Below are 57,671 nucleotides of genomic sequence, written 5' to 3'. Positions count from 1 at the left end.
CAATAAGTTATATGTGAGGCTGGGACAAATTTTAATTGTTTCAGCCTTAATTTTTATATTGGCAGTAACTTAAAGAGGACTTCTTAATTTATTAAGTTAGTGGCTCTTACACATGAGTCATTACTCAGGTGTTCCACTTTTGAAAATTATCAGTGATTATACAAGAGCGTATGCACAGATAAATCTTTTCCTTCATCCCTTTTAACCCTAGTCATTTATATAGGGAAAATAAATGCTAAGTTTATTTAAATAAATTGGATTTCTCGGCTACTCCCTTCATTTTTAATATGCTTGAAGTATAATAGATGATAATATAATAAAATAACGAACTAACGTTCTGAAAGGAAGTGTTGACGTGAAAATTGTACATACGGCCGATTGGCATTTAGGTAGAATTTTAAATGGTAAATCATTGTTAGAAGATCAATCATACATATTAGAACAATTTATTGAGGCGATGCGTAAAGAACAACCTGATGTAATTGTAGTCGCTGGCGATTTATACGACACGAGTTATCCTAATAAAAATGCAATTCAGTTGTTGGAGCATACGATTGATGTCTTGAATCTTGAAATGAATATCCCATTAATTTTAATTAGTGGCAACCATGATAGTAAAGAAAGATTGAATTATGGTGCTAAATGGTTTGAAAAATCAAATATATATATTCGTACGAGTTTGAATGATATGCAAAATCCTATTTCAATAGGTGATGTAGACTTTTATACATTACCATTTGCAACAATTAATGAAATGCAATACTACTTCGATGATGAAGAAATTGAAACGCATCAACAGGCACTTGCACATGCTTTGAAGAAAATGAATGAAGTAATTGATGAACATAGAATAAATATGTTCATAGGCCATTTAACGGTGCAAGGCGGTATACGTTCGGATTCTGAGAGACCATTAACAATTGGAACAGTAGAATCAGTTGAGGAAAAGGTATTTCAGCAATTCGATAGAGTACTATTAGGTCATTTACACCATCCATTCAGTATTGACTCAAATTTTATAAATTATAGTGGATCTATATTACAATACTCATTTTCAGAAGTAGATCAGCCTAAAGGTTATAGAATTATTGAAATAAATGAAAATGATATAAAAGATAAATTTATACCTTTGAAGCCTTTGAGACAATTGGAAGTAATAGAAGGAGATTATGAGGATGCAATACAAAAAAAATTAAAAGTTAAAAATAAAGAAAATTATATGCATTTTAAATTAAAGCATATGTCACATGTGAATGATCCGATGATGCATTTAAAACAAATTTATCCGAATACACTAGCACTGACTAATCAAACCTTTGAATTTAATACATCGATGTATCATGAAAATATTGAAATACAAAAGCTTGATGATGGAACTATTATAGATAATTTTTATCAAAGTATAACGGATGAACAATTAACCACCAATCAAAAGCAAAAAATTGAGTATGTCATGCGTGCAATGTTAGAAGGAGGTTCTAATTAAATGAGACCGATGACACTTAAATTAAATAATTTTGGACCTTTTTTAAATGAAACAATTGATTTTAATCATGTGAATAATAATCAATTGTTTTTAATTAGCGGTAAAACTGGTTCAGGAAAAACTATGATTTTTGACGCTATCGTTTACGCTTTATTTGGAGAAGCTTCTACAAAAGATAGAAAAGAGAGTGATTTGAGAAGTCATTTTGCTGAAAGTAAAAAGCCTATGATAGTAGAATTTGAATTCAAATTAAGGGATCAATATTTCAAAATAAAAAGACAAGGTGCATTTGTTAAAGAGGGTAATAAAAACAAAACGCTTGGTCAGCTTGCCGTGTATGAAATGGAAGCTGAAACATATGAACTTAGGGAAAGTAAAATAACAAATGGTAATCAATTTATTAAAGAATTGTTGGGCGTGAATGCTGAACAATTTAGACAGCTATTTATTTTACCTCAAGGCGAATTTAAAAGATTTTTATTATCAAAAAGCTCTGAAAAACAAGAAATATTAAGGACACTTTTTAATAGCCAGCGTTTTGAAGAAATACAAAAAAACTTATCTGAAGATGTTAAAGAAGTTAGAGGACAAATAGAACAGAGATATCATTTATTAGAAACAAATTGGTTGGATTTAGAAACGTTCAATGATGAAACATTAATTGAATATAAATCCATTAACCCAAGACAAACAAATCAGGTGCTTGAAGTATTAGATGTATTTGATGAAAAAGCAAAGCAAAAGCAAAATAAATTAAAACAACAAAAGGATGAACATAAAACTAAACTAAATGATGCTGAAGCTTGTTTGAAAAATAATCAAAAATTAGAAGAAACATTAAATAAATTAGCAGAAAATCAACAAAATTATGAGCAATTATTAACTCAAGAAAATGATATAAATGAAAAAATTAAGCGATTGAATGCAATTAATGAGGTAAGGCCAATTGCTAATTTATTAGAATCTAAAGATAAATTATATACAAAACAACAAAAAATAAAAGAAGATATCAATGAGAAAAAAGAAATTATTTCAGAGCTTGAAATTCAAATAAAAAAAGCAGATGAACAGTTAGATGCACATAAAAATGAGTCAGAAAAAATAACAGATAGTAAAAACTTTATTGAAAAAACGAAACTTTTCTTTGAGAGATCTCAAAAGTACAAAGTGGCTTATGAAGAGCAACAATCACTTCAAGAAGGTTTTGCATCACTTCAAACAAAACTCGAAGCACTAATACAGCAATTAGAAGAAATTAAAGGAAAAATAAACGGTAGAGTACCGAATCATAAAAAAATAGAACTAGTAAATGAAACAATATACAGTTTAAATAATGAAGTTAAAGTGTTAAAACAAAATAATCATGATAAAAAAGAATACTTACAATTACAAGAAAGAAAACATCAAAAAGCAAATTACAGTGAAAAGTTAAATGATGAGCTTCAACAGCTAACGGATGCGTATAAAAAAATAGATAAAACAAGTATAGATTTAAATAATAAGCAAGATTTGATTAGCACTTTGCAATCAGCAATAAATGTTGGAGACACATGCCCAATTTGTGGTAATCAAGTACATACTATAACGCAACATATTGATTTTGATGATTTAACTGCACGTCACCAAAGTCTTGCTCAATTAGAACAAAAGAAAAATGCTACAACTGAAGATAAAATTAAAGTTGAAAGTGAACTAAATTATATTGAAGAACAGTTGGCGAAATTTGATAAAGAGAAACTAGAAAATACAAATTATCATGAACTTGAAACAGAAGTTAAGAAAAAAATAGCGCAAAAACAAAAGATTGAAAAAGAAAATGAAGAGATTGTTGAATTAAAAGAATTACAACAACAATATGAACAACAATTCCATCAGTTAGAATTAGATAAGAAAACTAAACAACATAACTTGAAAGAAAATGAAATAGCTATAAATGATTTTGAAAATACTACAGGTTTTACTAATGTAGATGCTTTTATAAAAATATTTGAAAACTATCAAAGTGAAATAGAAAAATATGAAAAAAACTTGGAAGAATTGGAAAATAGCATACAACAATACAAGAGTGAACTTGCTTTAGAACAAAATAACAAAAATCATTTAAATAATAGCTCGTCTGAAATTGAACAAGAAATCAATAATATAAATGTGAAAATTGACGATGAAATGAAGCGGATTGGTTTCACAGACATAGAACAAGTATATAATACAGTTTCTAAAGTTAAAGAAAAAGAATCACTAGAAAATGAAATAACTGAATTTAATAAATCAAAACAATCTTTTGAATTAGTTATTTCGCAACTAAAAGATGAAATTTCTGATAAAAAATTAGAAGATACACAACAACTAACTGAAGCTTTCGAACAACAGCAGCAAGCGTTTGAATTAATCTCTTCTGAATTGAGTCAACATGAATATAAAATCACATTTAATAATAAAAAAATCAGTGAAATAAAAGAAATAATTGGTAAATTAGAAAGTGAATTAAAAACACAACAAGAAATTTTTCAATTAGCAGAAATTTTAGCGGGGAAAAATGAACAAAAATTAACATTAGAAAATTACGTTTTGATTTATTATTTAGAAAGAATCCTTGCGCAAGCCAATCAACGTTTATCTTTAATGACGGGTCAACGCTATCAACTAGTACGTAAGTCACAGGTTTCACAAGGATACAGTGGACTTGAGATTGATGTTTTTGATGCACACTCTAATCAATCTAGGCATATTAGCTCATTATCTGGAGGGGAAACCTTCCAAGCTTCTTTAGCTTTAGCATTAGGCTTAAGTGAAATTGTTCAACAAGAGTCAGGTGGTATTGCACTAGATTCTATGTTTGTCGATGAAGGATTTGGAACATTAGATCAAGAAACTTTAGAAACAGCTTTAGATACACTGTTAAGTTTAAAATCTACAGGCAGAATGGTGGGCATTATTTCACATGTAAGTGAATTGAAACAAAGAATTCCACTCATTTTAGAAGTGGTTACGGAACAATATCAAAGTGTGACAACTTTTAAGAAACAATAAGTAATATTATGTGGCAACACGTTTTCAAAATAAAAAAGTATAAAGATTTTAATGAAATAAGATAAATAAAAAGAGTTCTAGTAGTTTTTATTCTGCTAGGACTCTCGTTTTTTTAGTATATTAAATTAATTTTTTTCACGTAATAAATCACGAATTTCAGTAAGTAAAACTGTATTCTCTTCGATTTCTTCTTCTTCTTCTTTTTTCATTAGCGTATTCGCAATCTTCACAAAAATAAATAATGCGAATGCAATAATGATAAAATCTATGATTGACTGAACGAACATACCGTATTTAATTCCCATGAATGACCAGCTCTCAGCGAAATCAACTGTACCAAAAATCAATCCGATTAATGGCATAATGATAAATGAAACTAAAGCTGTAACAATTTTGTTGAATGCTGCTCCCATAACTACAGCTACCGCTAAATCTAAGACATTGCCTTTTAATGCAAATTCTTTAAACTCTTGAAACATATGGTAAACTCCCTTTTATTTAATTTTAAAGATTATTATACAATATATTTAAAAGTAAGAGAATAGTTTTTTTAATGAAATTTGATATTAATGCATTGTTTTGTTATTCTAATACGTGGTTAATACTTAAATAGAATCTTTTTGAAAAAATGAAAGTTCTATTTGGCTTGAAAATTTAATAGGATAAGAAAGGGAGTAATTAATTATGAATTCTTCTAGTAACCAACCTGATGGTAAGAAGATATCTCCTGTTTTTATCTATAGTGCGATTATCGTAGCAATTGTTGTTATTATTGGTGCAGTTTTACCGGGACAATTTGATTATGTTACGAATACGATTAAACTATGGATTACAGATAAACTTGGATGGTATTACTTAATTCTTACAACGTTTATAGTTTTCTTCTGTGTATTTCTAATTTTCAGCCCTATTGGGAAATTAAAATTAGGTAAACCAAATGACAAACCTGAATTTAACACAATTTCATGGTTTGCGATGTTATTCAGTGCTGGTATGGGGATTGGACTTGTATTCTACGGTGCAGCAGAACCAATGGCTGATTTTGCAGCTCCGCCAAATGCAGATCCAAAAACAACAGCAGCATATACAGAAGCATTACGTTCAACATTTTTCCATTGGGGATTCCATGCATGGGCAATATATGGTGTTGTTGCATTAGCACTAGCTTACGCTCAATTTAGAAAAGGCGAACCAGGACTTATTTCAAGAACATTACGTCCTATCTTAGGTAACAAAGTTGAAGGACCAATTGGGACAATCATTGATGTACTTGCTGTATTTGCTACAGTAGTAGGTGTGGCCGTATCACTAGGTATGGGCGCGTTACAAATTAATGGAGGTCTTAATTACTTATTCGGTATACCAAACAATGTTTGGGTACAAGCTATAATCATAGTTGTAGTAACAATCTTATTTATGATGAGTGCTTGGTCTGGATTGAGTAAAGGTATTCAGTATTTAAGTAACTTAAACATTAGTTTAGGTGCAATCTTGATGATTGCTGTGCTCATTATTGGTCCGACAGTATTGATTTTGAATATGATGACAAGTTCAACAGGGAGTTTGTTAAACTCATTCTTATTAAATACATTTGATACAGCGGCACAAAACCCTCAAAAACGTGAATGGATGTCTAGTTGGACACTTTACTATTGGGGTTGGTGGTTAAGTTGGAGTCCATTCGTAGGTATTTTTATTGCGCGTGTATCTAAAGGACGTTCTATACGTGAATTTATTGGTGGCGTACTGTTAGTACCGACACTTATAAGTTTCGTTTGGTTCAGTGTGTTTGGCGTATTAGGCATTGAAACTGGTAAGAAAAATCCAGAATTATTTGATATGACTGCTGAAACACAACTTTTCGGAGTATTTCATGAAATGCCAATTGGAATGATATTATCTATTGTAACTTTAGTATTAATTGCATCATTCTTTATTACATCGGCAGACTCTGCAACATTTGTACTAGGGATGCAAACAACTTATGGTTCATTAGAGCCATCAAATGTTGTCAAATTGACGTGGGGCGCTGCACAATCACTAATCGCCTTTGTATTACTATTTGCAGGTGGAGGAAATGGCGCAGAAGCACTGAATGCAATTCAAAGTGCCGCCATTATAAGTGCTTTACCGTTCTCATTTGTAGTAATTATGATGATGATTTCATTCTATAAAGATGCTAACCAAGAACGTAAATTCTTAGGTTTAACATTGACGCCTAATAAACATAGATTACAAGATTACTTACAGCATCAACAAGAAGATTATGAAGACGATATTATTGAACAACGTAAACCACTTAGAAATGCAGAAAAAGCAGATCAATAAAATCACTTTAGAATAAAAAGTTGAGTATCCATTTGGATACTCAGCTTTTTTTATTTATAAAATATAATGAGGAACATGTGACAAGAGGTTGATAATGATTCTCAATTGATAATAATAACTTATTACACACCAAAGTTAAGATAAGTTTTCCTTATACATACCGATTGAAAATTCAAATCTAAATTATAGATGTTTCTTGCCCTAGCTAGTTGTTTTAAAGGACATATAATTATACAATTTAAATAACGGCATATATATTACAAAAATTTCAAGGGGGATTTATATGGCTTCTAATATCAAACAGCAATCGAAAAAATCGTTCGAGTTAAATGGCAAATCATATACTTTTTATGATTTGAATACTTTAGAAGAACAAGGTTTAACGAAAGTTTCAAAATTGCCATATTCAATTAGAGTATTACTAGAATCTGTATTAAGACAAGAGGATGGCTTTGTAATTACTGATGAACATATTAAAGCGTTATCAGAATTTACTAATGGAACTGAAGGCGAAGTACCTTTCAAACCTTCTCGTGTTATCTTACAAGACTTTACAGGTGTACCTGCAGTTGTTGACTTGGCGTCATTACGTAAAGCAATGAATGATGTAGGTGGAGATTTAAATAAAATTAATCCTGAAGTACCTGTAGATTTAGTTATTGACCACTCAGTTCAAGTTGATAGCTATGCAAATCCAGACGCATTAGAGCGCAATATGAAATTAGAGTTTGAAAGAAACTATGAACGTTATCAATTTTTAAATTGGGCTACAAAAGCATTTAACAATTATAGCGCTGTACCACCAGCAACTGGTATTGTTCACCAAGTGAACTTAGAATATCTAGCTAATGTTGTTCATGCACGTGATGTAGATGGAGAAACAGTAGCTTTCCCTGATACATTAGTAGGTACTGACTCACATACAACAATGATTAATGGCCTTGGTGTATTAGGTTGGGGTGTAGGTGGTATTGAAGCTGAAGCTGGTATGCTTGGTCAACCATCATATTTCCCAATTCCTGAAGTAATCGGTGTTAGATTATCCAACGCATTACCTCAAGGTGCGACTGCAACAGATTTAGCTTTACGTGTAACTCAAGAATTACGTAAAAAAGGTGTAGTTGGAAAATTTGTTGAGTTCTTTGGTCCAGGTGTACAACACTTACCATTAGCAGACCGTGCAACAATTGCTAACATGGCACCAGAATATGGTGCTACTTGTGGTTTCTTCCCAGTAGACGAAGAAGCATTAAAATACATGCGCCTAACAGGACGTACTGATGAACAAATTGATCTAGTGAAAAAATATTTAGAAGAAAATAGCATGTTCTTTACTGTTGAAAAAGAGGACCCTGAATATACTGATGTAGTTGAATTAGATTTATCTACTGTTGAACCATCATTATCAGGACCAAAACGTCCGCAAGATTTAATTTTCTTAAGCGACATGAAGAAAGAATTTGAAAAATCAGTTACTGCACCAGCAGGTAACCAGGGTCACGGTTTTGATGAAAGTGAATTCGATAAAACTGCAACAATCGAATTCAAGGATGGTACATCAACTACAATGAAAACTGGTGATTTAGCGATTGCAGCGATTACATCATGTACAAATACATCTAACCCATATGTTATGTTAGGTGCAGGGCTAGTTGCTAAGAAAGCGGTAGAAAAAGGGTTGAAAGTCCCTGAATATGTTAAAACATCATTAGCGCCAGGTTCTAAAGTTGTTACTGGATATTTAAGAGATTCAGGCTTAACTGAATATCTTGATGATTTAGGCTTTAACCTTGTTGGTTATGGTTGTACAACTTGTATCGGTAACTCTGGTCCATTACTAGAAGAAATTGAAAAAGCAATTGCTGACGAAGATTTACTTGTTTCTTCTGTATTATCAGGTAACCGTAACTTTGAAGGTCGTATCCACCCATTAGTTAAAGCTAACTATTTAGCTTCACCACAATTAGTTGTTGCATATGCACTAGCAGGAACTGTGGATATCGATTTACAAAATGAACCACTTGGTAAAGGTAAAGATGGAGAAGATGTTTACTTAAAAGATATTTGGCCATCAATTAAAGAAGTTTCAGACACTGTTGATACAGTTGTTACTCCAAAACTATTTAAAGAAGAATATGAAACTGTATATAATAATAATGAAATGTGGAATGAAATTGATGTTACGGATCAACCGTTATATGACTTTGATCCTGAATCAACTTATATCCAAAATCCTTCATTCTTCCAAGGTCTTTCTAAAGAACCAGGCACAATTGATTCATTAAAAGACTTAAGAGTTATGGGTAAATTTGGAGATTCAGTAACAACTGACCATATTTCTCCAGCGGGTGCAATTGGTAAAGATACGCCTGCAGGTAAATATTTACTTGACCATGGCGTTCCTATTCGTCAATTTAACTCGTATGGTTCTCGTCGTGGTAACCATGAAGTAATGGTACGTGGTACATTTGCGAATATCCGTATTAAAAACCAATTAGCACCAGGCACTGAAGGTGGTTTCACAACTTATTGGCCAACAGGCGAACAAATGCCAATATTTGACGCTGCTATGAAATACAAAGAAGACGGCACTGGTTTAGTTGTTTTAGCTGGTAATGATTACGGTATGGGTTCATCTCGTGACTGGGCGGCTAAAGGTACAAACTTACTAGGTGTTAAAACAGTTATCGCACAAAGTTATGAACGTATTCACCGTTCAAACTTAGTAATGATGGGTGTTTTACCATTACAATTCAAAGAAGGCGAATCTGCGGATAGCCTTGGTATCGATGGTACTGAAGTTATTTCAGTAGATATTGATGAAAATGTAAAACCGCATGATTTCGTAAAAGTACAAGCTAAGAAAGAAAACGGCGATGTAATAGAGTTTGAAGCAATGGCTCGTTTCGATTCTAATGTTGAAATGGATTATTACCGTCATGGTGGTATTCTTCAATTAGTATTAAGAAATAAATTAGCTGAATAATTTTTAAGGTTAGAAGTATTAATTAAATAATAAAGATTTAGACGAGGCTGAGGCATATATAGATATGTCTCAGCCTCAAAATTATAATTAAAGACGTATAAATATGTGTATGATGCATTGCTTTAAAGTTATAACTATATTATAAATTTACGGATAGATTAGCCATATTTTGAAATAGCATTATCTTTAAGTGACGTAGGGTAAATGAATATAGAATAGGTAATAGGTTATAAGTAATTTTTCTCAGCATTCTAAGCGATAAACTGGTAAAATGCTATACTGAAATTTTTATGTTAATATTTAATAGTAAATAATATATAACATGAACAATTGAAAAGAGGACGTTTATAATGATTTACAGTATGACACAAATTGAATCACGCTATTCAGAGACTGATCAAATGGGTGTGATTTATCATGGTAACTATCCAACTTGGTTTGAGGTAGCGCGTACAGATTATATCTCTAAATTAGGTTTTAGTTATAAAGCCATGGAAGATTCAGGTATCATTTCTCCAGTTGTTGATTTGGATATTAAATATATCAAATCAATTTTTTATCCAGAAACGGTAAAAATTAAAACATGGGTTGAAAAGTATTCTAGATTACGATCTGTATATTGCTACGAAATATATAATGAAGCGGGAGAATTAGCTACCACAGGATCAACTACATTGACTTGTATTAAAAAAGAAGATTTCAAGCCAATACGATTAGATAGATATTTCCCTGAATGGCACGCTGTTTATAGCGACGTCGCTGAAAGAAATAAGTTAGGCGAGAATTTAGAAGTTATTAAAGGCATATAATGTAGGTGTTGCATTAAATCACTAGTATAGTGAAATGCTTAAGAGAATTAACAATACTAAAATTAAATTAAATAAAAAAGCGTTTGGGGGTACCCGAACGCTTTTTTATTACTATATATCATGATTTATTTAAAAATGTATAAATATTTCATACGCTTATTAATAAAATTAAAGCCAAATGAATTAGAAAACTCCATAGGACAATTTAAGATTTATTTAGTGGCATATGAAATTTCATCAATACTGTTACTAACATCAATGTATAAATTGTGGTCTTCAAAATACCATAAATCTTTTTCAGCGATTACGACATCTAGTCCATCGTAATGGTTTTCGTAACCAATTTCTACGTCATTTTTCTTGTCTACGCTGAAAGCGGGACTAAACCCTTGTTTTAATTGGAATTCTCCGCCATAACGTACAAAGAATTGTAAGACTTTGTCATCTTCTGGTAAATCTAGTTCTTCCTTAAACCAAGATACAGCATTATCTGAAAGTTCTATTTCCATAATAAAAGTCTCCTTTCGATCCATAAGCTTTCACTTATGAACGTTGGTTACTAATTTTTACATTAGTAATTTATATATTACCCACTTTGAGTAACGTTAAAAGTAGTATAACATAATTTTTCAATTAATTTCGATAAATGATTTACGAAAATATGAACTATAGAAATACTATGATAAAACATTGTTTACGTAGTATAATAGATACAATGTTAAAAAGCTGGAAACATCTTAATGTCCCAGCTTAGCGTTTGTTTGAAAAGTTTATTTGTTTTTATACTGCGACTTTTGTAATAGTTACATCCATTTTATTTTAGGCTCTTCACCTTTAAATATTCTTACAATATTAGTACGGTGCCTAATTATCAGTAGCACGCCTACACCAATACTAACAACAAAGAGGATATAATCTCGAATTAATAATGCACCAATAACACAACAAATTGATGCAATGATACTTGAGAGTGATACATACTTTGTTAAATATAATATTCCAAAGAAAATTACTGCTAATATTAATAATAAGACAGGATTAACTCCTAGTATGACACCAGCACTTGTAGCAACGGCTTTACCGCCTTTAAAACCAAGATAAACTGGATATACATGACCTAGAATCGCGAAAGCACCTACGATAAGTCCATTTGTGAAAAATGTACTAATTGTACCTTCCGCATGAACAGGCAACCATAGTGGGAAAAAGACAACAATAAATCCTTTAAAAATATCTAGAAAAGTAACTAAAAACCCTGTAGGTTTCCCTAGTACTCTAAAGCTATTTGTTGCGCCAGTATTGCCACTACCAAATTGTCGAATATCTTTTTTGAAAAATAATTTACCTATTACATAGCCACTTGGAAAAGCACCAATGAGGTAACTTAGTATTAACATGATTATAATCATCATATATAATCCACATCCTTTAATGACATTAAAATTATTTTACCACATAAGACCATCATAATACGAATAAAAATTTTAAATGAAAAGCATTTATCTATTGAAAATTGATTTGATACTTGCAATTTATCAAGATTTATATAAGAATAACTAATGTATAGTTTTAAAAACGAACGTACGTTTGTAGGAGGGCGAAACGATTGGCAATGAATAAAAAAAATAATTATTCGGATGATTCCATTCAGGTACTTGAGGGACTAGAGGCCGTTAGAAAAAGACCTGGGATGTATATTGGTTCTACCGATAAACGTGGATTACATCATCTAGTATATGAAGTTGTCGATAATTCCGTCGATGAAGTATTAAATGGTTTCGGTAGCGAAATCACTGTTACGATAAATAAAGATGAGAGCATTACTATAGAAGACAATGGACGTGGAATGCCTACTGGTATTCATACTTCTGGAAAACCTACTGTTCAAGTCATTTTTACGATACTTCATGCAGGTGGAAAATTTGGACAAGGCGGATATAAGACTTCTGGTGGTTTACACGGTGTTGGTGCTTCAGTTGTCAACGCTTTGAGTGAATGGTTAGAAGTTGAAATTTATAGAGATGGTAACATATATACTCAAAGTTTTGCAGATGGCGGGAAACCAACAACTGGTTTAAAAAAACATGGTAAGACTAAAAAGACTGGTACTAAAGTAACATTTAAGCCAGACCCAGAAATATTTAAAGCATCTACGTCATTCAATTATGAAGTTTTAAGTGAAAGGCTACAAGAATCAGCATTTTTACTTAAACGTTTGAGAATCACTCTAAAAGACTTAAGAGCAGGCAAAGAACGTGAAGATATCTTCCATTATGAAGATGGTATTAAAGAATTCGTTGCTTATGTCAATGAAGGGAAAGAAGTATTACATGATGTAGCAGATTTCTCTGGGGAAGCTAATAATATTGAAGTGGAAGTTGCATTCCAGTATAACGATCAATATTCAGAAGGTATATTAAGTTTCGTTAATAATGTGCGTACAAAAGATGGTGGGACACATGAAGTTGGATTTAAAACAGCTATGACCCGTGTGTTTAACGATTATGCACGTCGTATTAATGAATTAAAAGATAAAGATAAAAATTTAGATGGTAATGATATAAGAGAAGGTTTAACTGCGATTATTTCAATTCGAATTCCTGAAGAATTGTTACAATTTGAAGGACAAACTAAATCTAAGCTGGGCACACCTGAAGCCAGAAGTGCAGTAGATTCAGTCGTAGCTGACAAACTACCGTATTATTTGGAAGAAAAGGGTCAATTATCTAAATCATTAGTTAAAAAAGCTTTAAAGGCGCAACAAGCTAGAGAAGCAGCGCGTAAAGCTAGAGAAGATGCGCGTTCAGGTAAGAAAAATAAACGTAAAGATACTTTGCTATCTGGTAAGCTTACACCTGCACAAAGTAAAAATACGGAGAAAAAAGAATTATACCTTGTCGAAGGTGATTCAGCGGGTGGCTCTGCAAAGTTAGGTCGTGACCGTAAATATCAAGCGATTTTACCGCTTAGAGGTAAAGTAATAAATACTGAGAAAGCACGCCTTGATGATATCTTTAAAAATGAAGAAATTAATACAATTATTCATACTATTGGCGCTGGTGTCGGTAATGAGTTCAAAATTGAAGATAGTAACTATAATAGAATCATTATTATGACAGATGCCGATACAGATGGTGCGCATATTCAAGTGTTATTATTAACATTTTTCTTTAAATATATGAAACCATTAGTTGAAGCTGGCCGTGTATTTATTGCGTTACCACCACTTTATAAACTTGAAAAAGGTAAAGGTGCATCTAAAAAAGTAGAATATGCTTGGACAGATGAAGAATTAGAAAAATTGCAACGAAAATTAGGAAAAGGTTTCTCATTGCAACGCTACAAAGGTCTTGGTGAAATGAATGCTGACCAATTGTGGGAAACGACTATGAACCCTGATACAAGAACATTGATTAGAGTGCAAGTTGAAGATGAGTTACGTTCATCTAAACGTGTTACAACACTAATGGGTGACAAAGTTGCACCAAGACGTGAATGGATTGAAAATCATGTCGAATTTGGTTTACAAGAACAACAAAGTATTTTAGATAATAATGAAATTCAAATATTGGAACAGGAAGCGCCTAATGAGGAGGAAGTAAATTGAGTGAAGTAATTCAAGATTTATCGCTAGAAGATGTTATTGGCGATCGTTTTGGTAGATATAGTAAATACATCATTCAAGAGCGTGCATTGCCAGACGTTCGTGACGGTCTCAAGCCTGTTCAAAGACGTATTTTATATGCAATGTATTCAAGCGGTAACACTTACGACAAAAATTTTCGTAAAAGTGCTAAAACTGTCGGTGATGTTATAGGCCAGTATCATCCACACGGTGATACGTCTGTATATGATGCGATGGTGCGTTTAAGTCAAGGATGGAAACTACGTCATGTACTTATAGAAATGCAAGGTAATAACGGTAGTATCGATAATGACCCAGCTGCTGCAATGCGTTATACTGAAGCAAAATTAAGTCGTCTCTCAGAAGAACTTTTAAGAGATATTAACAAAGAAACTGTGCCATTTATGCCAAACTATGACGATACGACAATGGAACCGATGGTCTTGCCTGCAAGACTTCCTAATTTATTGATAAATGGTAGTACTGGGATTTCTGCTGGTTATGCTACAGATATTCCACCACATAACCTAGGAGAAGTGATTCAAGCAACACTTAAATTTATTGATAACCCGGACATAACAGTGAATCAATTGATGAAATATGTCAAAGGCCCTGACTTTCCAACAGGCGGTATTATCCAAGGTGTGGATGGTATTAAGAAAGCTTATGAATCAGGTAAAGGGAAGATCGTAGTTCGTTCGAAGGTTGAGGTTGAAGAATTAAGAAATGGTAGAAAACAACTAATTGTTACAGAAGTACCTTATGAAGTTAATAAGAGTGCATTGGTTAAAAAAATGGATGAATTACGTGCTGATAAAAAGGTTGATGGCATCGTCGAAGTTAGAGACGAAACTGACCGTACAGGATTACGTATTGCAATCGAATTGAAAAAAGATATTAATAGTGAAGCCGTAGCTAATTTCCTTTATAAAAATACAGATTTACAAGTTTCATATAACTTTAACATGGTTGCTATTAGTGAAGGACGACCAGTATTAATGGGTATTCGTCAATTTATAGATAGTTATTTAAATCATCAAATTGATGTTGTAACGAAACGTACACGTTATGAACTAGACCATGCTGAGAGTAGAATGCACATCGTTGAAGGTTTAATGAAAGCTTTATCTATATTAGACGAAGTGATTAAACTTATTAGAGCTTCAAAAAATAAAAAAGATGCTAAAGATAATTTGGTAGCTGAATATGACTTTACTGAAGCTCAAGCGGAAGCGATAGTGACATTACAATTGTATCGTTTGACGAATACAGATATTGTTCAGTTACAACAAGAACATGATGAATTGAAAGCATTAATTGAGCGTTTGAGAAATATTTTAGATAATCATGATGCATTATTAAATGTAATTAAAGAGGAATTAACCGAAATTCGTAACAGATTTAAACAAAATCGTCTATCCTCTATAGAAGCTGAGATTTCAGAGATTAAAATTGATAAAGAAGTGATGGTTCCTAGTGAAACTGTGATTATGAGTATTACTAAACATGGTTATATTAAACGAACTTCATTACGTAGTTTTAATGCAAGTGGCGTAGGCGAAGTAGGTACTAAAGATGGCGACTCGATTATGAAATATGAAGAAGCCAACACTTTAGATACAGCGCTAGTGTTTACAAATAAAGGTCGCTATCTATTTATACCAGTTCATAAGTTAGCTGATATAAAATGGAAAGATTTAGGGCAGCATGTCTCTCAAATTGTGCCACTTGATGAAGGCGAGCACGTTATAAACGCTTATTGTGAAAGTGATTTTAAACCAGAAGCGTTTTATATATTAGCGACACGTAATGGGATGATTAAAAAGAGTAACGTATCCATGTTCAAAACAACACGCTATAATAAACCACTCGTTTCCATGAAATTGAAAGACAATGATGAAATTATAAGTGTTATGCGTATATCAGAACCGCAATTGATTACTGTGGTAACAAATAAAGGCATGTCGCTTACTTACGATAGTGATGAACTTTCTGATACAGGCTTGAGAGCTGCAGGTGTTAAATCTATTAACTTAAAAGATGAAGATCATACGGTATTAACAGATATTGTAACTTCAAATAATACGATATTAATGGCGACACAACGTGGATCTTTAAAACGCATCAGCTTTAAAGTGTTACAAATAGCTAAACGTGCCCAACGTGGTATTACATTATTAAAAGAATTGAAGAAAGCGCCACACCGCATTATAGACGCTGCAGTCATTCAACCAGACCAAACAACTTATACAATATACTCTGACAAACAGCAAGAAACTGGCTCAATAAAAGATATCCACTTATCAGAACAATATACAAATGGTAGCTTTATCGTAGATACTAGCGATTTCGGTGAAATAAAAGATTTAGAAGTAAAATAAAATATCTTATAAAAAATTGTTAGTAAATACAACTGTATAGTGATAAAATACCAGTTAGGTGCAATAAATAATTAAAAAAGAGGTTTATAGCGTAAGGAAAAGATGTGTTTAGTTATTGTTATTCATATTTTTCCACTTAAACTCATAGTAATAATTTAAGGTGTATTACTATGAATATAGCTATAAATCTCTTGCTCTAATTTTGAAATTAAATATACATAGATGAGAGGGATTAAATTGAGAGATTTTGATAGTTTAATTCCAGATTGGTTCAAAACATTTGTTCAAGTCGGGAATGATTTAATCTGGTCGCAGTATTTAATTGGATTGTTAATAACAGCCGGTATATTTTTTACAATTGGCTCAAAATTTGTTCAATTAAGATGGATTCCAGAAATGTTTCGTGCAATTGGTGAGAAACCTGAAACTTTAGATAATGGTAAGAAAGGGATTTCACCATTCCAAGCATTTGCAATTAGTGCTGGATCTCGTGTTGGAACTGGTAATATTGCGGGGGTTGCAACTGCAATTGTACTTGGTGGCCCAGGAGCGGTATTTTGGATGTGGATTATTGCTTTTATCGGTGCTGCTAGTGCTTTTATAGAAGCAACTTTAGCTCAAGTGTATAAAGTTCCTGATGAGGACGGTGGCTACCGTGGAGGCCCAGCGTATTACATAACTAAAGGTTTAAATCAAAAATGGCTAGGTGTTGTCTTTGCTGTGCTAATCACAGTTACATTTGCATTTGTGTTTAATACAGTTCAGTCAAACACAATTGCAGAATCTTTAAAGACGCAATATAATATAAGTCCAATTGTAACTGGTATTATTTTAGCAATTGTTACAGCTGCTATTATTTTTGGTGGTGTGCGTAGTATAGCTAAATTATCTTCAATAATCGTACCATTTATGGCAATTATTTATATTGGTTTAGTTGCTGTGATATTGTTATTTAATTATGATCAAATTATACCAATGATAACAACTATCGTTAAAAGCGCGTTTGGATTTGAGCAAGCAACTGGTGGTGCAGTTGGAGCAGCAATCCTTCAAGGTGTAAAACGTGGCTTGTTCTCGAACGAAGCTGGTATGGGGTCAGCACCTAATGCTGCTGCGACAGCTGCTGCGCCACACCCAGTGAAGCAAGGTTTAATTCAATCGTTAGGCGTATTCTTTGATACAATGTTAGTTTGTACTTCTACAGCAATCATGATTTTACTATACACAGGTTTAGAATTTGGAAACAATGCAGCACAAGGTGTTGCTGTTACACAATCTGCTCTAAATGAACATTTGGGTAGTGGAGGCGGTATATTCTTAACAATCGCTATCACATTGTTTGCCTTTTCATCTGTAGTAGGTAATTATTACTACGGTCAATCTAATATTGAATTTTTATCTAAAAATAAAACTATATTATTTATATTTAGATGTTTAGTTGTTGTGCTAGTATTTGTTGGTTCAGTAATTAAAACTGAAACTGTTTGGAGTACTGCCGATGTATTTATGGGCTTAATGGCAATTGTTAACTTAGTGGCGATTATAGGATTATCAAATATTGCTTTTGCCGTTATGAACGATTACCAACGTCAGCGTAGAGCTGGTAAAAAGCCTGTTTTCAAACCTGAAGAATTAGAAATTAATTTATTTGGTATTGAAAGTTGGGGCATGAAAAAATAATTAAATATTATTTATATTAACATACAGAGCCTTTCAAATAGATCACTTATTAGTGGGAATTTGAAAGGCTCTTTTATGTCTTTCAATTTTTGAAAATCCACTATATAATATTGAATGACAGAAAAAGAAGGATGATTCATGTGAGTGATTACCTGATAACTAAGGTTTTAAATAATAATGTTATTATCTGTAAAAAGGCACAAGAAGAATATGTGCTCATTGCTAAGGGCATTGGTTTTAATAAAAAAAGTGGCATGACTTTGCAAGAAAATCAAACAGTTGAGAAAACGTATATTTTAGACCAAAAGTCTCAACAAGATCATTATAAATCACTGGTTGAGCAAGCTGATGACACATTAATTCAAGCAGTCATTGAAGCTGTTAATATTATAACGAATTCAGTAATGAAGGTAGATAATCAAAAATTGGTCATATCTTTAACAGATCATATTATATTTGCATATAATCGATTGAAACAAAATCAATTAATAAATAATCCTTTTGTTGTAGAGACAAAGCAATTATATACTGAGGCATATGGTATCGCTGAGAAAGTAATCGATCGTTTAAACCATGTATTAGATGTGAATTTTCCAGAAGATGAAATAGGTTTTATAGCGTTACATATAGCTTCTAATACAGAAACTTTATCTATACGTGAAATGGAACTGATTAATCGTTTGATTAATAAAAGTATATTTATTTTAGAACATGATTTAAAACAAGAGATAGAAAAAGACACAGTCCAGTACCAACGCTTTATTAGACATATTCAATTTTTAATTAAAAGATTGAGAACTGGTGAAAATTTGCAGAAAACAAATGCTTTTGAAGAGTTATTGAAAACTCAGTATCCTTTATGTTTCAATATCGCTTTGAAAATAATGAAAATGTTGCAACAGGAATTGGGCATTAAAATATATGAGGCTGAAGTTATTTATTTAACTTTGCATGTCTACCATTTTATGATTGATGCCGACCATACTAACGAAACTAATGTTTAAAGTTTATAGCTAGTGTTTGCTATTCAGAAAATATAAAAAATGAAGTCAGGTCGTCAAATGTACTTTAAATATAGGCCTATATAAAAATGCTAGCTTGGGATAATTTCAGAATGAAAGATACGACAACACTATATTATGGTGCTGTCGTATTTTTTTCTAATAATAATTAATTTAGAATTTTCCTTAAGGCAAAATTGCGTTTTTGTAAAAAAATAAATGTGTAATTAGTCTTATTTTATAAATTTAATGTTAAGTTTTTTAATAGTACGTAATGAAAGTATTATATTTTTATTTATAAATACAAATTCGCTTTACTATAATAATTAAAAATCATAAAATTAGTTTTCAAGTTGTTATGTTTAAAGGGGATGTTTTCGTATTAAATACTATGATGAAATTCCTATAATTAGGTCTGTTGCGGCTATGCTTGTTGTTGCCATTCATACAGTTAATAGTATCTCACTTTCAGGAGGCTCGTTTACATCAGACGGGTTAGGTTATATAAACCAAATTGCAAGGTTAGGCACGCCTATTTTCGCGGTAGTTAGTGCTTTTTTATTAACTATTTCTGTTATTCATAGAGGCTTTAGCTTGAATTATTTTATAAAATCAAGATTTAGCAAAATCTTAATCCCATATATTATATGGACAGTTTTTTATTTGTTATATAGGGCTTATTTTTTACATAATTTAGAAGATGATGGTAAACTAATCAATTATTTTATATTCGGTAAAGCAAATTTCCATCTATATTTCATATTAACTGTAATCCAATTTTACTTTTTATTTCCATTCGTACACAAATTTAAAAAAGGGTGGCCAATTCTTACTTTATTCGTAGTTGCAACTATAGCTAATATAGTTTGGATAATGATGGGTCCTGTTGCAATTGATGGCGGAGGACTAGAACGATTTGTTAATGATAAGCTTTTTATTATGAATTGGATATCTTTTTTCATTTTAGGTATTGTTTATGCGAAATTTTACAATGAAATAAAAGAACTGATATTTAGATATAAAGTGTTACTTTCTATTATTATTGGCATATTATTTATTGATTTATTAATCAGTATTGATTTAGACAATTTACACAGTTCTATACATGTTTCAAATATAATATATATCCCATTCTTTATTATATTTCTTAATTATATGTTTGAATATGTGAAAGAAAATAAAATTGTTTTACGTACGCTAACGTTAATAGGCAATTACTCTATGGGAGTTTATTTAGTACATTATGTAGCAATCCAATTTGTGAAACGTTTACCTATTGTTGAAAATATTGATGCTCAAAGTAAGTTTGTTGGGGTATTTATAGCAGCGGTGGCTGTATCTGTATTCATCGTTTACTTAATTAGTAAGTTACCATTTGGTAATTATATTGTGCCAATTCCGAAAAAGAAAGCTAATAAAACTCCTGCTAATTTGCGAGGTAATAGTGATACTAGTAATGAAGTAGCGACGTAAAATTAATGATAAAACATTATTTAACGGGGGCCATAAAGGTTCCCTCTTTTTTTGAATTAAATAATATATTTAGGGCATTTTTGACAATAGCCCTTCCTATATTCAATGTTACTGTTGGTTTAATAATTATTGAGAAATATTTGGAAAATGCGTTTAATTATATAGGAATAGTGAATAATCCATGCAGAAGCGCTATGACAATTATAATTTAGTATAATAGATGATTGTTATTTATAGAATGTGTTATTATTAAGCATAGTACAACAAACTATTAAAGCTGTTCGTGATAGAGTTTTGTACGTCTTTTTATAATATTAATAAGTAATTATTATTTTTAAGAATTAATTTAAGGTATGGTGAGTTATATGTCGAATGAAGACAATGTACAACAAGAAAAGAAGAAAAGTAAAGATAAATTAAAGCTTAGTTTTCCTGAAACTCGCTTCATGAAGTTTGCAGGTGGGAAAGACTTACTTTTTGGTTTGTTAATTTTAATATTAGTAGGCATAGCTATATTTATATTTGATCAAGTATCTTATATTTTCAAACCATTCATTATCGTTTTTAATACTATTGTAGCACCTATCATTGTTTCAGTTATTCTATATTATCTATTGAACCCATTAGTTAATTTAATGGAACGGTATAATATTTCTAGAGTATGGGGCGTAATCATATTATTCCTATTGATTGTAGGTGTAATAGCACTTGTTATTAACCTTTTAATACCTGTCATAGGGTCGCAATTTAGAAGTTTTGGTAATAATTTTCCGTCATATGTGGATAAGGTCAATCAATTTATAGATAGCGTTACTAAGTATTCATTGATATCGAATTTCTACAGTCAAATTCAAGAGCAATTAGATGCGCTGGCTAACAAATTGCCATCTATGGTTTCAGATTACTTTAATGGATTTGGTTCAAAGATTAAGAATTTTGCTGAGGCGATTGTAAATGTTGGTGTAGTAATTGCAACGACACCATTTGTGTTATTCTTTATGTTAAAAGATGGTCATCGTTTCAAAGAGTTTTCTACAAAATTAATGCCACCTAAATTTAGAAAAGATTATCATGATTTACTAGACAAAATGAGTGTTCAAGTTGGTTCTTATATTCAAGGTCAAATCATCGTTTCATTTTGTATTGGTATTTTATTATTTATAGGTTATAGCATTATCGGGTTAGATTATAGTTTGATTTTAGCATCAATTGCTGCTGTTACAAGTGTAGTGCCATACATAGGACCTACAATTGCGATATCACCAGCAATAATCATTGCGTTAATCACTTCCCCAATTATGCTATTGAAATTGATTGTAGTTTGGACCGCTGTTCAGTTTATAGAAGGACATCTAATTTCACCTAATGTCATGGGTAAAACACTTAAAATACACCCATTAACAATTATTTTCATCTTATTAAGTGCAGGTAACTTATTAGGTATTGTAGGTGTGATTTTAGGTATCCCAGCTTATGCTATATTAAAAGTGTTAGTTTCACATTTATACGCTATGTTTAAACGTAGATACAATAAGTATTATGGTGAAGACGCTGGAGAATATGAAATTACTACAGACGAAGAAATTCGTTAAACCACTGTAAGTTTTGTTCATTGTTTTTTGAAAATAAATGCTATTTTTATTTTGCATTTATATCATTAAATTTTCAAACTGAAGCGGTGCGACTAAATTACAAAGTGATAAACATTTATAGATTACAATTATAAAAACTATCAAGGGCGAGACGATGAAATCAATTTTTAAATATGGTTTCTGTCTCGCCCTTTAATCGTTTATTTATATATTACTAATATACTGAGTTAGCTTATTGCAATATATACAAGTTATGTACTGCAATACTATATTATTAAAAATTTCATTTTATTTATTAGAGTTTAATTTATTACGGTAAAAATCAAGTAGTACACCTAATAGTACGTCTAACAGTTTTGTTAGTTATTATTATTAAAAAAATTATTTATTATGTTTTGTTCTTGTGCTATATTTTTATGGAATGATTAGATTATTAAAAGCGAAGTGAAAAGATGTCAAAAGAACTGAGAAGTAAATTATTTTCTTTATTAAAAATTGCATTTGCGTTAACGTTATTTACCATTGTAGTGATTACTTTGTACAAAGAGCTCTCACATATTAATCTTAAAGAAACAATAAAATCCTTTAGTAAAATAAACCGATTTTGGCTTGTAGCGCTGTTCCTTAGTGGTGGGGCGTCTATTATAGTGCTTTCAATGTATGATGTAATATTAGCTAAAACATTAAAGCTAAAAATTGGTTTGCCTAAAACGATTAGAATTGGTTATATAGTCAATGCTTTGAATGCTGTTGTCGGCTTTGGTGGATTTATAGGAGCGAGTGTACGTTTCTTATTTTATAAAAATACAACCGATGATAAAAAAGCTTTGCTACATACCATTTCTATTGTTTTGGTTTCAATGTTAACTGGTTTGAGTTTACTTTCTATATTAGTAGTTATTCATGTCTTTGATATTTCACATATTTTTACACCGTATCCATGGGTTAAATGGTTAATGTATGTGGTAGCATTGTTTTTACCTATGTTTGTTGTGTTTACTATATTAAAACCTGTACAAAAAACACATAGATTGCTCGGTGTACATTGCACAATTGTTTCAGGTGTTGAATGGTTTGTTGCAGCATTAGTGTTATACATGGCAATGGCTATTGTGGGTGTTCAAATACCTTTTGCTACTTTTATGGGGATTTTTATTCTAGCGGCATTATCGGGATTAATCAGTTTTATTCCTGGTGGATTTGGTACATTTGATTTAGTTGTACTGTTAGGTTTGAAGGCATTAAATATTGATGAGGAAGCAATCGTATTAGGTTTATTACTTTATCGTTTTGCTTATTATTTATTTCCTGTGCTTATTGCACTGATTTTATCTACATTTGAATTCCGTAGTACCGCCAAACGTTACTGGGAAGGTTCACGTATATTATTGCCAGTAAAAGATATGACGTCCTTGTTAGGCTCATATCAAAAGGACATCATTGCACGTATACCATCTTTTGCTATGGCACTTTTATTGCTATTTACGAGTCTAGTATTCTTTTTGAATAATTTAACAATTATTTATGATGGATTATATGATCCAAACCACTATATCTATTATATTATTGTTTCAATTCATACTTGTGCTTGTTTGCTATTATTATTAAATGTCATAGGTGTATATAAATTATCTAAACGTGCAATACTATTCGCAATTATTTCTGTATTGTTTATATTTATTGCAACAGCTTATACTTATGCATCATTTATACTATTAAGTTGGCTTACAGTGATCTTTGTGTTATTGCTTGTGTTTTATAAACGGGCTCGGGTTATCAAACGACCGTTTAGATATTCCAAGTTATTATTAAGTATTATTACAGGTGCAATAATACTCTATATTAATCATCTTGTAATTAAGAGTACGTTCTATTCTTTAGATATTTATCATATTGAAATGTTGACTTCTATTTTGAGATATTATTTCTGGATTACTATTTTATTAGTAGCAATTATAGTAGGCGTTATTGTATGGTGGTTTGAATATAGATATAGATCATCAAATAGTAGAGATAATATCACTACATGCGAGTCGATTATTAATAAATATAATGGAAATTATTTAAGTCACTTAATGTACAGTGGAGATAAGAAATTTTTTATAAATGACAACGAGGATGCTTTTGTAATGTATCGTTATCAAAATAATACGTATATTATTTTAGGTGATCCAATTGGTAATAAAGAATCATTTTATAGTTTATTAGAAGCATTTTATCAAGAAGCGGAATATTTAGGTTATGATATTATTTTTTATCAAGTAACGGATAAACATATGTCACTCTATCATAGTTTTGGTAACCAATTCTTTAAATTAGGTGAAGAAGCTGTTATAAATTTAACGACATTTACAACATCAGGGAAGAAAAAGCGTGGGTTGCGAGCTACGCTAAATAAACTTGATGATTTGGGGTATTCATTTGAAGTGGTGGAACCGCCATTTTCACAACAAATGATTGTTGATTTAAAAGTTATTAGTGATGAATGGTTAGCTGACAAAAATGAAATGCATTTTTCTGTTGGAAGTTTTGATGAACATTATCTATCTCAAGCCCCGATAGGCGTGTTAAAAGATAATAATCAATCCCTTATTGCTTTCTGCACATTGATGCCAACTTATTATAATGGTGTTATTTCTGTTGATTTAATACGTTGGAAACCAAATATTGAGTTACCGTTAATGGATAGTTTATATTTGAATATGTTACTTTGGTCAAAAGTTAATAATTATGAGCATTTTAATATGGGAATGGCGACATTATCTAATGTTGGACAAATCCCTTATTCTTTTTATGGTGAAAGAATCGCTGGCCGTGTATTTGAGCATTTCAATGGGCTATACAGGTTTCAAGGTCTCAGAAGATATAAAGAGAAATTTAATCCAAAATGGGAACCAAGATTCCTCGTTTATCGTAAACGCCACTCATTATGGGTCAGTATGTTAAAAGTTATGCGGGTCATTAGGAAAAATAGTTAGACTACAACATGAAGCACCCCACATGTCATATGCATGTGGGGTGCTTTTTAAGGAGTTTAATAGTGCTTAATGGTTTGTGTAGTTAATCTTTGGAGAAGTCATTAACTACTTTAATAAACTAACAATTGTTACCTTTTTAAATATCATTTTGATTCTAACTATATTTGAATTTCTCGTTACCCCTTTGTTAAAGGTACAATATAAATATATCATCATTAGAAAACGCTTTCAATAGTGTATTGAAATCTTATTCACTTTATTATGAACATATTATACGTGCATTTCCTTATTAAAATTTATATGTATTATTACTTTTCTGAGGTGATGAATTCATATAAATGATTTTCTTTTTTAGTGACAAATAACTTAGATTGAAACTAGGTTTTTATTTTAAATAAAAATAATTTAATAAATTAATCATGCAATTATGCTATTAAATAGTGGAAATATGTGGTAGTATGAAAACGGTTACACAAAAGGGGTGATTTGACTGACAACGATAAAAGATGTAGCGCAATTAGCGGGCTGCTCAGTTGCAACCGTTTCTAGAGCGATTAATAATACGGGGTATGTTAAGGCGCAAACACGATTGCAAATTGATCGTGCAATTGCAGAGCTTAATTACCAACCAAATGAAGCAGCAAGGACATTATATAAAAGGAAATCTAAAATGATTGGATTGCTATTACCAGATATAAGTAACCCGTTTTTTACATTGATTGCAAGAGGCGTTGAAGATGTTGCTGTTGAATATGGGTATCAAGTATTAATTGGTAACAGTGATAATGATACTGAAAAAGCAAAGGCTTATTTAACAACATTTATATCTCATAATTGCGCAGGTATGATTACTACTGCGCTTAACGAAAATTTAATTGAAAAAATATTAGAACCTATTCATATGCCTTTTGTATTTGTCGACCGTACTAATAATGAAATTACAGGGGTTTCAACTGATCATTATGAAGGAGGACAATGCCAAGCAGAACTAGTGATTGAAGGTGGCTGTAACCATGCCTTAGTTGTACATGAAGATTTAACTATTGATGCATTTCAACACCGTGTAGAAGGAATAATGTCAATTTTTAAAGAACAGCGTATTAACCATAGAACTTATTCAGCTCAGGATTTAAACGATGAAGGTTCATTTATTAATTTAATTAGGAAACAAAACATAGACAGCGTTATCTGTAGTAATGATTTGTTAGCAATTAGAGTGATGGGTGTACTTCAACAACATAATTTACAAATTCCAAAGGATGTTCAAATTGTAGGGTATGATAATATACCATTTTCAACAATGACATTTCCTCAAATTAGTACAATCGATCAGTCGGCTTATCGTTTAGGAGAGCTAGCAATGTCAAAGTTACTTAAATTGTATAATCGCCAAGATTATGTCGAACTAGAAAAAGTAGCCATTTCCGTAATAAAGAGATCGAGTACACGTCATTAATGCGTAACATGTAACGGGTTACATAAATAAAGGAGTGGTTTGATGTATAAAACAGGTATTTTAAATAGTGAAATTTCAAAGGTGCTAAGTGATTTAGGTCATACAGATCAAATTATTATTGCTGATTGTGGTCTGCCAGTACCACAGGAAGTTAAGAAAATAGACCTTGCCTTAGAATTTGGGAAACCATCATTCTTAGAAGTATTTCGCTTAATAAAAAATCATATGGTAATAGAGCAAGTAACGATTGCTAATGAGATGATTAAGCAAAACGATGAGCTCTACATACAATTGATGGCAGAAAATGTCGATATTAACACTAAATCTCATGAACAGTTGAAAGTGGATAGTACGCAAGTTAAAGCTGTTATAAGAACTGGTGAAGCTAAACCTTATGCTAATGCAATATTAAAAAGTGGCGTTCTATTTTAAAGGAGTGATTAATAATGATTAATATGGATCAAATATATAAATCCTTTGGACAAAACGACGTGTTGTTGGGTGTGGATTTTGAAATTGCTGATGCAGAGGTCCATGCGTTAATGGGCGAAAATGGTGCTGGTAAAAGTACATTAATGAAAATTCTTACAGGTGTCTATGAAGCGGATGGTGGCACAGTAGTAGAAAATGAACAACCAATCCATTTTAAGAATACTAAAGATGCCGAAAATCATGGCATCGCATTTATACAACAAGAATTGAATATTTGGCCCAATTTGACGGTACTAGAAAATTTATTTTTAGGAAAAGAAGCAACTAAATTTTTCGGCATTGTTGATAATAAAGCTATGAAGCGACAGGCACAAGAGATATTTAAGAAATTGAATATTACGATTGATTTAAATCAATTAGCAGGAGATTTGTCTGTTGGAATGCAACAAATGTTAGAAATTAGTAAAGCACTTATGCAAGAGGCTAAAGTTATCATAATGGATGAGCCAACTGCTGCATTAACAAATAATGAAATCGAAGTATTATTTGAACAAATCAAAAAGTTAAAAAGTGAAGGCGTATCTTTTGTTTATATTTCACATAGAATGGAAGAAATTTTCAGCATTTCTGACCGTATTACTGTAATGAGAGATGGTCGTTCTATTTTAACTGCTGCTACTGAATCTACCACACATTCACAAATCGTTAAGGCGATGATAGGTAGAGATTTAGATAACCAATATCCTGAAAGAAATTATAAGCAAGGTGAATTAGTGCTATCTGTGAATAACTTGAATTCAAATGAACATGATTTAAAATCGGTTCACTTTGAATTGCATAAAGGAGAAATTTTAGGTTTTAGTGGGTTAATGGGTGCAGGCAGGTCAGAGATTATGCGCGTGTTATTTGGTTTAGATAAAGGAACTATGCAAGTAGAGTTAAATGGTAAAAAAATTTATATGAATAACCCTAACCAATCTATACAACATGGTTTAGCTTTTATTACTGAAAATAGAAAAGAAGAAGGGTTAGTATTACAAGACTCTATTTTAGAGAATATATCGTTACCTGCGTTAAAAAGCTTTTCAAAATCAGGCTTTCTCGCTCAGCGTTCAATGGAACAATATACGCAGCAAATGATTAAGCGATTAAATATTAAAGGTAAACAAGATGATGCTTGTGTAGATTTGTCTGGTGGGAACCAACAAAAAGTAGTGTTAGCGAAATGGATAGCTACAGCACCACGTGTGCTAATTTTAGACGAGCCTACTAGAGGAATTGATGTAGGTGCTAAAAGAGAAATATATCAATTAATGAATGAACTTACTGAACGAGGAATGTCGATTATTATGATTTCATCAGAGTTACCTGAGGTTATTGGCATGAGTGACAATGTTGCTGTTGTACATGAAGGAAATATTGCAGGGTTATTAGATAAGTCATCTTTATCTGAAGAACGTATTATGACTTTAGCTACTGGAGGGAAAATAAATGAATCAATCTAAATTATCTTTTTCATATTTAGAAAAAATCATACCGTTTATCGGATTAATATTATTAGTCATTATCATAAGCGTATTAAACAGTGCTTTTTTAGAACCATCCAATTTATTTAATTTATTAAGACAAGTATCCATTAACGGTTTGATAGCATTTGGCATGACATTTGTTATTTTAACAGGGGGGATAGATTTATCAGTTGGGTCCACACTTGCGTTATCCAGTGCGATGATTGCCATATTAATGGTGTCTGGTGTTGATTCAATTGTTGCATTGTTAATAGGTTGTATCTTCGGAGCTATTTTAGGGGCGATTAATGGGATTTTAATCACTTTAGGTAAGATGGCACCATTTATTGCAACGTTAGCAACAATGACTGTTTTTAGGGGGCTCACACTTGTTATCACTGACGGCAATCCGATTACAAATTTAAATGGTAGTTATGCATTTCAATTATTCGGACGTGGCTATTTTTTAGGTATACCTGTACCAGCAGTGACCATGTTTATCACATTCATTATTTTATATATTATTTTACATAAAACGGTGTTTGGTAGACAGACTTATGCTATGGGTGGTAATGAAAAAGCGGCATTTATCTCAGGCATTAAAGTCAATAAGTTGAAGGTTATGATATATAGTTTAGCTGGTTTAATGTCTGCGATGGCAGGAGCTATATTAACATCTCGTTTAAATTCTGCACAACCAACAGCCGGCATGTCATATGAATTAGATGCTATTGCAGCTGTCGTACTTGGCGGTACTTCGCTTACAGGTGGTAAAGGGCGCATACTCGGTACATTAATTGGTGTGCTAATTATAGGTGTGTTAAATAATGGTTTAAATCTATTAGGTGTATCTTCGTTTTATCAACAAGTCGTTAAAGGTGTTGTAATTATTATTGCGGTGCTAATAGATAGAAAGAATAAATCATAAGGGAGGTAATTTAATGAAAAAGTTATTTATTAGCGCTATCACAATGTTGATATTTTTAGCAGGATGTTCACTAGAATCTCCATTAGAAAGTAATAACAAGGATAAGTCAAATAAGAAAAAATCTGAAGTTGTTATCGGTGTCAGTATATCTACGTTAAATAATCCTTTCTTTGTGAAAATAAAAGATGGTATTGAGGATGAAGCTAAAAAGCAAGGAGTTAAAGTGAAATTTGCTGATGCACAAGATGATGCAGCAAAACAATCAAATGATATTGATGATTTGATTCAACAAAATGTAGACTACCTTATTGTTAACCCAACGGATTCAGATGCGATTTCAGGTAGTATACAAATTGCAAATGATCAAAATATCCCAGTAATTACTTTGGATAGAGAAGTTGCCAAAGGAGAAGTTGCATCATTTATTGCCTCAGACAATGTTAAAGGTGGAGAAATGGGTGGTCAACTGATTGTAGAGCAATTCGGTGAAAATGCGAAAGTTGCTGAATTGGAAGGTATTCCTGGTGCAAGCGCAACGAGAGAACGTGGTAAAGGATTTCATAATGTAGCAGATAAATCACTCGATGTTGTATCGAAACAAAGTGCTAAGTTCAATAGAACAGAGGGGTTGAATGTAACGCAAAATATTATACAAGCACATCCAGATATCAAAGCTATTTTTGCACAAAATGATGAAATGGCATTAGGTGCTGTAGAAGCGGTTGGCAATAAGGATATCAAAGTTATTGGATTTGATGGGAACGAGGACGCAATCAAATCGGTAGAAAATAATAAATTATATGCTACTGTGGCACAACAACCAAGTTTAATGGGGGAAGAAAGTATTAAAACAGTAATGCACTTATTTGATGGTAAGAAAGTAGAGAAGAAGAACAAAATACCATTAGAAATGAAAAAACAAAATTAGCGACAACCTATAATAAAGCCGGATGTAGCAAATACTACTCCGGCTTTAAATAATTTATGGTGTTGGAACGCATTGACTAGGAAAACACATTTACATTGAATCATAGTCACTTTGAACCGCTATTGCCAAAGAGAATGATAAAAAATCTGAGACAAATTAAATGTCTAATCCTTTTTCGTAATTTTGACGATCTTGTTGTTCTTTTGCATAACGTTCAGGGTTCTTTTTGTAAAAATCTTGATGTTCAGCCTCTGCTTCATAAAATGTAGAAGCGGGTAGAATTTGTGTTGCAATCGCTTTGTCTTTATCCATAGTATCTTTTAATTTCTCAATATAAATTTCTGCCAGTTCTTTTTGATCTTCATTTGTATAGAAAATAGCAGTTTTGTATTGTGAACCTCTATCTTGGAATTGTCCGCCTTCATCAGATGGATCTATTACAGAAAAGAAAATCTCTAATAATTTGTTGTAGGAAAACAGTGCGACATCATATTCGATTTCAACAGTTTCCAAATGGCCGGTATTACCACTTTTGACTTGCTCATATGAAGGATTATCTACATGTCCTCCCATATAACCAGAAGTTACTTTTTCTATGCCTTCAAATGTATCAAAAGGTTTAACCATACACCAAAAGCAACCTCCAGCGAAGTATGCTTTATTAATATTCATGCTTAACATCCTTTCCGTATTAGACCTTAGTACCATATATAAAGATATCACTTGATTTTTATACTCTTTTTATATAACTTTAATATATGTTAATTATAGTACATAGCAGTGCAATTTTGAAGATATAAGGTTGATACTAATGAATGAAGACAAACAAAGAAGTAATACAAACTCAAGCAATAACACTAAAGAAGCGCCTATGCGTAGGGTTAAAAAGAAGCGGATTAGGAAATTACCAATAATCATTTTGATTTTTATTGTAATTTTAGCAATCATCGTAGGTTATGCTGTGCATGGTTATAATTCCGGAATCAATTATGCTAAAGACCACGGTAAAACATTAAAACAAGAGAAATTTAATGGTGCCGCTAAAAATGACGGTAAGATTACGGTAATGGTTTTAGGAGCAGATGCCGAAGATGGAGGAATTTCTAGAACAGATTCTATCATGATTGCTCAATACGATTATATTAATAAAAAAATGAAGATGGTATCTGTAATGCGTGATATCTATGCTGACATACCAGGAAGTGGTCAACATAAGATTAACTCTGCATACTCTATCGGTGGACCAGAATTATTGAGACAAACGTTGAAGAAAAATTTAGGGATTGATCCTGAATATTACGCTGTTTTAGATTTTACTGGTTTTGAAAAAATGATAGATGAACTAGAACCGAATGGTGTGCCAATTGATGTTGAAAAAGATATGTCGAAAAATATCGGTGTATCGTTGAAAAAAGGTCATCATCGTTTAAATGGTAAAGAGCTCTTAGGATATGCGAGATTTAGACATGACGCTGAAGGAGATTTTGGACGCGTTCGTAGACAACAACAAGTAATGCAGTCTTTAAAAGAAGAACTTGTGAGCGTAGACTCACTGCTCAAGTTACCAAGAGTTGCAGGTATTTTAAGAGGTTACTTAAATACTAATATGCCAGATTCTGCATTGGTGCAGTCAGGATTAAACTTCGGTATTCGTGGTGATAAAAATGTAGATTCTATAACCTTACCAATTAAGGGGACGTATCAAGATATTCAATCACCAACAGATGGTAGTGCTTTAGAAATTGATAAAGCGAAAAACAAAGAAGAAGTTAAGAAATTCTTAGATGAATAGTTTTGTTGTTATATAAGTTTGAAACAAAGAAGTAATGCAGCACTTTTATCATATTTCATTAGTCTCTGTCCGATTAAAAGATGCCTAGTAAGAAGTATAGAACTGGTGAAGTTTTTTGCATTATTACTCAGTATGATGTTATAATATATTTAACGAAAAAGATTAACATTAATACACCAATCCCCCTCGCTACTGTCATAGTGAGGGGGATTTTTTTGGTGTTGGCTATTGTCGCCTTTTAATTATCTATCGCGTTTACTTAGCCAGTAAGTAAAATATGCGATGGCGCAGCCACTGATGACTGGCGCGATGATGTGAACGAAAAAGATTAACAAATAATACACCTCCTCTCTACGTCGAATTGACGCCTGAGAGATAGGCGACTTAATTATTATATCATCTGTATATATACAATAAAGTCCCACTTCTCAATTTATTAAGTTAGTGGTTCTTACACCTGAGTACTTACTCAGGTGTTCCGCTTTTTAAGAGCTAGTGGGACTTATGCATGAGTTCAGGGAAAGCTTTTATCTCTAGAGATGAGAAGGCGAAATAATTTTAAATAAATTAGATTTCTGTCTCGCGCTTTTTATTGTAAAATTTTTACTTTTAGACAAGGTAAAGCCATATTCTAGTAATAGAACGGTTTATACTACTGGTCAGATTTTCTAACTCCAGCAACCCCATAATGTGATGACTTCATTTCTTCTATAACTACTTGGATTGCCTCTTTATTAGCACCAGTTGTTTTTTCAACTGCATTTGTTACTTCACTTACTAAGTTTTTGAGTTGTTCATCTGAACGACCTTCTAATAATTTCACATTTACGATTGGCATATGTAATTCCTCCTAAACTAATTTAAAGATATTATATCACGAAAATTCTAAAAATTATAAAATAAGATATATAGAACACTTGTTCTTATTATTGTTGATTAAGAACAAACGTTCGTATATAATAGAGTTAATTGAGGGAGGTTGTTTGATATGTATGATTATAATCTAGTAGAAGAAAGAGATGTATTGTGTATAGATCAAAAGAGTTTTTTTGCGAGTGTATCTTGTATTCAAAAGGGATTAGACCCTATGACTGAAAAATTAGCAGTGGTTGCTGATACTAAAAGACAAGGCTCAGTCGTGTTAGCGGCCACAGGACCACTAAAAGCATTAGGTATCAAAACTGGATCTAGATTATTTGAAATACCACATAGAAACGATATTTATATAATTAATCCAAGTATGCGAAAATATTTGGAAGTTTCTATAGCGATATCAAAAATTGCATTGCAATATATTGCACCAGAAGACTTGCATCAATATAGTATAGATGAATTTTTTATGGATGTTACGAATAGCTATCATAGATTTAGTAGTACGGTGCCTTCATTCTGTCAAAAATTACAAATGGAAATTAAAGAAGCAACAGGTATTAATTGTTCAATCGGTATAGGTTCAAATATGTTGTTGAGTAAAATTGCAATGGATATAGAAGCCAAACATAACGATAGTTTAATTGCAGAATGGCGTTATCAAGATGTACCTAAAAAGCTTTGGCCAATTCAACCGCTCAGCAAATTTTGGGGGATTAGTAGAAGAACAGAAGCTAAATTGAATAAAAGAGGAATTTTTACTGTTGGTGATCTAGCACATTATCCACACGCGTATTTAAAACGAGACTTAGGTGTCATTGGTATCGATTTACATTTACATGCAAATGGTATTGACCAAAGTAGAGTAAGAGATAAATATAAAGTGATGAACCCATCTATTTGTAAGAGTCAAATACTCATGAGAGATTATCGCTACAGCGAAGCCAAAGTAGTTATGCGCGAATTGATTGAGGATGTCGCTAGCCGCGTTCGAGGGAGAAATCAATTGGCTAAGACGATTCATTTTTCATTTGGATATAGTGATGAAGGAAGTATAAGTAAACAATATACGTTAGAAGATCCAACAAATCTTGAAGATAATATGTATAAAGTAGTTGAGCGTTTTGCCGATAAATTATGTGACCATCATGCATTATTCCGTACAGTAAGTATTTCATTAACCCAGTTTATCGATGAGAAAGACAGACAATTGAATTTATTCATTGATGAGTATGAAAGAAAAAGAAATGAAAAGCTAGCTAAAACCATAGATGCGTTGCATCGAAAATTTGGACGAGGAATTGTATCTAAAGCAGTATCATATACAGAGGCAGGTACAAAACATGGTCGTCTTGGTCTTATGGCAGGGCATAAAATGTAAAGTCCTACTTCTCTATAGAACTACTTTTTCATGTCATGAAAATTAGTAATTCTTATATAAGCGTAGAAACGCTTGTATTCCAAGAAAAATTCTACTGGGGGCTTATGCATGAGCAATAACCCAGATAAACATAAAAACCGCTGTTTAAACCATTAAATTAGTGGGAGTATGAAATCCAATTTATCAAAAATGATTTCATACTCCCACTTATAAAATTTCATATATTAATCAATATAAGTATCAAAATCATTGAGTGCCTCAGCACCAGCTTTACGATCCTCAGGGTTTTTAAAACTAATGCGCAATGCACCGTATATATCTTCGCGAACTTCTAAAATTCTAAGGTTGCTTATAGAAATATTATGTAAACTCAGAATGTTTGTCACTTTGCTAATCATACCTGGTTTATCCGGAATATCGACATATAGATCATACTCCACGGAAAGCGCTCCTTGTTGTTTAAGGGGAAGTTCATCACGATAAATTTTAGCATCATTAAAGAAAGCGTGGAGGTCTTCAGCATTATTACGCTCAATTAACGATATAACATCACCCATTTGATCTTTCCATTCCTTTAAGATGCTTAATATAGTGTCTTTATTCTCAACTGTAATATCACGCCACATAATTGGGTTACTGCTTGCAATTCTAGTGATATCTCTAAAACCACCCGCAGCCAATGTTTTCACTAAAGCAGAATCACCTACATGTTGAGCATTTAAATGAACCAAACTTGAAGCGATAATATGAGGGACGTGACTAACGATACCAGTTACAAAATCATGTTCTTCTGCAGTTGTTGAAATGAATTTAGCATCAGTTGTTTTTAATAGATCTTGGATTTCTTCAAAAGCTAGATCATTAGCTGGTTCATTATGCACGAGTATATAAAAAGCATTTTCAAACAGGTGTTTTTTTGCATTTAATACACCAGATTTATGACTACCAGCCATTGGATGGCCACCAATAAGGTGAATATCGTATTTTAAAAGAAATTGTTCATACTGTTGAATCGTTGATTTTGTACTACCAGTATCTGTGATAATAACATTTTTCTTTAATTGATAGCTTGGTAATTCTTGTAAGTATTTTATTGTTTGTTGTACGGGTGTTGCATATATAATGATATCTGCATTTTCGACGCTTGATTTATAGTCTGTCGATTGAAAATCAATGATACCAATAGATAAAGCTTTATCTAATTGAGATGTATCAGCATCAAATGCTGTAATTTCTATATCATTATGATAGTATCTTAAATTACTCGCTAGACTGCCGCCGATTAGGCCTAGGCCAACGAAAAGTATTTGTTTCATTAAGCGAATCACCTCTATCAAAATTTTCAGAATAGTAATATTGTATAGTAGGTATTACTAATACGCAATACATGATGAAATTTTTGCCTAATCACTAATTATATTTTAACAACTTTAAAATCGTAGTGATAATTTTATTGAAAATGAATTATTAGAGCTGACAATATGAAATATTACCTAAAATAAATAGATTAGAAATGAATATGTGAAACATAAGAACATAAATCGAATAGAATTATGCTAAAGTAAGAGAAAGTAAACAATGAACAACGTAATATATGATAAGCATAGTGATAATTTTTAAAATAAGGCGATTTATAATGATCTTCAAAAAATAAAGGGAGTGTAAATTTTGAAAATAAAAAACATTTTAATTGCAGGTTCACATCAATCTGATTTTTATCCATATTTGAAACAGCTAGAGCAGTATAATTTACGTTTTAAATCGACCGAGATTATTTCACAAGAAGATATGAATTGGGCAGATACATATGTAGGGTTTGCTCCGCATGAAAACTTTGAACCTTCTAAAGTCAAATGGGTGCACACATTTAACGCAGGCGTGAATAATTATTTAGCTATTTCTGGTTGGGATAATACTTTGTTAACTAGAACAATCAGTGATTTTGGAGAAAAAATGAGTGAGTATTGCTTGAGTTATATATTAGCTGATTTACAATGTCATACACAATTTCAAGCACAGCAAAAAGCTAAAGTTTGGTCTGTTAAATCATCAGCTTCATTGAAAGATCAAATTATAACAATACTAGGTACAGGTGAAATTGGTCAAAAGATTGCCGAAGTATTCTCAACATTTGGAGCAACTGTAAATGGCATTTCAAATAGTGGCCAAGATAAAGCATATTTTAATCAAATAAGTAATATAGAAAATGCTCATACAATACTTGAACATTCAAATTATATAATTAGTACCTTGCCACTAACACAAAATACAGAAAAACTATTAAATCAACATTTCTTTAATTATTTAAACGATGCTTATTTTATAAACGTAGGTAGAGGGAAAGTAGTTGATACTGACCACTTACTAGATGCTTTAAATGAGGGAAAGTTAAGACATGCTGTATTAGATGTCTTTGAGTCAGAACCATTAACAGAGAATTCTGAGTTGTGGGAAAGGGAAGATGTTACGGTTACACCCCATATTTCAGCATTAACAGATATAGATGATGCCATATCGTGTTTTTGTAACACATTGAAAAAATTAGAAAATAATGAATCAGTATCTAATCAAGTTGATTTCAGTAAAGGATACTAAATTTAGTTAAGAATTAAACAAGTTGATTTTAATTATAACTGTTAAGGATTTTTGTACAATTATACCAAATTTCGAAGAGAAAAGTTAAAATAGACTTACATATATTAGGAGGGGATTGCATGACTGAATCAATTTTCACCACAATTCAAGCATTAACAGAAATTAATAGCCCATCAGGACACGCAGAAAAGGCAATTAATTACGTTAAAGATGAAGTTGAACATTTAGGTTATACAACAACGCTAACGAAAAAAGGGGCATTGCTGATCACTGTGAAAGGTGAGAACGATGAAGCCCAAAAATGTATCACTGCACATGTTGATACGCTTGGTGCTATGGTAAAAGAAATTAAAGAAGATGGAAGATTAGCCTTGGACTTGATTGGTGGCTTTAGTTATAACGCAATTGAAGGAGAATATTGTGAAATAGAAACTTCGTCAGGACAAACTTATACTGGTACCATCTGTTTACATGAGACGAGTGTCCATGTGTATCGTAATAATGACGATATACCAAGAAATGTTGAACACATGGAAGTTAGATTAGATGAAAAAGTGATGTCAAAAGAAGACACTGAAAGTCTAGGTATAGATGTAGGAGACTTTATAAGTTTTGATCCAAGGACTCAAATCACATCATCAGGATTTATAAAATCACGTCATTTAGATGATAAGGCTAGTGTGGCAATGATTTTAGAGTTTTTAAAAACAATTAATAATGAAAACTTAACACTACCTCATACGACACAATTCTATATTTCAAACAATGAAGAAATTGGTTACGGGGCAAATGCTTCAATATCACCAAAAATTGTTGATTTTATAGCTTTTGATATGGGAGCGTTGGGTGATGGTCAAACATCTGATGAATATACAGTATCAATTTGTGCGAAAGATGCATCAGGCCCTTATCATAAAGCGTTACGTGAACAACTAGTTAATTTATGCCAACTTAATAACATCCCTTATAAAGTAGATATTTATCCATATTATAGTTCGGATGCATCTGCAGCATTAAAGGCAGGCGCTGATATCAGACATGGCTTATTTGGTGCAGGTATTGAATCTTCACATGCACTAGAGCGTACGCATATAGATTCGTTAAAAGCAACTCAAGCACTGCTTCATGCATATTGTTTAGCTCCTATACAATCACACATACAATAATTTAGATATATTTCGAAGAGAACTGTAACCTAAGCAGTTTGTATATAGCGATAGATGTTGGAAAATATAGTTGAATTTAACATTAGGATTATGTATGAGAGGAACCCTAAGTGGATACTCTCAGACTGTCGACAAAGTCTCTGACTTAGTTGGCAGTTTTTTTGTGCACGCTTTCCGCGGGCACTGCCTTAGCCTGTAGCCTTCGGCTAGTGCTCTTCCCGCAGGAGTCGGCCCAAATCACTGCCAATATGATAATATATAAATTAAACAGTGGTGTTTATTATGGTAAGTAAATTAATTGATAAAAGAGATCACTACGAACTAACTTTTTATCTCTAAGTAAGTTACTAATAAACATTTATTAATTAAAATTGATATAAAAAATTACATAATATAATACGGACAAAATTTAGAGGAGATAGCAAAATTTCATGGATACCGCACTATTTGTGCTATCGAGAATCTTAAAAAATCACAATGTGGTTAGTAAAGGGACTTATAATGGACTGTAGACTACAATATTTTGAAAAGTAACTATATAAATAAAAACTATACAAATAAATAATACTGTAGTGAAATTTTTGTTGAAGGGTATTTATGGTTGGTTTTTAATATTATTAAATTTTATTTAAATAATGTTTAATTATCGTTTAATATTATTTAATAAATTGATATAGTGATTGATAAGAGGCGATTTTATTGAAGAATAATGACCTACCTATATGGATGGCTAATTTAGAAAAATCAGACTTTGAATTTATTAAAAACTTTGTCATGAATTCTGGATCGTTAAAGTCATTGGCAAAACATTATGAAGTATCATATCCAACAATTAGACAACGTTTGGATAATGTAATTGCACGTATTGAATCCACTCAAGATAATGAAAAAAGCTCATTAGTTAATTACGTAAGAAAGTTAGTAATAGAAGAAAGGTTAGATTTAAATGATGCTAAACAATTGTTAGAAATTTATAATAATGAAAAAGGAGATTGATTGACTTGAACATTTTAGCAACATTATCACCAGCTATTTTATATGCGGTGTTATTGGCAATTCAATATTTTTTATCTAGAACAGGAAATAAAATAGTGGGGGCGATTGTGCCTGTTATATTTGTAATCGTTCTCATTTATTTGTATTTAACAGAAAAGCTGGGGTTAAATATATGGGGAGCTATAATATTTGGCGTTATAGGATTGTTGTTTCTACTTGGCCAATGGGATAGCGCACAAAAAGATAAGAAGAAAAAAATGGAAAAAGAACTAGATAAGATGGAAGGAAAAGATTTAAATTAATTTGAGATTAATGATTGTTTATAAATATACGTACAAACGGTGTGAAATTCATTTGTAAATATGACTACTGAATAAATATATTACATAAAATAAGCACTTTGTATTCCTACTTTTCGCGATATTATAATATAGTTAACAAGGATATTTGCATTTGATACACCAAACCCCTCACTACTGAGAAGAGTGAGGGGTTTTTGGGTGTGACATAATCGCCTATTTTACTTATTGTCACGTTGAAAACTTACTTATCATTTTCTGTTAATTTCTGTTCAAGTTTACTAATACCATAAATTATTATAAATAAACCCACAGGTAAAAGTATTGTACTTAAAGTATTATTTGAAACTAGAAATATTATTACTAGGGCATATATAGTACATAAAACTGCCGTTAATAATATGTTTGAGACTTTAGTCATATAAAAACACCTCATTAATAATGATTTATAACTTTGTCAATTTACTTTCTTCGGTAATGGTATCTTTGAGGACTGTTTATCGACATAGGCAATTTCCTATCAATTAATATATTTAAACACCAACTGGATCAGAAGTACCCATACTAACAATTCGAATAACTACTGAATGCGAAAGTTGCAATCTACATTATCTTTTTTAATATATCCATTGTTTAACCTTCACTTTTAACAATAAAAAATAGTACTATTATTTTTTACGTTGTTCCAAAACTACTAATACCATATTTCCCTAGAGATTTAAAGACATTATCAATTAATTCTTCTTTATAGGCTATTAATCCTATCAACCGTTTATACCCACCTAATTGCCGATAATTTATATACATACTATCTACTCTTGTTTTTAATGATTGAGTGATAATAGTAACACTTAGGTTAGTTTTCACACTAGAAAACAATGATTCTAAGTTTGATTTGCGTTCATTATCTAATTGTAGTTCGGAAAAGTTTTTCTCACAAATGTTAATGTGTCACAGGATGAATTTAAGTTATATTTATGCTTTTTGAACTATATTAAATGTGTGCAAATTAATTAACTCATAAAAGTATTTTAAATTAATTTTATAATACTCAAATGAGAGAGTAGCAAAATCTAATAAATTAATAAAACACAAAAATGTATATTGAATATATATATGCGTTGTGTTAAATTTAATTAACGTAAAACAATTCAATGATAAATTAAATGTATTAAATATATGATGCCTGCTTGATAAAGTCTAGTCAATTTTTATTTGTTGTTTAAAATATTTGGAATTACTTTATTGTTTTATTTTAAATAGTATTAAATTTAATTATATGTATAATATATTTAGATTGTTTTAGTTGGAATATATCTATAGAATTTATAGAATATAGAGGGAATACCAATGATCCAACTTTGAAATTTCAGTTAATTTTTAATGAAACTATATTAACTTGGCACACTATTGATATGGGAGTTTTTAGTGTGTTTAGAAACGAATAAGCAAAACTCAACATAAAAGTTATTAGTGCAGGGATACTAATAACTTTTATGTTGAAAATGTGAATTATGTAATTGGGGGAATAAAATGTTTTCAGTTATTGTTCCTGTTCACAATAGTGAGACTACAATTGAAGTGACTTTGCTTAATATTTTGCGTAAGCTACCTTTTTTTGAAGATGAAATTATTATTGTTAATGACGGAAGCACAGATGGTACAAGTAATATACTTAATAAATTTAAAGGTTATAGTAACGTAAAAGTAATTAATCAATCTAATCAAGGAGTTAGCTCAGCCAGAAATACTGCGTTAGAAGTTCTAAGTGAAAATACACAGTTCGTGACTTTTGTTGATGATTCTGATTATCTAGGAGAGAAATTCTTTGAATATGTATTAAACTATTTTAGAAGGAATAATGAAATAGATATAGCAGTTACGCCTATAACCATAGTTGAAAATGGGAAAACAAGAAATAATAATTTAAATTATAAATTTAATTCTCAAACTGAATTTGTAGATATAATTAAAAATACGCAGAGTATACATTATCATATTGGGGGAGTGGTTTTTAGAAAAAAAATATTTAGCCACGAAAAGTATCGATTTGATGAAACTATAAGTTATTGGGAAGATGCAAAATTGATTAATTCTATATTTTTAGAAAAGCGATTTTATGGATTAATAAAAAAGGCCACTTATTTTTATAATAGAAATGATAATTTCTCGCTAAGTAATACTGCGTGGGATTCCTCCAACCGCTACACGTATCAAATAAAGGCGAATTACTTCCAACTAATAAGACACTCCGTAGGGAAATATGATAAAGCAATAGAATACATTCAATTTCTACTAGCTAACCATTTTTTAGAATATATAAGAGAACGTAATCAATCCAAAATTAACTTTGGTTTTGTGTTGAATGATTTAGAATTCATCTCAAGTGCAAGAAAAATGTTCGAGTATATTTCTGTGTCAGTTATAGACAAATTAAAAGTTCCTAACAGTCATAAAAATTATTTATATTATCTGAAAAACGAATCATTTCCATATTATAGATATTTCAATAAAATTAGTTTATTTATCCAAAATTATGATTTTACAAAGAGGGAGTTACAATTTAGTTTTTCACCAAACTCGTTTGGAATACCAAATGACTCTGATGTATATATTTATAGTAAGCGTAAGAGGTTTGCCAAAGCTGAATTATATAATGAAAGATTCTTTGTCATATTAGAAAAGAAATTTAACGATTTTAGCCGTAATATATATAAGGCTAAAGTTTCATGGCTACAAGTGTTTTTGGGATGCGATATATTGATTGTAGATAAAACTTTAAACGAGATAATACAGATTAAAAACCCATCTTTACTTGTAAGAATACTTAAGAGGTTAAAGATAGGCAAAAAAATGCCTAAGTATTAAACGAACTTATTTTGAAGGGTAGGAAAAAAATTGGAACATGATGTTAGTATTATAATTCCTGTATTTAACGCTGAACAACATATTAAAGAAACGTTGAATTCTATTGAAAATCAGCGTTTTAATGGTGCAATCGAAGTGATTTTAATTAATGATGAGTCTGAAGATGGATCTGTAAAGATAATAGAAGATTTTATTAGTAAGCCAAGTAATAAAGGTATTAACTACAGGTTTTTTAACGATGGTGTAAATAAGGGACAGGGTGCAAGACGAAACTTTGGTATTGATAATGCAACTGGTGAAGCAATTTTATTTTTAGATTCAGATGATTTGCTAACTAAAGATGCTATTCAAATATCATTTGATAGACTGAAAGGGACATATGAAAATGATTTTGTTATTTTTGAATGGGCATATTATTATCCTGATCGAAATGAAACAATATTTGTAAACAAAGAAAAATATCAAAGTAAAAAAGCTTTATATCGTGAAACATGTGAAATGCTTTTATCTTGCTCTTCTTATTTCACGGTAAATAAATTATATAGAAAAGAATTTTTAGATAATCATAATATAAGATACGGCGAAGGGTATATATACGAAGATTTATTATTTTATGTAAAAGCAACTTTAAGAGCAAATAGAATCCCAATTGTTTCAAATATTTTATATAAAATTCGCGTTCATAATGAATCAACAACTAAAACTAATCATGACAGTTTGAAACATAGAGATTCATTTTTAATTGCAATGAATGATGCCACTGCTCAATTGCATAATGGATTTAAAAACAAATTTTCCCCATATCATTTAAATAAATATCTAATATATAGAACAATGTTATACGCGGAAAAAAGATTGCCAAGTGATAAGAAGATAGTTAACGATTTTATATTATCAAGTATGCAGATTATAAATAAGAATTCCCCAGTTATCGAAGTTCCAAAAGGTGTTATACCTTTATATGACTATGCTTTTAAACAAGGAATTGTAAAAAAATTAGATGTGAAATTAATGAAGAAACTGTTTAATCTTCACAAAGAAAACAGGTTGAACTTTTATCAAAGTAGAGAAATTGATAAAAAATTAAAGAAACAAAAATTAAAAAACACATTAAATAATAATTTTTATTTGAAGCCTTTAATATATAAGGCCAGAAGAAAAGTGCATTCTAGAAGAGCTAAAAAGAACAACAAAGAATTAGAGATATTATTGAATAAAGATATGAAGAAAAAATCAATTTTAATGCTAGGGTATGACTATTCATTTACTGGTAATTCTAAATATCTTTTTGAATATTTAAAAAATAAATACACAAATAATTTCTTGAAAATAGCAACATTCAATACAAATGTTCCAGAGGAATATAGAGTAGAGCCACGATCCCAAGAATTCTTTGAAACATTTTATTCATCAAATATTATTATAGCAGAGTCTTGGATTCCTCTAGCTTTTAGAAAAAAAGAAGGACAAAAGTGGATACAGTTGTGGCATGGTACACCTTTTAAGAAAATGTTGTTTGATACAAACGAAATTAAAATGATTTCATTGAATCCTAATCATAAAGTTCAGCAAAAAAAAGATATATCTCGATGGGATTATTTATTATCTGACTCAAGAGCAGCTAAAGAGAAGTTCCAATCATCTTTTGACATAGGTGAAAGTAAAATATTAAATTCAGGGTACCCAAGGAATCAATGGTTAGTAGAGAATAAAGATAATAATGAATTAATTAAAGATATAAAAATCAAAAATAATATTCCACCAGAGAAAAAGGTGATATTATACGCACCTACATGGCGTGATTATAATTATAAAGTTGCTGAACATAATAAAAACAAAAAATATATGGCCGATTTTCGTAAAATATTAAATCAATTAGGAAATGATTATATTATTATAAACAAAGCACATACAATGGATAATCAACCTTCATGGAATCTGGGTATGAAAAATGTTATTACTGTAAATAATAATACAAATATTCAAGAGCTAATTATAAGTTCAGACATTATAGTAACCGATTATTCATCAATCTTTTTTGATGCAATTCATATCAATAAACCATTTTATTTATTAATGAAAGATTTTCCTGAATTTGATTTAGTACGTGGAATTTATAATGATATGTATCAAGACTTTTTACCAATTGTTGCTCGAGATGAAAATGCATTAGTCCAAAAAATAAAAGCAAATATTTTCCAAAAATACACAGTACCACAAAAATATTTAAATACTAGACTTTTAAATTCTAACCAATTAATTTATGAGTTTATAGACAGTATAAAATAGGAGACATCTAGAGCATATGAAAATATATAATTCTTATAAAGATATAGAATTTCTTGGTCAAGAAAAAATCTTTGTGAATACCGGTAGTGAAAAAAACTTACTAGAATTATCACGAGAGAATAATGATATAAAAAGTGTTTATAAAGATTTATTAGCAAATGATTATATCCTTTATTTGCATAAAAATTCAGTTTCTCGTTTTTGTAAAAGAGAACATACTTATAAATTATTTAGCGAAGAGCATAAGCTCAATAGATATAAAAATATTTTGTATAAATTAAATCAACCGAGTGGACGTAAAATTAACAATAAAGTACCCAAAAAATTATTAGTTATTTTTGCTCGGATGCCCAGTAATAAAATGTATGATAACGCTAAAATACCTGTCAGAATGTTCCCTCCTACATTTGATAATATTGAAAGAAGCTTAATTAAAAATGTGTATATTATGAGAATAATGGATTTGAACGTTTCTCATGGCTCGTTCTATGTTAATACAACCAATAATCCTTTGTATGAAGATGAGATACAAGAAGCAATAAAAGAAGTTACGAATAATTTAGGGGTTTTAAAAGAAAATGTTGTATTTTATGGTTTTTCTAGAGGCGGGTCAGGAGCACTGTATCATGGAGCGATGTCAGATTATAAAGTATTAGCAGTCGACCCTCTACTTAATATTGGTGGAAATATGTTTATGAATGATAAACGATTTTTAAAAGGATTAAGAGATGAAGACGTTACCCCAAAAGTGAATGATTATTTAGCTCAGTCTAATAAACAAGAAAAGTTTGTTATTTGCTGCGAAAACGTTAAATTTTACTATGAACAAATAATAAAAATAGATAATAATTATTTTAAGCGTATTGATTTAGACGATGATAATATATCGATTCATTCTGATGTATCACCAAACAGCGTGCCCGAACAACTTATGATATTAAATTATTTATTAGGCGGACAAAAATTATTTTAATAAAATAAGATATAAACAATAAAAAATTACGAATAGCAATAACAACAATATTAATAAGCATTATAATTACTTGAAACGAAAAGTATATGCTATAAACTAGTATTTGAAGTTGTACTTGAAGAAGAGTATACATTTAATTACCTTGGTGATTAGATTAATAATTAATAACATCATTAATTTAATATTTGAAAGAATAACCTATCTGATTTGAGATAGGTTATTTTTATAGAATTACAATAATTGTATTTTCTAAGTAGTATTTGGTTGAATTTATTTATATGTTAGAATTTGAAATTATATTATTATTCTTTACAAATAAGTATTTGATTTTCGATAAGATGTCTAAGGCAATGTAATAAATATATTATAATAATGTAAAAAAATGTATAAAAATTAATTACATTCCAAAGATTTGATGATACAATTATTTAGGCGCGATGTTTACTTGTTGGTTTTAAAGTTACCTAAAACATATGTGTATAATAAACTGAAAAATCTGTCATTTAGGGAGCCTATGACAAAATATTCATTTTAATTATACAGAGAAAAACTAAAATGAATATGTCATTTGAGGTAATAACAATATTGGAAAAGTAAATAAAGCGTACATACATACAAGTGTAATAAAGGGAGTTTTGCTAAATATGATCTCACTATTTATATCTTACATAATTTTAGGTATCACCTTATCTTTACCAGCAGGAACTATGACGATTGAAATGTCAAAACAAGGCTTGAAAAACGGATTCTTTCATGGTTGGTTTGTTGGTATAGGCGGTATGACAGTAGACTTGATTATGATACTAATTATTTATTTTGGTTTTTCAGAAATATTAATGCTTCCAGCAGTAGAAATAGCAATGTGGCTAATAGGGTTTTTATTCTTAATGTATATTGGGATAGAAAGTATTAAAGAGGCAAAGCAACCTCTAGATGTCTCTGGTAGTAACATAGGCAAAAAATCTTTAATTAAGTCTTATGGCAGAGGGATTATGATGGCTGTTACTCCATCAAATATAGTGTTTTGGATTGGAGTATTTGGCACTGCCCTTACCACAGCAATTAATAATGTGAGTGGATATCAATTTCTATTGGTAGCTTCCGGTATATTATTTGGAATATTGATTCATGACATTATATTAATGGGAATAATTAGCTACACGCGAAAATTTGTGAATCATACATTTACTAAATGGACATCTATAGTTGCAGGTTTTTTACTTATTGGTTTTAGCCTATACTTCGCTCTTTTATTTATTGGAGAGATAAAGCATATGCTTTAATTTGTAGTTTTTTTAATTAAGAATATGAATCCAATTGTTTATAACAGTTTCTAAGCAAAGAGAGGATGAATAAAGATGCATTTTAAGCAAGCAATAATTTCTGATGCACCTATAATTCACAAGTTGATGATTAGAGCGTTTTCAGAATACAAAAATGATATAATCCCATCTAGCGCTTTAGAGGAAACAGAAAACGGTATTACTAAAGCCTTATCGCAAGAAGGAGAAAAAGCTTTAATCGCATATGAGTCAGATGAACCAGTGGCAATGGCTAGATTTAAAATAGATAATTATCAAATGAATTTTTATCGCCTATCTGTAGATCCTATATGTCAAGGACAAGGCGTAGGAAAGAACCTATTAAAGTCACTAGAAGCATATGCTAAAAGTAATGATGTATCAGAAATTATATGTAAAGTTCGTATGAATATTAAAAAGAATATTAAAATTTATAAAGATAGCGGTTACTTTATATTCGATGATTATACTATTGATAAGCCGAATAATGAGTCATTACATATTGTATCTATGAGGAAATTTATTTAAAGGTGCAATGAAAGAAATGATGCCAATTATTGTTTAATACAAAGAGAAAGTAAGTGAAAGAAGATTCTAGCTTACTAATTTTAAAATTGTCTTTCACACCATCTAACCACAATTTTCACTTTAGCTATTGCATCTTGCTGTGATAGTTTTAAAATAGAGAGTGACTAACTAAAACAAAATATAATTGAAATTTTGTTTTAAAAAAGCAAATAAAATTTGGGAGATTATAAACTATGAAAAAACCGAGTTTGAGAGCTGTATTATTTACTATATTTTGGCTTTTAGTATTGCTATATGCTGCTTATGTAACATTTGCAAATCATAAGATACCATATCATCCAATTATATTCTTGTTTTTATTTGCAATAGGTGCAAATATTATTAAAAAAGTAGCACCGAAAGATAATTATGAAAAATATCAAAATAACGAAGATAGATTACGATAAAAAGTGTAAATACAAAGTTTTTCAGCAATTGATATACCGTGGAAAACGACAGTAAAATTCACAAATTAAATTTAAATGTTGACAAATTCGATTTATACTAGTAGGATTTTACTTAATTACTTATCGCAACAAAAGTTGCCATTTGAAAGATAAAGTAGCAAATATGTGATGTAGCAATAAGAAAGCTAATGGTTGATGGAAATTAGCACTGCATATATTGTGAATTGGGCTTTTAAATGAAAATTAAATAGCAATTAAAGTGAACAATGAACTTGTTAACTAAGGTGGCACCACGGTAACGCGTCCTTACAGTATGCGTTAGCGTGGTGTTTTTTTATACTAAAATTGAACTAAATTGGAAGACAAAATGAAGTAAGTGATGATTAGGTAGTTACAGAAAGTTAGTGGTTGATGCGAACTAACACCTACATATACTGAAATTGGGTTTTGTTGGATTACAAATGAATATAACAAAGAGAGAGTAGATGGTTTTTAAGAAACTAGATTATCTACTAATTTTAGGTGGTACCGCGCGTCAGCGTCCTTGAACATTGTTTAAGGATGCTGATTTTTTTATAAGGAGGAAAGTAATATGAAAGTACAATATCAAAAATTAAATGCTGAAGTTACCCCGGAAGCTCTAGCAAGATTAAGAAATAATAAAATAATTCTAGAAAGTTCAGATCAATCTCAATTAAAAGGGCGTTATTCTATTGTCATTTTCGACACGTATGGATCTATTACTTTGGACAATGATGCAATGACTGTAGACACACCGAATGGAATAAACATAGAACGTAATCAACCATATGACAAAATGAAGGAACTTATTGATCAATACAAAACGGCGATAGATGACGAAATATTGGCACAATTACCATTTATCTCCGGATTCGTTGGATCATGTAGTTTTGATTTAGTAAGACATGAATTTCCGGTATTAAAGCAAATTGAATTAGCAGACCACCCACAACACGACACGAAATTTCATATGGTAGAGGATGTTTATATTTTTGATCATTATAAAGAACATTTATATGTTATAGCGACAAACTTATTTTCTAATGATAATGACTCACAATTACAAGAACGTGTGCAACGTCGTGTGGCAGAGTTGCAACAAATTAAAATTTATACAACACAAATTGAACATCTTTCAATAGAGAAGGACATAAAATCCAATATGCAACCAACGCAATTTATTGAAACGGTTGAACATATGAAAACACTTATTCAACAAGGCGACATGTTCCAAGTTGTACCATCAATTATTTATAGCTATGAACACTTTTTTGGTCAACAACTACAACCATTATCGTATCAGCTATATCAAAATTTAAAACGGCAAAATCCAAGTCCATATATGTATTATATGAATATGGATCAACCTATCATTGTCGGAAGTTCGCCTGAGAGTTTTGTAAAAGTACATGGTGAAACTGTAATCACTAATCCAATTGCTGGAACAATTAAAAGAGGCGCTACCGAAGATGAAGATCAATTAAATGAAGCGCAGTTAAAAAATGATGATAAAGAATTAAGTGAGCATAGCATGCTAGTTGATTTAGGACGAAATGACATTCATAGAGTAAGTCAGACAGGCACATCAAAAATTCAAAAACTAATGACAATCGAACGTTATGAACATGTAATGCACATTGTGAGTGAAGTAACTGGTAAATTAAAAAATAATTATTCACCAATGACTGTAATTGCAAGTTTATTACCTACAGGCACAGTGTCGGGAGCACCAAAACTCAGAGCAATCCAACGCATCTATGAATCACAACCATATAAGCGTGGCGTTTATAGTGGTGGTATTGGCTATATTAATTGTAATCATGATTTAGATTTTGCATTAGCAATAAGAACGATGATGATTGATGAAACGCATGTGAATGTGCAAGCAGGCTGTGGTGTAGTATATGACTCTGTACCTGAAAAAGAGCTGGAAGAAACGAAACTGAAAGCAAAAAGTTTATTGGAGGTATCACCATGATATTAATTGTCGATAACTATGATTCTTTTACTTATAACTTAGTGGATATGATAGCCCAGCATAAAGAAGTGATTATTAAGTATCCAGACGATCCAAGTATTTATAATTTGAATGTTGATGGTATAGTGATATCGCCTGGGCCGGGTCATCCATTAGATACGGATAATCTAATAAATGTTATTAAGCACTATGAAAACAAACCTATATTAGGTGTGTGCTTAGGTGCACAAGCGTTAACTTGTTATCATCAGGGTGATGTAATTCAAAGTGAAAATATTATGCATGGTAAAAAAGATCAAATGCAAATTATAAAAGAAACAAAGTTATATACTGATATTCCAGAATATTCTGAAATAATGAGATATCATTCACTTATTAGCAACCCACAGATGATGCCTGAATCTTTATCGATTACAGCAAAAACGAAAGATTGTATTCAATCATTCGAACATATGCAGTTATTACATTATGGTATTCAATATCACCCTGAATCATTCGCAACTGAATTTGGGGAACAAATTATTAAAAACTTTTTAAATATAGTAGAGGAGGTTGGAAAGCATGGAATTACAAGCATTACTCAAACAATATAAACCATTAAATCAACAACAAATGAATGCGTTTATCGAGTTACTTCTTTCTGAAGATGTGAAAGATGAAGTGAAAATAGAATACTTAGCTTCATTTTCAGAAAAGAATATCACACAGGAAGAGTTAACATACATTGTTAAAAGTTTGATTCATTCTATGTATGATCAACAGCCTTACTATCCAAATAGTATGTGTGTGTGCGGTACTGGTGGAGATAAATCTAATAGCTTCAATATTTCAACTACTGTCTCTTTTATAATTGCGAGTGCCAATGTTCCAGTTATTAAACATGGTAATAAAAGTGTTACATCATCATCAGGTAGTACAGATTTACTAAATGCTATGCAAATTCAAACGACTTCTGTAGGACAGACACCTAGCCAATTGGACGATACAGGTTTAGCGTTTTTGAGCGCGACAGAAACGTATCCAATTATGAAGCAAATACAACCTATAAGAAAACATATGAGCAATCCAACAATTTTTAATATAACAGGACCGATGATAAATCCTTTTAAATTAGATTATCAAGTTATGGGTGTCTATGAAACTTCAAAACTAGACAAGATTGCTCAAACGTTAGCAGATTTAGGACGAAAAAAAGCAATTGTAGTGTATGGGGCGAACGGTATGGATGAAGCTACCTTGTCTGGAGACAATATTATATATGAAGTGAACGCAAATGAGAGTGTTAAAACATACACTTTAAATGCTAACGATGTTGGGTTAGATTATGCGCCAAATGAAAATCTAATCGGTGGTACACCAGCTGAAAATTTAGAAATCACTAAAAATATTTTAAATGGAACAGATCGTAGTGCCAAAAGAGATGTCGTTGTATTGAATGCTGGTATTGCATTATATGTATCAGAGCAAGTGACTACAATTCAAGAAGGTGTAAATAAAGCACAGAAATTAATTGATGAAGGTAAAGCATTAGCACAATATAACAAAATGGGAGGAAAAACGTATGACTATATTGGATGAAATCGTATTATATAAAAAGGATTTGCTCAAACAGGGCTATTATGAAGAAAAATTAAAAACACTTGATGATGTAGATATTTCACATAAAACTACATTTAAAGCACAAATAGATGAATCGAATCGTTTAGCAGTTATTGCAGAAATTAAATCTAAAAGCCCAACATTAAATGAATTACCTGGTAGAAATTTAGTGCAACAAGTTAAAGATTATGAAGTAAACGGAGCAAACGCAGTATCAATATTAACTGATGAGCAGTATTTTGGTGGTAGCTATGAACGTTTACAATCCTTGACTACGCAAACTGACTTACCAGTATTATGCAAAGACTTTGTCGTAGATAAAGTACAAATAGATGTAGCTAAAAAAGCAGGCGCTTCAATTATTCTATTGATTGTCAATGTCTTAACCGATCAGCAATTAAAAGAGTTATATCAATATGCAACGTCATTAAACTTAGAAGTACTTGTTGAGGTGCATGATAAAGAAGAGTTATCACGTGCTTATCAATTGAATCCACAGATTATTGGCGTAAATAACCGAGACTTAAAAAGGTTTGTCACAGATGTTTTGCATACTAATGAAATTTTAGAAAATAAAAAAGATGGTTATTATTATATTTCAGAAAGTGGCATTCGTGATGAACAAGATGTAGCTAATATAGTAGATTCTGGTATTGATGGTTTATTGATTGGTGAATCGTTAATGAAATGTGATGATTTGAGCCAGTTTTTACCAGGATTAAAATTAAATAAGGTGAAGAAATGAAGTTAAAATTTTGTGGTTTTCGTCAATTAGCTGATGTGAAAAAAGCAAAAGATATGGACATCGATGCTATAGGGTTTATTCATTTTTCCAAAAGTAAGCGATTTGTTGATATACAAACTATTAAGCAATTTACAGATATTATCCCTGAAGGTAAAGAAAAGGTCGTTATCTTGGTGAATCCTGAATATAAGGTGATAGATAGTTTAATAGAAGAAACTGGTATCACATCAATTCAATTGCACGGTGAGGAACCATTGTCTACCATTTCGTATATAAGACAAAAAGATAAAGATATAAAAATTATTAAAGCTTTGCCAGCTCAAGATAGTGCATCATTACTGACAGCAATTGAATATTATAAATATGTAATAGACCAATTTATTATAGACACACCATCACAAAATTATGGTGGTACAGGTAAAGTGTATGATTGGAAAATGTTGGAAGTTATTAGAGATATTGATTATTTGATTGCAGGTGGGATCAATTATGAAAATATCCAAAAGATTGAAAAATTATCGCTGCAACATGGTGGTTATGATATTGCTAGTGGCATAGAAACAAATAACGATAAAGATATATGTAAAATGCAATCAATAATAGAACTAGTAAAAGGAGCTAATTAATTATGGTTAAAAACATTCAAACAGAAGTAGATGAATTTGGTTTCTTTGGTAATTATGGGGGGCAGTATGTACCGGAAACTTTAATGCCGGCAGTACAAGAACTTAAAAAAGCTTATCAAGAAGCAAAAGAAGATCCTAAATTCCAAGAAGAACTTGATGGTTATTTAAAAGATTATGTAGGCCGTGAAACACCATTGACTTATGCTAAGTCATACTCGGAATCATTAGGTGGTGCCAAAATTTACTTGAAACGTGAAGACTTAAACCATACTGGTGCACATAAAATTAATAATGCACTTGGGCAAGCGTTGTTGGCTAAACGTATGGGAAAAAACAAACTAGTTGCTGAAACAGGTGCAGGTCAACATGGCGTGGCTAGTGCAACGGTAGCGGCGTTGTTTGATATGGAGCTTGTTGTATTTATGGGTGAAGAAGATATTAAAAGACAATCATTAAATGTTTTTCGCATGGAATTATTAGGTGCCAAAGTAGAACCAGTAACAGAAGGTCAAGGAACGCTGTCGGATGCAGTGAACAAGGCATTACAATATTGGGTTAGTCATGTAGAAGATACGCATTATTTATTAGGTTCTGCCTTAGGCCCAGATCCATTTCCTACTATTGTAAGAGATTTCCAAAAAATTATAGGTACTGAGATTAAATCACAAGTACAAGAGATTGAAGGGCGCTTGCCTGATGCTATTGTTGCTTGCGTTGGCGGGGGATCAAATGCAATTGGAACGTTTTACCCATTCGTCGAAGATGACGTGAAGTTATATGGCGTCGAAGCAGCTGGTGAAGGTTTTGAGTCTGACAAACATGCATTAGCAATAAATAAAGGTAAAGAAGGCGTGTTACATGGTACGAAGATGTATCTGATTCAAGATGAGCATGGACAAATTGAATTAGCGCACTCTATTTCAGCTGGATTAGATTATCCTGGCGTGGGCCCTGAACATTCGTATTATCATGATATCGGCAGAGTGAAGTATGCAACTGCAAGTGATAAACAGGCAATGGATGCACTTGTTAGATTCACTAAAGCTGAAGGTATTATTCCTGCTATTGAAAGTGCGCATGCTTTAAGTTATGTTGAAACTTTAGCACCAACTATGGACTCAGATGAAATCCTTGTTGTTACAGTATCAGGTCGCGGTGATAAAGATATGGAAACGATTAGAAATTATATGAAACAGGAAGGTGACACACATGCATAAATTATTTATACCATATGTAATGGGAAATAAGCATTTTATTGAAAATGTAAAAACACTGAGTAATGTCGGTGCAGATATTATTGAAGTGGGTGTCCCTTTTTCAGATCCAGTTGCTGACGGGCCAGTGATTATGGATGCTGGTAGCAAAGCAATCCAAGAAGGAGTAAATATACAATTTATTTTGGATCAACTCACAGAACATCGTAATGAAATCGAAAGTGATTGTGTGTTAATGACATATTATAATATCATCAACTATTATGGTGAGACAGACTTTTTACAAGCATGTGCGCGTGCGGGTGTTTATGGATTAATCATACCAGATTTACCACATGAATTAGTGCAACAATTTAAAGCACGACACCCACAAAGACAAACAAAAATCATCTCATTAATCGCTATGACAACATCTGAATCTCGAAGTAATCAAATCGCTAAAGAAGCAGAAGGTTTTATTTATACTGTAACGATGAATGCTACAACGGGTGAAAATGGTAAGTTTCATCCAGATTTAAAAGATAGAATAAAAAAAATAAAATCTAAATCTAAGGTGCCCGTAGTTGCTGGGTTTGGTATACGAACACCTGAACATGTTAAAGATATTACAGAGGCGTCAGATGGTGTAGTTATAGGTAGCGAAATTGTTAAACGGTTTGAAAATGATAGTGAAAAAAATATGTTGAATTACTTAAAATCTATAAGAAATGCACTTAATCAATAAAATTCCACAATAATTTTATGTATAATTTTGTTAAAATAAGGGTAACAGATTATCAGAGGATTATTGGTATATATTTTATCAAAGATAATTCTTATTTTATGAAGAGGTGATATAAAATGAGCAAAAAAGTTTTATTCATACTAACAAGTAGAGACCAATATGATGATGGAACACCAACAGGATTATGGTTAGAAGAGGCGAGCGAGCCTTATAATATATTAACTGAAGCAGACATTGCTGTAGATTTAACTTCTATTGAAGGTGGAGCTGTTCCATTAGATCCAAATTCAACACAGAATAATGAATTAGATAAGTATGCAGAATTTGTAGCAAAAATTAAAGATGTGCCAAGCATTGCAGAAATAGACGTAGCTCAATATGACGCTGTATATTTACCTGGTGGTCACGGCACGGTATTTGATTATGCACACAATCAACAGTTATCATCGATATTAGCTGATTTTAAAGACGAAGATAAAATCATTTCATCAGTGTGTCATGGGCCAAGTGCATTTGTTGGTGCCAAAGATAAACAAGGTAATTTCTTAGTTAACGGGGTTACGCTTACTTCGTTTACAGATGAAGAAGAACGTGCAATGGGCTTAGAAAATAAAGTGCCATTCTTAACTCAAACAGAATTAGAAAATCAAGGCGCTAAATTCATAACTAAAGAAAACTTTAGCGAGCATGTAGAAACAGATAGTCAATTTATCACTGGGCAAAACCCACAATCAAGTGTTGCTATCGGTAAAGCGTTACGAGATGCATTAAAATAAGTACAATGATAATGAATTAGTTATTTATTTGTACTAATAAAAAACTGGGAGACTTATTAAGTTTCCCAGTTTTTATTATATTTTAAGAAATAACTAAACAGACAATAACATTTGAAGTTAATCATAGTTGAAGAAGGCTGAATTAAAGCAGTTTATGTATGATTACTTATCTTAATAGCTTAATATAAAGCTGAAATATCATTTCACCATCCTATTGTTATAAGATGTTGTTTAGTAAGTAAATGAATATTATAATACTTTTTAATAATTAAACTAATGCTGATGAAAGATTAAATGGAAATACTTTGTTAGAATAGAAGTAACGATAATAATTGTAAGACAGACAATGAATATAAAGCTTTATGAACAGGGTTTTGATTTTGTTTTATGAATGAATATTGTATAATAATTAAGATTGAAGTTTAACTCGAAAAAGAATTATAGACAATTAGGAGTATACAAAAATGAAATTTACGAATTTAACTGCAAAAGAATTTGGTGCATTTACAGATAAAATGCCAAATAGTCATTTTACACAAATGGTAGGTAATTATGAATTAAAAATTGCAGAAAGTACTGAAACACATTTAGTAGGCATAAAAAATAATGAAAACGAAGTTATCGCAGCTTGCTTATTAACTGCGGTACCAGTAATGAAATTCTTTAAATATTTTTACACTAATAGAGGGCCAGTTATAGATTTTGAAAATAAAGAGTTAGTACATTATTTTTTCAATGAATTATCAAAATATGTAAAAAAACATAATGCGCTTTATTTAAGAGTTGACCCTTATTTAGCTTACCAATATCGTAATCATGATGGTGAAGTATTGGAAAATGCTGGCCATGATTGGGTTTTCGATAAAATGAAACAACTTGGATACAAGCATCAAGGTTTTTTAACAGGTTTCGATTCAATTATCCAAATTAGATTTCACTCTGTACTGGACTTAGCAGGTAAAACTGCTAAAGATGTACTAAACGGTATGGATAGTTTACGTAAACGAAATACTAAAAAAGTACAAAAAAATGGCGTGAAAGTTAGATTCTTAGGGGAAGATGAGTTGCCAATTTTCCGCTCATTTATGGAAGATACATCAGAAACTAAAGATTTTGACGATAGAGACGATGATTTTTACTATAATAGATTAAGATACTATAAAAATCGTGTTCTAGTACCTTTAGCTTATATGGATTTCGATGAATATATTGAAGAATTGCAAGCTGAACGTGAGGTATTAAGCAAAGATATCAATAAAGCTGTAAAGGATATCGAGAAAAGACCTGAAAATAAAAAGGCGTATAATAAAAAAGATAATCTAGAGCAACAACTTATAGCGAATCAACAAAAAATTGATGAAGCTAAAGCTTTACAAGAGAAACATGGTAATGAACTACCAATCTCAGCAGCATATTTCATCGTTAATCCTTATGAAGTTGTATATTATGCAGGGGGAACGTCAAACGAGTTTAGGCATTTTGCTGGTAGTTATGCCATTCAATGGAAAATGATTAACTATGCTATCGACCATAATATTGATAGGTATAATTTTTATGGCATTAGTGGTCATTTCACAGAAGATGCAGAAGATGCTGGTGTAGTGAAATTCAAAAAAGGATTTAATGCAGAGGTAGTAGAATATGTTGGTGATTTTATTAAACCAATCAATAAACCAATGTACAAAATTTATACGACATTAAAGAAAATTAAAGATAAAAAGAAATAAACATTTAAAAGAAGGGAACTAAGCTAGAATGAAATTTACAGAGTTAACTGTCAAAGAATATGACAATTTTGTACAGAATCCAGCACTAGAGAGTCATTACTTTCAAGTGAAAGAAAATATTGCGACAAGAGAAGAA

47 protein-coding genes (1 of these 47 running past the window's edge) are annotated in these 57,671 nt (G+C 31.2%); 40 read left to right on the top strand and 7 right to left on the bottom strand.

Annotation, left to right across the window (positions count from 1 at the left end; all coding sequences use genetic code 11):
* The 3 genes from ACF91D_RS18530 to sbcC form a co-directional block, all read left to right on the top strand.
* Positions 1-6, top strand: the 3' portion of a protein-coding gene (locus ACF91D_RS18530; RefSeq protein ID WP_039066643.1) for a CcdC family protein. Its footprint begins 462 nt before the window's first position; the window shows 6 of its 468 coding nt (coding positions 463-468); the start codon falls outside the window, past its left edge; its stop codon occupies positions 4-6.
* Between the two features lie 349 nt (positions 7-355).
* Positions 356-1,486, top strand: coding sequence for an exonuclease subunit SbcD (gene sbcD / locus ACF91D_RS18525; protein WP_107549156.1), 1,131 nt, complete (start codon positions 356-358; stop codon positions 1,484-1,486).
* Positions 1,487-4,516 carry an exonuclease subunit SbcC gene (gene sbcC, locus ACF91D_RS18520; RefSeq protein ID WP_392437516.1) on the top strand — a complete coding sequence of 1,010 codons (3,030 nt, stop codon included), beginning with the start codon at positions 1,487-1,489 and terminating at the stop codon, positions 4,514-4,516.
* Between the two features lie 125 nt (positions 4,517-4,641).
* On the opposite strand, the gene mscL is transcribed toward sbcC, so the two are convergent.
* A complete protein-coding gene (mscL, locus tag ACF91D_RS18515; protein ID WP_039066639.1) occupies positions 4,642-4,995 on the bottom strand; it encodes a large conductance mechanosensitive channel protein MscL in 354 nt (117 codons plus the stop codon).
* Between the two features lie 205 nt (positions 4,996-5,200).
* Here mscL and ACF91D_RS18510 point away from each other — a divergent pair, with 205 nt between their 5' ends.
* The 3 genes from ACF91D_RS18510 (at position 5,201) to menI (ending at position 10,639) form a co-directional block, all read left to right on the top strand.
* Positions 5,201-6,844 carry a BCCT family transporter gene (locus tag ACF91D_RS18510; RefSeq protein WP_039066638.1) on the top strand — a complete coding sequence of 548 codons (1,644 nt, stop codon included), beginning with the start codon at positions 5,201-5,203 and terminating at the stop codon, positions 6,842-6,844.
* A 283-nt stretch (positions 6,845-7,127) separates the two neighbouring features.
* Complete coding sequence (gene acnA, locus ACF91D_RS18505; protein ID WP_069793118.1) at positions 7,128-9,830, top strand: aconitate hydratase AcnA; 2,703 nt, start codon at positions 7,128-7,130, stop codon at positions 9,828-9,830.
* 350 nt (positions 9,831-10,180) lie between these two features.
* A complete protein-coding gene (menI, locus tag ACF91D_RS18500) occupies positions 10,181-10,639 on the top strand; it encodes a 1,4-dihydroxy-2-naphthoyl-CoA hydrolase MenI (protein WP_039066635.1) in 459 nt (152 codons plus the stop codon).
* Between the two features lie 212 nt (positions 10,640-10,851).
* Here the strand turns inward: menI and ACF91D_RS18495 are convergent, their stop codons facing one another.
* Complete coding sequence (locus ACF91D_RS18495) at positions 10,852-11,148, bottom strand: HesB/YadR/YfhF family protein (protein ID WP_017724387.1); 297 nt, start codon at positions 11,146-11,148, stop codon at positions 10,852-10,854.
* Between the two features lie 294 nt (positions 11,149-11,442).
* The gene (plsY, locus tag ACF91D_RS18490) at positions 11,443-12,051 is read right to left on the bottom strand and encodes a glycerol-3-phosphate 1-O-acyltransferase PlsY (RefSeq protein WP_039066634.1); all 609 of its coding nucleotides are present in this window, start codon (positions 12,049-12,051) and stop codon (positions 11,443-11,445) included.
* A 200-nt stretch (positions 12,052-12,251) separates the two neighbouring features.
* Between plsY and parE the strand changes: the two genes are divergently transcribed.
* From parE to ACF91D_RS18430, 12 genes are all read left to right on the top strand, one after another.
* Positions 12,252-14,246 carry a DNA topoisomerase IV subunit B gene (gene parE / locus ACF91D_RS18485; protein ID WP_172643863.1) on the top strand — a complete coding sequence of 665 codons (1,995 nt, stop codon included), beginning with the start codon at positions 12,252-12,254 and terminating at the stop codon, positions 14,244-14,246.
* On the top strand, positions 14,243-16,645 hold the full coding sequence (gene parC / locus ACF91D_RS18480) for a DNA topoisomerase IV subunit A (RefSeq protein WP_101094472.1): 2,403 nt from the start codon (positions 14,243-14,245) through the stop codon (positions 16,643-16,645). Before parE ends, parC begins: the two co-directional genes overlap by 4 nt.
* Positions 16,646-16,882: 237 nt before the next feature.
* Entirely contained in the window at positions 16,883-18,325 is a 1,443-nt protein-coding gene (gene alsT / locus ACF91D_RS18475) for a glutamine transporter AlsT (protein WP_101094471.1), read from the top strand.
* A gap of 140 nt (positions 18,326-18,465) precedes the next feature.
* A complete protein-coding gene (gene glcT, locus ACF91D_RS18470) occupies positions 18,466-19,329 on the top strand; it encodes a glucose PTS transporter transcription antiterminator GlcT (RefSeq protein WP_039066628.1) in 864 nt (287 codons plus the stop codon).
* Positions 19,330-19,707: 378 nt separating this feature from the next.
* Positions 19,708-20,799 carry an acyltransferase gene (locus tag ACF91D_RS18465; RefSeq protein WP_327620702.1) on the top strand — a complete coding sequence of 364 codons (1,092 nt, stop codon included), beginning with the start codon at positions 19,708-19,710 and terminating at the stop codon, positions 20,797-20,799.
* 365 nt (positions 20,800-21,164) lie between these two features.
* A complete protein-coding gene (locus ACF91D_RS18460) occupies positions 21,165-22,391 on the top strand; it encodes an AI-2E family transporter (protein WP_039066625.1) in 1,227 nt (408 codons plus the stop codon).
* 452 nt (positions 22,392-22,843) lie between these two features.
* On the top strand, positions 22,844-25,369 hold the full coding sequence (gene mprF, locus ACF91D_RS18455) for a bifunctional lysylphosphatidylglycerol flippase/synthetase MprF (RefSeq protein ID WP_327620611.1): 2,526 nt from the start codon (positions 22,844-22,846) through the stop codon (positions 25,367-25,369).
* Between the two features lie 490 nt (positions 25,370-25,859).
* Complete coding sequence (locus ACF91D_RS18450) at positions 25,860-26,825, top strand: LacI family DNA-binding transcriptional regulator (RefSeq protein ID WP_392437543.1); 966 nt, start codon at positions 25,860-25,862, stop codon at positions 26,823-26,825.
* 42 nt (positions 26,826-26,867) lie between these two features.
* A complete protein-coding gene (rbsD, locus tag ACF91D_RS18445) occupies positions 26,868-27,257 on the top strand; it encodes a D-ribose pyranase (protein WP_069793115.1) in 390 nt (129 codons plus the stop codon).
* A gap of 14 nt (positions 27,258-27,271) precedes the next feature.
* Positions 27,272-28,762, top strand: a complete 1,491-nt coding sequence (locus ACF91D_RS18440; RefSeq protein WP_101049295.1) for a sugar ABC transporter ATP-binding protein — start codon at positions 27,272-27,274, stop codon at positions 28,760-28,762.
* Complete coding sequence (locus ACF91D_RS18435) at positions 28,749-29,693, top strand: ABC transporter permease (protein ID WP_069793113.1); 945 nt, start codon at positions 28,749-28,751, stop codon at positions 29,691-29,693. Before ACF91D_RS18440 ends, ACF91D_RS18435 begins: the two co-directional genes overlap by 14 nt.
* Positions 29,694-29,706: 13 nt before the next feature.
* Complete coding sequence (locus ACF91D_RS18430; RefSeq protein WP_039066614.1) at positions 29,707-30,621, top strand: D-ribose ABC transporter substrate-binding protein; 915 nt, start codon at positions 29,707-29,709, stop codon at positions 30,619-30,621.
* Between the two features lie 156 nt (positions 30,622-30,777).
* Here ACF91D_RS18430 and msrA read toward each other — a convergent pair whose 3' ends face one another.
* The gene (gene msrA, locus ACF91D_RS18425) at positions 30,778-31,293 is read right to left on the bottom strand and encodes a peptide-methionine (S)-S-oxide reductase MsrA (protein ID WP_039066612.1); all 516 of its coding nucleotides are present in this window, start codon (positions 31,291-31,293) and stop codon (positions 30,778-30,780) included.
* A 139-nt stretch (positions 31,294-31,432) separates the two neighbouring features.
* On the opposite strand from msrA, the gene ACF91D_RS18420 reads away from it, so the two are divergent.
* A complete protein-coding gene (locus ACF91D_RS18420; RefSeq protein ID WP_208181540.1) occupies positions 31,433-32,413 on the top strand; it encodes an LCP family protein in 981 nt (326 codons plus the stop codon).
* A gap of 242 nt (positions 32,414-32,655) precedes the next feature.
* On the opposite strand, the gene ACF91D_RS18415 is transcribed toward ACF91D_RS18420, so the two are convergent.
* On the bottom strand, positions 32,656-32,748 hold the full coding sequence (locus ACF91D_RS18415; RefSeq protein WP_107531577.1) for a type I toxin-antitoxin system Fst family toxin: 93 nt from the start codon (positions 32,746-32,748) through the stop codon (positions 32,656-32,658).
* A gap of 317 nt (positions 32,749-33,065) precedes the next feature.
* Positions 33,066-33,251, bottom strand: coding sequence for a 2-hydroxymuconate tautomerase (locus tag ACF91D_RS18410; protein ID WP_039066609.1), 186 nt, complete (start codon positions 33,249-33,251; stop codon positions 33,066-33,068).
* A 150-nt stretch (positions 33,252-33,401) separates the two neighbouring features.
* Here ACF91D_RS18410 and ACF91D_RS18405 point away from each other — a divergent pair, with 150 nt between their 5' ends.
* On the top strand, positions 33,402-34,664 hold the full coding sequence (locus ACF91D_RS18405; protein WP_039066608.1) for a Y-family DNA polymerase: 1,263 nt from the start codon (positions 33,402-33,404) through the stop codon (positions 34,662-34,664).
* Between the two features lie 224 nt (positions 34,665-34,888).
* On the opposite strand, the gene ACF91D_RS18400 is transcribed toward ACF91D_RS18405, so the two are convergent.
* Entirely contained in the window at positions 34,889-35,980 is a 1,092-nt protein-coding gene (locus ACF91D_RS18400; RefSeq protein ID WP_101049296.1) for a prephenate dehydrogenase, read from the bottom strand.
* Between the two features lie 352 nt (positions 35,981-36,332).
* On the opposite strand from ACF91D_RS18400, the gene ACF91D_RS18395 reads away from it, so the two are divergent.
* The 20 genes from ACF91D_RS18395 to ACF91D_RS18300 all read left to right on the top strand — a co-directional run.
* Positions 36,333-37,259, top strand: a complete 927-nt coding sequence (locus tag ACF91D_RS18395) for a D-2-hydroxyacid dehydrogenase (protein ID WP_327620610.1) — start codon at positions 36,333-36,335, stop codon at positions 37,257-37,259.
* A 119-nt stretch (positions 37,260-37,378) separates the two neighbouring features.
* A complete protein-coding gene (locus tag ACF91D_RS18390) occupies positions 37,379-38,425 on the top strand; it encodes a M42 family metallopeptidase (RefSeq protein WP_327620609.1) in 1,047 nt (348 codons plus the stop codon).
* Between the two features lie 699 nt (positions 38,426-39,124).
* Positions 39,125-39,421: a DUF2089 family protein gene (locus ACF91D_RS18385; RefSeq protein WP_327620608.1), complete on the top strand. Its 297-nt coding sequence runs from the start codon at positions 39,125-39,127 to the stop codon at positions 39,419-39,421.
* Between the two features lie 5 nt (positions 39,422-39,426).
* Positions 39,427-39,723 (top strand): hypothetical protein, encoded by a 297-nt coding sequence (locus ACF91D_RS18380; protein ID WP_069793106.1) that lies wholly within the window; start codon positions 39,427-39,429, stop codon positions 39,721-39,723.
* A 1,530-nt stretch (positions 39,724-41,253) separates the two neighbouring features.
* Entirely contained in the window at positions 41,254-42,588 is a 1,335-nt protein-coding gene (locus ACF91D_RS18375; RefSeq protein ID WP_327620607.1) for a glycosyltransferase family 2 protein, read from the top strand.
* Positions 42,589-42,618: 30 nt separating this feature from the next.
* A complete protein-coding gene (locus ACF91D_RS18370) occupies positions 42,619-44,877 on the top strand; it encodes a bifunctional glycosyltransferase/CDP-glycerol:glycerophosphate glycerophosphotransferase (RefSeq protein ID WP_327620606.1) in 2,259 nt (752 codons plus the stop codon).
* Positions 44,878-44,893: 16 nt separating this feature from the next.
* Positions 44,894-45,850, top strand: a complete 957-nt coding sequence (locus tag ACF91D_RS18365; RefSeq protein WP_327620605.1) for an accessory Sec system protein Asp2 — start codon at positions 44,894-44,896, stop codon at positions 45,848-45,850.
* A gap of 644 nt (positions 45,851-46,494) precedes the next feature.
* Positions 46,495-47,133: a LysE family translocator gene (locus tag ACF91D_RS18360; RefSeq protein ID WP_069793102.1), complete on the top strand. Its 639-nt coding sequence runs from the start codon at positions 46,495-46,497 to the stop codon at positions 47,131-47,133.
* A gap of 75 nt (positions 47,134-47,208) precedes the next feature.
* Entirely contained in the window at positions 47,209-47,679 is a 471-nt protein-coding gene (locus ACF91D_RS18355; RefSeq protein WP_327620604.1) for a GNAT family N-acetyltransferase, read from the top strand.
* Positions 47,680-47,912: 233 nt separating this feature from the next.
* A complete protein-coding gene (locus tag ACF91D_RS18350) occupies positions 47,913-48,125 on the top strand; it encodes a hypothetical protein (protein ID WP_069793100.1) in 213 nt (70 codons plus the stop codon).
* 592 nt (positions 48,126-48,717) lie between these two features.
* A complete protein-coding gene (locus ACF91D_RS18345; RefSeq protein ID WP_327620603.1) occupies positions 48,718-50,124 on the top strand; it encodes an anthranilate synthase component I in 1,407 nt (468 codons plus the stop codon).
* Positions 50,121-50,717, top strand: coding sequence for an anthranilate synthase component II (locus ACF91D_RS18340; RefSeq protein ID WP_069793098.1), 597 nt, complete (start codon positions 50,121-50,123; stop codon positions 50,715-50,717). Before ACF91D_RS18345 ends, ACF91D_RS18340 begins: the two co-directional genes overlap by 4 nt.
* Positions 50,686-51,702, top strand: coding sequence for an anthranilate phosphoribosyltransferase (trpD, locus tag ACF91D_RS18335; protein ID WP_069793097.1), 1,017 nt, complete (start codon positions 50,686-50,688; stop codon positions 51,700-51,702). Before ACF91D_RS18340 ends, trpD begins: the two co-directional genes overlap by 32 nt.
* Positions 51,686-52,468, top strand: a complete 783-nt coding sequence (gene trpC, locus ACF91D_RS18330) for an indole-3-glycerol phosphate synthase TrpC (RefSeq protein ID WP_069793096.1) — start codon at positions 51,686-51,688, stop codon at positions 52,466-52,468. The genes trpD and trpC overlap by 17 nt, the downstream gene beginning before the upstream one ends.
* Entirely contained in the window at positions 52,465-53,094 is a 630-nt protein-coding gene (locus tag ACF91D_RS18325) for a phosphoribosylanthranilate isomerase (RefSeq protein ID WP_069793095.1), read from the top strand. The genes trpC and ACF91D_RS18325 overlap by 4 nt, the downstream gene beginning before the upstream one ends.
* A gap of 2 nt (positions 53,095-53,096) precedes the next feature.
* Positions 53,097-54,311, top strand: coding sequence for a tryptophan synthase subunit beta (gene trpB, locus ACF91D_RS18320; RefSeq protein ID WP_069793094.1), 1,215 nt, complete (start codon positions 53,097-53,099; stop codon positions 54,309-54,311).
* Positions 54,304-55,032 carry a tryptophan synthase subunit alpha gene (trpA, locus tag ACF91D_RS18315; RefSeq protein WP_069793093.1) on the top strand — a complete coding sequence of 243 codons (729 nt, stop codon included), beginning with the start codon at positions 54,304-54,306 and terminating at the stop codon, positions 55,030-55,032. Before trpB ends, trpA begins: the two co-directional genes overlap by 8 nt.
* A 116-nt stretch (positions 55,033-55,148) precedes the next feature.
* Positions 55,149-55,808, top strand: a complete 660-nt coding sequence (locus tag ACF91D_RS18310) for a type 1 glutamine amidotransferase domain-containing protein (protein ID WP_039066582.1) — start codon at positions 55,149-55,151, stop codon at positions 55,806-55,808.
* A gap of 464 nt (positions 55,809-56,272) precedes the next feature.
* Positions 56,273-57,535 carry an aminoacyltransferase gene (locus ACF91D_RS18305; RefSeq protein ID WP_069793092.1) on the top strand — a complete coding sequence of 421 codons (1,263 nt, stop codon included), beginning with the start codon at positions 56,273-56,275 and terminating at the stop codon, positions 57,533-57,535.
* A 28-nt stretch (positions 57,536-57,563) separates the two neighbouring features.
* The coding region (locus tag ACF91D_RS18300) for a hypothetical protein (protein WP_392437541.1) at positions 57,564-57,671 on the top strand (108 nt) is incomplete at its 3' end.

Source organism: Staphylococcus sp. 231237_7MaSpsaltlick (assembly GCF_043107035.1).
The sequence above is the reverse complement of the archived record's forward strand: the minus strand, read 5'-3'. Positions and strand labels throughout refer to the sequence as shown.

Bases quoted from the DNA above. Each gene is read 5' to 3' on its own strand.
- sbcC (WP_392437516.1), top strand. From the start codon at position 1,487: ATGAGACCGATGACACTTAAATTAAATAATTTTGGACCTTTTTTAAAT.
- mscL (WP_039066639.1), bottom strand. From the start codon at position 4,995: ATGTTTCAAGAGTTTAAAGAATTTGCATTAAAAGGCAATGTCTTAGAT.
- ACF91D_RS18510 (WP_039066638.1), top strand. From the start codon at position 5,201: ATGAATTCTTCTAGTAACCAACCTGATGGTAAGAAGATATCTCCTGTT.
- acnA (WP_069793118.1), top strand. From the start codon at position 7,128: ATGGCTTCTAATATCAAACAGCAATCGAAAAAATCGTTCGAGTTAAAT.
- menI (WP_039066635.1), top strand. From the start codon at position 10,181: ATGATTTACAGTATGACACAAATTGAATCACGCTATTCAGAGACTGAT.
- ACF91D_RS18495 (WP_017724387.1), bottom strand. From the start codon at position 11,148: ATGGAAATAGAACTTTCAGATAATGCTGTATCTTGGTTTAAGGAAGAA.
- plsY (WP_039066634.1), bottom strand. From the start codon at position 12,051: ATGATGATTATAATCATGTTAATACTAAGTTACCTCATTGGTGCTTTT.
- parE (WP_172643863.1), top strand. From the start codon at position 12,252: ATGAATAAAAAAAATAATTATTCGGATGATTCCATTCAGGTACTTGAG.
- ACF91D_RS18460 (WP_039066625.1), top strand. From the start codon at position 21,165: ATGTCGAATGAAGACAATGTACAACAAGAAAAGAAGAAAAGTAAAGAT.
- mprF (WP_327620611.1), top strand. From the start codon at position 22,844: ATGTCAAAAGAACTGAGAAGTAAATTATTTTCTTTATTAAAAATTGCA.
- rbsD (WP_069793115.1), top strand. From the start codon at position 26,868: ATGTATAAAACAGGTATTTTAAATAGTGAAATTTCAAAGGTGCTAAGT.
- ACF91D_RS18440 (WP_101049295.1), top strand. From the start codon at position 27,272: ATGATTAATATGGATCAAATATATAAATCCTTTGGACAAAACGACGTG.
- ACF91D_RS18435 (WP_069793113.1), top strand. From the start codon at position 28,749: ATGAATCAATCTAAATTATCTTTTTCATATTTAGAAAAAATCATACCG.
- ACF91D_RS18430 (WP_039066614.1), top strand. From the start codon at position 29,707: ATGAAAAAGTTATTTATTAGCGCTATCACAATGTTGATATTTTTAGCA.
- msrA (WP_039066612.1), bottom strand. From the start codon at position 31,293: ATGAATATTAATAAAGCATACTTCGCTGGAGGTTGCTTTTGGTGTATG.
- ACF91D_RS18420 (WP_208181540.1), top strand. From the start codon at position 31,433: ATGAATGAAGACAAACAAAGAAGTAATACAAACTCAAGCAATAACACT.
- ACF91D_RS18410 (WP_039066609.1), bottom strand. From the start codon at position 33,251: ATGCCAATCGTAAATGTGAAATTATTAGAAGGTCGTTCAGATGAACAA.
- ACF91D_RS18405 (WP_039066608.1), top strand. From the start codon at position 33,402: ATGTATGATTATAATCTAGTAGAAGAAAGAGATGTATTGTGTATAGAT.
- ACF91D_RS18400 (WP_101049296.1), bottom strand. From the start codon at position 35,980: ATGAAACAAATACTTTTCGTTGGCCTAGGCCTAATCGGCGGCAGTCTA.
- ACF91D_RS18390 (WP_327620609.1), top strand. From the start codon at position 37,379: ATGACTGAATCAATTTTCACCACAATTCAAGCATTAACAGAAATTAAT.
- ACF91D_RS18375 (WP_327620607.1), top strand. From the start codon at position 41,254: ATGTTTTCAGTTATTGTTCCTGTTCACAATAGTGAGACTACAATTGAA.
- ACF91D_RS18365 (WP_327620605.1), top strand. From the start codon at position 44,894: ATGAAAATATATAATTCTTATAAAGATATAGAATTTCTTGGTCAAGAA.
- ACF91D_RS18360 (WP_069793102.1), top strand. From the start codon at position 46,495: ATGATCTCACTATTTATATCTTACATAATTTTAGGTATCACCTTATCT.
- ACF91D_RS18355 (WP_327620604.1), top strand. From the start codon at position 47,209: ATGCATTTTAAGCAAGCAATAATTTCTGATGCACCTATAATTCACAAG.
- ACF91D_RS18350 (WP_069793100.1), top strand. From the start codon at position 47,913: ATGAAAAAACCGAGTTTGAGAGCTGTATTATTTACTATATTTTGGCTT.
- ACF91D_RS18345 (WP_327620603.1), top strand. From the start codon at position 48,718: ATGAAAGTACAATATCAAAAATTAAATGCTGAAGTTACCCCGGAAGCT.
- ACF91D_RS18340 (WP_069793098.1), top strand. From the start codon at position 50,121: ATGATATTAATTGTCGATAACTATGATTCTTTTACTTATAACTTAGTG.
- trpD (WP_069793097.1), top strand. From the start codon at position 50,686: ATGGAATTACAAGCATTACTCAAACAATATAAACCATTAAATCAACAA.
- trpC (WP_069793096.1), top strand. From the start codon at position 51,686: ATGACTATATTGGATGAAATCGTATTATATAAAAAGGATTTGCTCAAA.
- ACF91D_RS18325 (WP_069793095.1), top strand. From the start codon at position 52,465: ATGAAGTTAAAATTTTGTGGTTTTCGTCAATTAGCTGATGTGAAAAAA.
- trpB (WP_069793094.1), top strand. From the start codon at position 53,097: ATGGTTAAAAACATTCAAACAGAAGTAGATGAATTTGGTTTCTTTGGT.
- trpA (WP_069793093.1), top strand. From the start codon at position 54,304: ATGCATAAATTATTTATACCATATGTAATGGGAAATAAGCATTTTATT.
- ACF91D_RS18310 (WP_039066582.1), top strand. From the start codon at position 55,149: ATGAGCAAAAAAGTTTTATTCATACTAACAAGTAGAGACCAATATGAT.
- ACF91D_RS18305 (WP_069793092.1), top strand. From the start codon at position 56,273: ATGAAATTTACGAATTTAACTGCAAAAGAATTTGGTGCATTTACAGAT.